This is a genomic window from Microbacterium sp. SA156 (genome assembly GCF_049065455.1).
GTDB classification, from domain to species: domain Bacteria; phylum Actinomycetota; class Actinomycetes; order Actinomycetales; family Microbacteriaceae; genus Microbacterium; species Microbacterium barkeri.
Genome location: NZ_JBAKGU010000003.1, coordinates 225193 through 270454, shown reverse-complemented (window position 1 = coordinate 270454; position 45262 = coordinate 225193). Strand labels below are relative to the sequence as shown.

Here is a 45262-nt window from a genome sequence, read left to right as displayed (position 1 = left end):
ACCGAAACCGACAACGGCGTCCTGCTCTGCTGGTGGCACCACCACCACCTCGACACCTCCGGCTGGAACATCCACATGCACCACGGCGTGCCCTACATCGTCCCGCCCCGCTGGATCGACCGCGACTGCACACCCCGCCCCGCACAAGGATCCACCACCCGCATACGCACCCGCATCCGCCGCACCCTCACCCGCATCCGCACCTGACCCACCACGGCACACCCTTGCTGACTGCCTCGACTGCCGACGGCCCCGACCGGGGTGGATGGCCGGTACGCTCGCGTTCGTGAGCGCAACCGACACTCGGACATCCGCTTTCGTCGACCTCGGAGACGGCCTGCGCGTCTCACCGCAGGGATACGGCGGCATGTCCCTCACCGACGTGTACGGCCCCATCTCCGATGACGACGCCCTCCGCACGCTCACGCACGCGGTCGACGCCGGCGTGACGTTCATCGACACCGCGAACGTGTACGGCGAGGGCCGCAGCGAGCGCATCATCTCGCGGCTCCTCGCCACGCGTCGCGACGAGGTGCAGCTCGCGACGAAGTGCGGCATCGTGCCCGGCGGCCGCATCGGCGAGAGGTCGGTGCGCGGCGACCGCGCCCACATCCGCGAGCAGATCGACCTCAGCCTCAGCCGCCTCGGCACCGACCACGTCGACCTCTACTACCAGCACCGCGTCGACCCGAACGTGCCCATCGAGGAGACCGTCGGCGCGTTCGCGGAGCTCGTGCAGGAGGGCAAGGTCCTCCACATCGGCCTCTCGGAGCCCACCGGAGACGAGCTGCGCCGGGCCGCTGCCGTCCATCCGATCGCCGCCGTGCAGAGCGAGTGGAGCATCGTCAGCCGCGACGTCGAAGCGCACGTCGTCTCGGCAGCGCGCGAGCTCGGCGTGGGCTTCGTGCCCTACTCCCCGCTCAGCAGGCAGTGGCTCACCGGCGCGTTCGACGCCGCGGCGATGGTCGAGGGCGACGGGCGGCCGAAGTTCCCGCGCTTCGCGCCCGAGGCGCTCGCAGCCAATGCGCCGATCCTCGCCGAGGTCCGCGACCTCGCGACCGAATCCGGCGTGACGCCCGCACAGCTCGCGCTCGCCTGGCTCTCCGCGAAGGGCGAGCAGCTGGGGCTCCCGGTCGTGCCCATCCCCGGCACCCGCTTCGCCGACCGCGTCGACGAGAACCTCGGCGCCGTCGGGGTGCGCCTCGACCCGGAGGTCGTCGCGCGACTCGACGGCATCGCAGACCGGGTCACGGCGCACCGCTCGTTCGACCCGCTGTGGGTCTCGGATGGCCGCGAGCAGCCGGGCGCTCCGCAGAACCCGCAGCCGACCACCTGACCGTCAGGCCGGTTCGTCGACGAGCGGCTCCAGCGCGAGCGCCGCGACGACCGCGATGAGCGGAAGGGCGACGAGCGCCTGCAGGATCGCTTCCATGATGCCTCCTCCCCGGATGCACCCTGCATCCAGGCATCCAGAGAACAGGCCGCGCCCCGGCGGTGCCCCTGTGCGGGCTCAGAACGGCCTGCGCGGAGCCTGATGAGGTCGCAGGGAACGCTCGGAATCCCCTGACGATGCGGCCTATGCTGACGGGCATGACCGCCGATGCGCTCCTCGACCCGCTCTTCCTCGATGTCGCGGATCCGGCCATCCGAGACCTCCGCACCCTGCGCGAGGATCTCGCGGTCGCGCCGACGCCGCTGCAGCCGCTCGACCGCCTGCGCGACAAGCTGGGCGGCGGTCCACGGCTCTGGGTCAAGCGCGACGACCTGACGGGTCTCGCGCTGGGCGGCAACAAGACGCGCAAGCTCGAGTACCTCCTCGCCGACGCACGGCAGCACCGTGCCGACGTGATCGTCACCGTCGGCGCCGGCCAGTCGAACCACGCCCGCCAGACGGCGGCCGCCGCGGCCAAGGCCGGGCTCGAGTGCGTCCTCGTGCTGCGGGTGCCCGCCGACGCGACGCCCGAGTACCGCGGCTCGGGCAACGTGCTCCTCGACCGAGCGCTCGGGGCGCAGGTCGTGCTCGTCGAGGAGACGGCGGATGACGCGCACCCCGAGATCGCGGCAGCCGACGCGGTCGTCGCGCAGCTGCGGCAGGACGGCCTCCGGCCGTACCTCATCCCGACGGGAGGCTCGACGCCGGTCGGCGCCCTCGGGTACCTCGAGTCGTACGCGGAGCTCGCCGACAGCGGCCGCACCTTCGACGAGATCGTCTTCGCGAACGGCAGCGGCGGCACGCATGCGGGCCTCCTCGCGGCCCGCGAGCTGCTTCCCGGCGCCGGTCGCCCGCGGATCCACGGCGTCGCCGTCTCGCCCGAGGTCGACGCCCTGACCGAAACCGTCGAGTGGATCTCGCGCGAGGTGCTCGGGTTCTTCGGGCGCGAGCCCGCGGAGTCGCCCTGGCTCGACGCGGCGCACATCGGCCCGGGCTACGGCGTCCTGACCGAGGGCGGAACCGAGGCCATCCAGCTCTTCGCGCGCGCCGAGGGCATCCTCCTCGACCCGGTCTACACGGGGAAGGCGGCGGCCGCGCTCATCGCCGGGGTCCGCTCCGGCGCGTACTCCGACGACGAGGACGTGCTGTTCCTGCACACGGGCGGCGCTCCTGCGCTGTTCGCGCACGCTCCCGCGCTCACGGAGGCGTTCTCGAGCTGAGCCGCGCGGTGCTCCCGCCCTGCCCCGCCCGGCGGATAGTCTCGGCGGCATGACCGCAGATTCGCGCGCCTGGACCACGGCATGGCAGATCGCGCGCGTCGCGACCGCGATCGCCCTGGTCTCGGCGACCGCTGCGCAGTTCTCGCGGACGGTCGGCAACGCGCTGACGAAGACGGAGGCGCACGCGTCTCACCTGCCGACCGTGATCTCGAACTTCTTCAGCTACTTCACGATCGAGTCGAACCTCTCGAGCGCCATCCTGCTCGTGGTCGCCGCGATCTGGACGTGGACCCGCGGTCGCGACGGCCGCCGCGAGCCAGCGGGGCTGTCGCTTCTGCTCGCCTGCGTCTCGACGTACATGATCGTGACGGGCGTCGTCTACAACATCCTCCTTCGCGGCATCGAGGACCCGACGACCTCGGTCGCGTGGGCGAACGAGGTGCTCCACGTCGTCGGCCCGCTCTTCCTGCTCGCCGATGTGCTCGTCGCCCCGCGACGCGGCGCCCTACCCTGGCGCGCGCTGGCCGTCGTGATCGCCTTCCCCGTCGTCTGGGCCGTGTACACGCTGCTCCGCGCGAACGCGATCACGGGGCCGGCGACCGGCAACCCCTGGTGGTACCCGTATCCGTTCCTCGATCCGCATCTCCAGGGCGGATACGGAGGGGTCGCGCTGTACATCGTCGGCATCGCCGCGGCCATGGGCGTCATCGGCGCGGCCGTCATCGGCGTGGGGCGCTGGCGCGCAGCGCGCACGGCGACCGAGCGGATGGCCGCCGGCCGGCTCCCCGAGGAGCGCACGCCGATCGCGTAGCGCCGGATGGCCGCCGAATCGGGCGGAGAGCCGCGCGGCTCTAGGATGGAGAGCATGTCGAAGGTCCTGGAATCCCTCCCCGTCGGCGAGCGCGTCGGCATCGCCTTCTCCGGGGGTCTCGACACCTCCGTCGCGGTCGCGTGGATGCGCGACAAGGGCGCCATCCCGTTCACCTACACCGGCGACCTCGGGCAGCCCGATGAGGACGACATCGAGTCGATCCCCGGCCGCGCCCTGACCTACGGCGCGGAGGCCTCGCGCCTCATCGACTGCAAGCCGCTGCTCGTCGAGGAGGGCCTGTCAGCCCTCGCGTGCGGCGCGTTCCACATCCGCTCGGCGGGTCGCACCTACTTCAACACGACGCCCATCGGGCGCGCGGTCACGGGCACGCTGCTCGTGCGCGCGATGAAGGAGGACGGCGTCGACATCTGGGGCGACGGCTCGACCTACAAGGGCAACGACATCGAGCGCTTCTACCGCTACGGCCTGCTCGCCAACCCGCGCCTGCGCATCTACAAGCCGTGGCTCGACGCGCAGTTCGTCTCCGAGCTCGGCGGGCGCAAGGAGATGAGCGAATGGCTCGTCGCGCACGACTACCCCTACCGCGACTCCGCGGAGAAGGCGTACTCGACCGACGCGAACATCTGGGGCGCCACCCACGAGGCGAAGACCCTCGAGGAGCTCGACGTCTCGCTCGAGACCGTCGAGCCCATCATGGGCGTCCGCTTCTGGGACCCGGCCGTCGAGATCGAGACCGAGGACGTCACGGTCACGTTCGACGCCGGCCGCCCGGTCGCGCTCAACGGCGTCGAGTTCTCCGACCCGGTCGCGCTCGTCTTCGAGGCCAACCGCATCGGCGGCCGCCACGGCCTCGGCATGAGCGACCAGATCGAGAACCGCATCATCGAGGCGAAGTCGCGCGGCATCTACGAGGCGCCGGGCATGGCGCTCCTCTTCATCGCCTACGAGCGCCTCGTGAACGGCATCCTCAACGAGGACACCCTCGCGACGTACCACGAGCAGGGTCGCCGCCTCGGCCGTCTCATGTACGAGGGCCGCTGGCTCGAGCCGCAGTCGCTCATGCTGCGCGAGTCCATCCAGAAGTGGGTCGGCTCGACGATCACCGGCACCGTCACCCTGCGCCTGCGCCGCGGCGAGGACTACACGATCCTCGCGACCGAGGGCCCCGGTCTGTCGTACGCACCCGAGAAGCTCTCCATGGAGCGCGTCGGCGACGCGGCGTTCGGCCCGACCGACCGGATCGGCCAGCTCACCATGCGCAACCTCGACATCGCCGACTCGCGCTCGCGCCTCGAGGGCTACGTCTCGCGCGGCCTCATCGGAGGCACGACCGGCGAGCTCATCGGCGCCCTCGAGAAGGGCGAGGCCGAGGAGATCACGGCCGGCACGGAGGCCGACGAGGCGCTCGACGCCGCGGGCGAGTCCGCCGCGTTCGACACCGGCACGGACTGAGCCCGGCGAGCGCAGCGAGCTGCCCGGTCATTGAGCGAGCGCAGCGAGTCGAAATGCAGTCCTGACGAAGCGGCCCCTCCGATCGGAGGGGCCGCTTCGTCGTACCGGATCAGCGCCCGATGCTCGCGTTGATCCGGTCGTGCGCGATGACCCAGATGATGAGCCCCACGAGCGGGAACGCCAGGATCACGATGATCCACAGCAGCTTGAGCACACCGCCGATGGCGGGGTCGGCGATGGTCTTCACGATGGCGTAGATGATCGCGCCCAGCCAGATGAGGCCGGCCACACCGATCCCGATCACGCCGATGATGCCGAGGATGTCCATGGCCTCACCCTAGGTCGGGTCGAGCCGCGCCTTCATGCCCTCCGGCGTGCGAGCGGGGAAACGGCCATCGTAAGGAGGGTCGCCGCGAGAATGCCGATCACGGGCGGGATGCCGATCTCGAGGACCCCCGAGCCCCACGCCAGGACGCTCGCGACCGCGTACACGACGAGGTTCAGCACGTTCAGACGCGGCAGCGTCTGTCCCTCGGGCATCTGCGTGCGGCGCCAGCGTGCGAGGTAGTCGCCGATGATCACGCCGCCGAGCGGCGGGATGAAGACGCCCAGCAGCGACAGGTACTGCGGGAGGTGCGCGTTGACGCCGAGGAGCGCGAGGACCGTGCCGATGACCGAGCCCACCACGACGAACGGCAGCTTGCTCGGCCTTTCGAACAGCGCGGCGCCCGCGACGCCGAACGAATACGCGGCGTCGGCGTTCGACTTCCACAGGTTGCCGAACAGGAGGAAGAGCCCCCAGCCGACGAGCCCGAGCTGGTACAGCACGAGCACGAAGTCGCCCTCGCCGAAGGTGATGGCGCCGATCGCCCCGAAGAGGATCATGAGGCCGTTGCCGACGAGGAATCCGATCACGCACGCCCACACCGCCTGTCGGCCGGTGCGGCCGAAGCGCGTCCAGTTGGGCGCCTGGGTCCCCGCCGACACGAACGTGCCGACGACCGTCGTGATCGCGACCGCGAGGGTCATCGACCCCTCCGGCTGGATCGCCGCGAGCCCCGACCAGCCGCCGACCTCGTCGAGCGACCGGAACACGACCCACACCGCGAGGATGAGGATGAGCGGGGTCGAGACGAGCGACACCCAGTACATGCCCCGGTATCCGTAGCATGCGGTGAGGCACATCAGCGCGCTGACGGCGATCATGATCGCGGCGCGCGGGCCGTATCCATCCCAGCTGAACGCCTGGGCCGTCAAGTCGCCGATGGTGCCGACGACCACGCCGTACCATCCGATCTGCGTGCCGCCCAGCAGGACCGAGGCGAGCTTCGAGCCCGTCGTCCCGAGCGAGTACCTCGCCATGACGACCGTCGTCAGGCCGGTGCGCGCGCCGATCCAGCCGAGCGTCGCGACATATGCGCCGAGCACGGCCGATCCGACGAGGATGACGAGGAGCAGATCGCGCAGGCCGAAGGCCGTCCCGAGCTCGGCGCCCGCGAGCATCGTCGGGGTGAAGATCGTGAACCCGAGAAGCACGACGACGAGCGAGAAGAAGCTCTTGCGCGCGGACGCCGGCACGGGGCTGACGGGGTAGTCGACATCGACCGCGGCCTGCGTGTCGCGTGCGGCCGTGGTCATGCGTCGACCCCGATGTCCTCGGCCCAGAGCTCGGGCCGCTCGCTCATCATGCGGCTCATGAGCGCGATGCAGGTCTCGTCATCGGCGATCACGAGCTCCTTGCCGTTCGACGCGAGCCACGCCTCCGACTCCTGAAAGCTCCGGTTCTCGCCGATGACGATGCGCGGGATCTCGTACAGGGTCGCGGTGCCTGCGCACATGTAGCACGGCGAGAGGGTCGTGTAGAGCACGCTCTCGCGGTACACGCGTGCCGGGAGACGACCCGCGTTCTCGAGGCAGTCGGTCTCGCCGTGCCGGATCACGCTGCCCATCTGCACGCGGCGGTTGCGGCCGACCGCGAGCACCTCCCCCTTGTGGACGAGCACGGCCCCGATCGGGATGCCTCCCTCGTCCCAGCCGATCTGCGCCTGCTCGATCGCCAGGTCGAGGTATCTGCGGTCGTCATCGCTGAGCGCCATGGGCGTCTCTCCTCACTCGTCCATTCAGATGCAAACATCCCATCGTCTCAGATCACAACCGAGCGGATGGCCGAGATGCGTTCACGAGACGGCCTTCCGGATGTCGGCGCCCCGTGCCATCCTCATCTCGGATCCGGGCAGCGGGCCCGGCGGAGAGAGGACATCCCATGGCCTTCAAGATCTCGCCCTACATCAGCTTCGTCGACAACGCCGCGGAGGCGCTCGAGTTCTACCAGAGCGTGCTGGGCGGCACGCTCAACATCTCGAAGATGAGCGAGTACCCCAGCCCCGAGCTCGATGAGGCCGATGCCGACAAGGTGATGCACGGCCAGCTCGAGCTCGAGAACGGCTTCACGCTCATGGCCTCGGACACCCCGACCGGCATGCCGCGCGACGAGGGCGCGAACCTGTCGGTCACGATCTTCGACGGCGACGCCGAGGAGCTCCGCGGCATCTTCGAGAAGCTCGCCGACGGCGGCAGCGTGGTCGTTCCGTTCGAGCAGGCGCCGTGGGGCGACTGGTTCGGCATGCTGTCCGACCGCTTCGGCGTGCAGTGGATGGTCAACAGCGGAGCCTGACGACCTCCGAGGCGGGCCTCCGGCGCTTCGGAGGCCCGCCTCAGCGCCGCAGGATGCGCCGAGCGAGACCGTTGCCGATCGCCTGCACAAGCTGCGTCACGATGATGATGATCACGAGCGCGCCGACGGTCACGACCGGATCGAACTGACGATAGCCGTAGGCGATGGCGTAGTTGCCCAGGCCCGTGCCGCCGATCATGCCCGCGACGGCCGACATGTCGATGATCGCGATCGTGGCGAAGGTGTAGCCCAGCACGAGCGGGCCGAGTCCTTCGGGCAGGATCACGGTGAGGATGATGCGCCACGGACCGGCGCCGGTCGAGCGGGCCGCCTCGATCACCCCGGTGTCGACCGTGACGAGGTTCTGCTCCACGATCCGCGCGATGCCGAACGTCGCGGCGATCGAGATCGCGAAGATCACCGCCTCGTTGCCGATGCCTTTTCCGACCACCGCGCGCGCAAGCGGCTGCAGCGCCGCGATGAAGATGATGAACGGGATGGGCCGGAAGGTGTTGACGAGGATGTTCAGCACCCAGTAGACGACGGGCTGCTGGAGCACGCCGCCGCGGCGGGTCACGAAGATGGCCGTGCCGATGACGAGGCCGGCCAGGCCGCCGATGAGGAGCGCAGCCGCGACGAGCCACAGCATGATGCCGGTCTGCTCGACGAGCTCCGGGAAGATATCGCCGATCTGCTCCAGGATGTCGTTCACGCGGCCACCTCCGTCACCGTGACGCCGTCGCCGATCTCGGCGAGAGCGCCGCGCACGGCCTGCTCGTCGCCGCGCACGGCGATCGTCAGGAGGCCGTACACGCGTCCCTGGATGTCGTCCACGCCGCCGTGCACGAGGTTGAAGTCGACCCCCGCTCGCGCGAGGGCGCCGAACACGCGGGCCTCCGACGCGCCCTCGTCCGTGAACGAGATCGTGAAGAAGCGGCCCTCGTGCTGCGTCCGGAGCGCCGCGAGGGCGTCCCCATCGGGAAGCGCGCGGACGACCGTGCGCACGAAGCGCTTGGCCGTCTCCGTCTGCGGACGCGTGAAGACGTCGTACGTCAGGCCCGATTCGACCACCCGACCGCGCTCCATGACCGCGACCTTGTTCGCGATCCGCGCGATGACATCCATCTCGTGCGTGATGACGACGATCGTGATGCCGAGCTCGCGGTTCACTCGCGCGAGCAGGTCGAGCACCTCGTCGGTCGTCTCCGGGTCGAGGGCGCTCGTCGCCTCATCGGCGAGCAGGATGCCCGGGTTCGCGGCGAGCGCGCGGGCGATCCCGACGCGCTGCTGCTGGCCCCCTGAGAGCTGCTCGGGGTACGCATTCGCCTTGTCCGCGAGCCCGACGAACTCGAGAAGCTCCGCGACCCGCTTCGCGCGCTCGGCCCGGGGCATCCGCGCCACCTCAAGCGGATACGCGACGTTGCCGCTGATCGTGCGCGAGCGCAGCAGATTGAAGCGCTGGAAGATCATGCCGATGCCCTGCCGCACCTCGCGCAGCCGGCGCTCGGGGATGGCCGTGATGTCGGTGCCGTCGACGTCGATCGAGCCGGCCGTCACCGGCTCGAGGCCGTTGATGAGCCGGACGAGGGTCGACTTGCCGGCCCCCGAGTAGCCGATGATGCCGAACACGTCGCCCCGCTCGATCTCGAGCGAGACGCCGTCGACGGCGACCACCGGTCCGTCGCCGCGCCGCTGCGGCGGATAGCTCTTCGTGACATCGGAGATCGTGATGTGCGGCATGGCTCCTCGGCTCTCGGAAAGCGCGATACGCGGGCGGCCTCGGGCCACCCGCGTATCGTAACGCGGCGGGGTCGGTCAGCCGGCGCTCTGCGCCTGCTCCTGGACCTCCTCGAGCGACGCCTGGAGCTCCTCCTTGGGCGTCTGCACGAACTCGGCCGTGCCGCTCGCGCTCTCCTGAGCGCCGTCGAGCACGTCCTGGTTGGTCTGGTAGATCTCGACGAGCTTGTTCAGCACCTCGTCGTCGACGTCCTCAGCGCGCGTCGCGAAGATGTTGACGTACGGGAGCGCCGAGGGGTCCGACGGGTCGTCCGACGCGATCGCGTCCTCGCCGGTGAGACCGGCGTTCTCCAGGAAGTCGTTGTTGATGATCGCGGCCGCGACGTCGGGCAGCGACGTGCCGATGAGCGATGCGTCCAGGCCCTCGACCTTCACGCGCGACTCGTCCTCGACGACGTCCTCGAGCGTCGAGAAGGGGCTGCCGCCATCCTTCAGCTCGATGAGGCCCGCCGACTGGAGGACGAGCAGGCCGCGGGCCTGGTTCGTCGTGTCGTTCGGCACGATGACCGTCTCGCCCTCGGGGATGTCCTCGACGCTGTCGTACTTGTCGGAGTAGAGGCCGAGCGGGTAGATGGCCGTCGAGCCGATGGGCTGCAGGTCGTCTCCGGCCGAGACGTTGTAGTCGGCGAGGTAGAGGATGTGCTGGAACTGGTTGATGTCCAGCTCGCCCTCGCTGAGCGCGGGGTTGGGCTGCGTGTACTCGGTGAAGTCGACGATGTCGACGTAGATGCCCTCCTCCTCGGCCGCGGCCTCGAAGACGGCCCAGTAGGGCTCGCTCGCGCCGACGACGCCGAGCTGAACGGGGTCGGCCTCGGTTCCGCGGGTCTCCGCGGCGGGCTCTTCGGCGGCGTCGCCGCCACCGGAGGCGCAGCCGGCAACGGCCAGGAGGCCGACGACGGCGAGGGGTGCCAGAGTGCGAATGCGGAATGCCATGTGAAGCTCCTCGGGTGCAGGGATTCCACGGTAGGCAGACCCGCCGCCGACCCGCCAACCAGGCGACACAGAGCGCAACAGGATGGCCGCCCGCGCGAGTCAGCGGAACGGCGCTGCCACGGCGTTGCGGTGGTACTCGAAGATGATGCTCGTGCGCGTGGTCGCGACCGACGGCTGCGCGGAGAGATGGTCGACGACGAACTGCCGGACGTCCGATGCGCGCTCGACCGCGATGTGGACGAGGAAGTCGTCGGCGCCGCCGATGAAGAACAGCTGCACGACCTGCGGCAGGCGCCGCACCTCGTCGGCGAACGCGACGATGCTGTCATGTCGTGACCCGGGGCGCAGCGTGACGCCGACCATCGCCTGCAGGCCGCGCCCGAGGCGCTCCTGGTCGACGCTGGCGTGGAAGCCGGTGATGACGCCGCGCTCGACGAGCGAGCGCATGCGCGCGTGGGCGGTCGAGGGCGCGATGTCGAGAGCCGCCGCGAGGTCGGCGTTCGTGATGCGCCCCTCGCGCTCGAGGATGGCGAGGATGCGGGCATCGAGGTCGTCCAGCCGCTCGGTTCGAACATCCTTCGATCGCGGGTCGCGTCCGGGGCCGTCCATGGACGAAAGCGTAGCGACATCCGCCATCTTTCCGAAGGATCTTCGGGACCGGATGACCTCGGGCGATGATCCTGCGAGCATCGAAGGAGAGCGGCTCACGAGGCCGCACGCCGTCGACGGAGACCAGGAGCCCCACCATGCGCATCGGAATCCCCACCGAGATCAAGAACAACGAGAACCGCGTGGCCCTCACGCCGGCGGGCGCCGACGCCCTCGTCCATCGCGGTCACGAGGTGCTCGTGCAGGCGGGCGCGGGGGCCGGATCGCACTTCTCGGATGACGACTACCGCGCCGCAGGCGCCCGCATCGTCCCGGACGCGGAGACGGTGTGGGGCGACGCCGAGCTGCTCGTCAAGGTCAAGGAGCCGATCGCTTCGGAGTACGGCCACCTGCGCGACGACCTGACGCTGTTCGCCTACCTCCACCTCGCCGCCGACCAGCCGCTGACCGACGCGCTCATGGCGGCCGGCACGACGGCCGTCGCGTATGAGACGGTGCAGCTCGCCGACCGGTCGCTCCCGCTCCTCACGCCCATGAGCGAGGTCGCCGGACGCCTCTCGATCGCGGTCGGCGCCTATCACCTCACTCGGCCGCAGGGTGGCCGGGGGATGCTGCTCGGCGGCATCGCCGGCGCCCCGCGCGCCGAGGTCGTCGTCATCGGCGGCGGTGTCGCGGGCGAGCATGCCGCGGCGAGTGCGCTCGGCCTCGGCGCGCAGGTCACCGTCATCGACGTGAGCCTGCCGCGTCTGCGCGAGCTCGAGCACCGCTACGGCGGAGCCCTGCAGACGCGGCATTCGACGCGGTACGCGATCGGGGAGGCGCTCGAGCGCGCCGACCTCGTGATCGGATCGGTGCTCATCCCCGGGGCAGCCGCCCCCAAGCTCGTCACCGACGAGATGGTCGCCGCGATGAAGCCCGGATCGCTGCTCGTCGACATCGCGATCGACCAGGGTGGGTGCTTCGAGGGCTCGCACGCGACGACGCACGACGACCCGACGTTCCCCGTGCACGACAGCCTCTTCTACTGCGTCGCGAACATGCCCGGCGCCGTGCCCGAGACGTCGACGCGGGCTCTGACGAACGCGACCCTGCCCTACATCGCCGCCATCGCCGACCGCGGCTGGCATGCGGCCGCGCAGGCCGACCCCGCCCTCGCGAAGGGACTCAACGTGTTCGGCGGCTCCGTGACGAACGCGGGCGTCGCCTCGGCCTTCGGCTACGCACTCGCCAGCTGAGCCCCGGCCGTCGAGACTAGCCCCGGTCGTCGAGACCCGCGCACGGAGCACTAGCCTCGACGACGAGCGCTAGTCTCGCGGATGGGGCGGGCTCGCGAGCTCGTCGCTCGAACGGGCGTCGGCGGCGAGCTCGTCGACGAAGAGGCTCTCCTCGTCGATCGTCCTGTTCCGGTACGCCTGGCGGCCGACCATGTGCGCCGAGAGCGGCGCGGTCGCCATCTGGATGACGACGATCGGCACGAGCATCGCCACGGCCGCCCACGACCGCAGCGACAGCGCGGCCGCGATCGCGATGAGGAGGAGGCCCAGCACCTGGGGCTTCGTCGCGGCGTGAAGGCGCGACGGCACGTCGCGGAAGCGCAGGAGGCCGATCGCGGCCGTGAGGCACAGCAGCGCCCCCACCAGGACGAGAACGAGGGCCGTGGTGTCGAGGATCTCGTCGCCGCTCACCGGTCCTGCTCCTTCCGCGCGACGAACCGGGCCACCGCGATCGAGCCGAAGACGCCGATCGCGGCGATGATGAGCATGATCGGCAGCGTGCGCGTGTGCTGGTTGATGACCGCCTCCGCGCCGAGAACGCACAGCACCATGCTCAGCAGCACATCGCTCGCGACCGCGCGATCCAGGATCGACGGGCCCACGACCATCCGCACGATCGTGAGCGCGGCAGCGATCGCGAAGACCGCGAGGATGGCGATGACGAGCGGGTTCATCGGGCGCCTCCCTGCGCGATGCGGTCCTCGACGGCAGGTGCGCCGTCCCGGATGAGCGCGACATCCTCGCGCGAGCCGACCGCGCGCACGGCGCGCGCCTCCCAGCGGAGGGCGGACGCACGCTGGCTCTCGACATCCGCCGCCGAGCGGACGCCGATCACGTGCAGATACAGCACGCGGTTCTCGCGATCGGCCTCGACGACGAGCGATCCCGGGATGAGCGACGTCGCGACCGCGGTGTGGGTCATCACGAGGTCGTCGTCGATGCGCAGCGGGACGCGGATGATCGCGGCGCCGGGCTGCCCGGGCGTCAGGGTCTGCCACGCCACGGTGAGCGCACCGCGGACGAGCGATGCGAGGAAGACGACGACGAAGACCACGCCGAACCAGATGTTGACGCGTCCCGAGAGCTCGGCCGTCGGCAGGCGGAACACGGTCGTCACGAACAGCGCGATGACGAGTCCCGTGACCGCGGCGAGCACCGTGAACTGGCCCCAGAGCAGCATCCAGAGGACGACGAGCCAGACGAAGAACGGAAGCTGCCGCCAGACCCGGCTGAGCAGGGTACGGGGAGCTGCCGGGCTCATGCTCCGCCCTCCACGTCCTCGAGCTGGACGAGCGAGATCGGCTCGAGCAGCGACTGGCCGATCCGCTCGCAGACATCGTAGAGCGGGCCCGCGAAGACGGTCAGGCCCACCGTGACCGCGACCATCCCGACCGTCGCGGTCGTCATGATCCGCGGGATGACCCGGCGCTCGGTCTGCACACCCGCCGCGGGGGCGTCGGAGAGGTGCGAGATGCGGGCCTCGGTCTCGGTCGAGTCCTCCTCCTCGCGCCAGAACGCGAGATTCCACGCGCGCATGAGGGCGTACAGCGTGAGCAGCGACGTGATGATGCCGCCCGCGATGACGACGTACATGAGCGGAGTGCCCACGCGGGCGGCCGCCTCGAAGAGGGCGAACTTGCCGATGAAGCCCGAGAACGGCGGCAGGCCGCCGAGGTTGAGCGCGGGGATGAAGTACAGCGCCGCGAGCAGCGGCGCCGCCGCGAAGAGGCCCTTGACCTTGAGGATCGACGTCGACCCCGCGCGGCGCTCGATGAGGCCGACCGCGAGGAAGAGGGTCGTCTGCACCACGATGTGGTGGACCATGTAGTAGATCGTCGCCCCGACGGCCTCCTCGGTCGCGATCGCGAGCCCGAAGATCATGTAGCCGACGTGGCTCACGAGCGTGAACGAGAGGATGCGCTTGAGCTCGGCCTGCGCCACGGCGCCGAGGATGCCGACGAGCATCGTCGCGAGGGCGACGACGAGCAGCAGCGCGTTGATGTCGGAGTCGTGGAAGAGCTGCGTCTCGGTGCGGATGAGCGCGTACACGCCCACCTTGGTGAGGAGGCCCGCGAAGACGGCCGTGACCGGTGCCGGCGCGGTCGGGTACGAGTCGGGCAGCCAGAACGACAGCGGGAAGACGGCCGCCTTGATCGCGAAGGCGAGCACGAGCAGCACGTGGATGACGAGCTGCACGTCGGAGGGGAGCTCGACCATCCGCTCGGCGATCTGCGCCATGTTCACGGTGCCGAGCGCGCCGTAGATCACGGCGATCGACGACAGGAAGAGGATCGACGACACGAGCGAGACGACGATGTAGACGACGCCCGAGCGGATCCGCGCCTTCGTGCCGCCGAGCGTGATGAGCACGTACGACGCGACGAGCAGGATCTCGAACCCCACGTAGAGGTTGAAGAGGTCGCCCGCGATGAAGGCGTTGAAGATGCCCGCCGCGAGGATGAGGTACGACGGGTGGAAGATCGAGACGGGGGTCTCGTCGTCGCCGTCCGCCGCGCCCTGGCCGACAGAGAAGAGGAGGACGGCGAGGAGCACGACGCTCGAGACGGCGACGAGAAGGGCCGCGAGCCGGTCGACGTACAGGACGATGCCGAACGGCAGCGGCCATCCGGCGACCGACACGGCGAGCGGCGTGCCGAGATCGACCGCGATGAGGAGCACGACCGCGAGCACGAACGTCACGCTCAGCGTGAGGATCGACAGCGTCACCTGGAGCCGGCGCCGGCGGCCGAAGATGAGGGTCAGGGCCGCCCCGAGGAGCGGGATGGCGACGAGGAGCGGCACGAGGTTGCTCACGGGCTCTCCTCCCCTCGGTCGTCCTGATCGGCGCGGCGTCTGTATTCCGAATCCGGTATGTCGACGGGGGCGTCATCCTGCAGGCCCGGGGCATCCGCCGCGTGCAGGAGCGTGATGGGCGACGCGGCGACGCCCACGAAGTCGGTGACTGACTCGTCGCCGGTCTCCGCGTCCTCCTCCTCGACCTCGAGCACGTCCTCCGTCTGGATCGCGCGCTCGCGCAGCGAGAGGTCCTCCTCGTCGTCCTCGACCGTGTCGGCCCGGCCGAGCTGCCACGACCGGTAGATGAGCGCGAGGAGGAATGCGCTCACGGCGAAGGTGATGACGATCGCCGTGAGCATGAGGGCCTGCGGGAGCGGATCGCTCTGCGGCCCGTCGTCGCCGTAGAACGGCGAGACCCCGGGGTACCCCATGACGGTCAGCAGCAGGAGGTTCGTCGCGTTGCCGAGGAGCAGGAAGCCGATGAGCACGCGCGTGAGGCTCCGCTCGAGCATCGCGTAGACGCCCGCTGCGTACAGGCCGGCCATGATCGCGATGAGCGTGAACGAGGTGGTCATCGGGTCACCGCCGTCTGCTCCTGGGCATCCTTCTCGGTGCGCAGCTGGCGGTCCACCTCGGCGCCGAGGCTCCTCAGGACGTCGAGCACGAGCCCGATGACGACGAGGTAGACGCCGATGTCGAAGATCGTCGACGTGACGAACTCGACGTGGCCGACGAGCGGCAGATCGGCCTCCCAGACCCCGCGCGTGAGCGGGTCGAGTCCGAACAGCAGCGGCACGACCGCGGTCCCCACTGCGAGCACCATCCCGATGCCCAGCAGCTGGCCGGCGTCGCCCGGCGCCGCGACACCGAGCTCGTATCGCCCGCCGGCGATGTACCGCATGACGAGCGCCATGCCGGCGACGAGCCCGCCCGCGAATCCGCCGCCGGGCAGGTTGTGGCCTGCGAAGAGCAGATAGAGCGACACGACGATGATCGTGTGGAAGAGGATGCGCACGATCACCTCGAGCAGGATCGAGCGCGCCTCGCGGCTCATCCGCTGTCCGCCGACGAGCCACGCGCGCGGCCGGTCGCGGTTGGCGCTCGTCTCGGTGCGGATCCCATCCGTCGTCTCCACGAGCGGGCGTGTGCGGCCCGCCTTGCGCGCGGCCCGCGGGAGCTTCCGGGTCGTCGAGCGCAGCGTGTCGGAGCGGTGCGTGACGAACACGAGCGACGCGACGCCGGTCGCCGCGAGGACGAGCACCGAGAGCTCGCCCATCGTGTCCCATCCGCGCAGGTCGACGAGGGCGACGTTCACGATGTTCCGGCCGTGGCCGATCTCGTAGGCCATCTCGCCCCACGCCGTCGAGATCGGCTCGTGGATGCGCGCACTCGAGGCGAGGACGGCCACGACCGCCATCGTGATGCCGACCGCGATCGCGAGGACGGCGCGCGCCACGGGGGCCACCGAGTCGTTGTGGCTTCCGAGCCGAGACGGCAGTCGGCGCAGCACGAGCGCGAAGGCGATGAGGGTGATCGCCTCGACGAGCACCTGCGTGAGCGCGAGGTCGGGGGCTCCCTCGACCGCGAAGAGCACGACCATCCCGAGCCCCGTGACCGAGACGAGCACGACGCCCGTGTAGCGCTTCCGCGCGCGCACCGCGAGGATGCCCGCGGCGATCATGAGCGGTGCGGCGGCGAGCTGCACGGGGTGCTGCCACGCGTCGAGCGCGACGCGCCACTCGTGGCCGGCGAGGAGCACGGTCCCCTCCGCGGCGACGAACACGACGAAGATCGTCCCGACGTACAGGGGCAGCGACCCACGCTGGGTGATCGAGGTCACCGCGACCGACAGGCGGTCGACCGTGCGGGTCGTCGCGTAGTAGACGTCGGCCGCCTGGATGCGCAGGACGCGGCCCGATGCATCCCAGCCGGTGCGGCGCGCGACCCAGAAGACTCCGGCGCCCGCGACGATCGTGAGCAGCGACAGCAGGAGCGCGGGCTCGAGACCGTGCCAGAGCGCGAGGTGGTAGTGCCCGTCGCCCAGGGCGGTGTCGGCATAGCCCGACAGGACGTCGTCGAGGAGCGGTGCGACGAGCCCGCCCGCGAGCGCGAGGGACGCGAGGATGAGCGGCGACGTGAGGAACCCGAGCGGCGGATCGGGCCAGTGCGTCTGCTCCCGCTGCGCGCCGCTCGCGTCGCGCTTCGTCCAGAACGCACCCCAGACGAAGCGGATGCCGTACGCGAGCGTGAGCGCCGATCCGAGGACGACGCCGACGAGGGCGATGAGACCCCAGACGTCGCCCGCGAGCGCCCCGTCGAGGAGCGCCGTGAAGGCGGCCTCCTTCGCCACGAACCCGAGGGTCGGCGGCAGGCCGGCCATCGTCGCGACGGCGACCATCGAGAGGGCCGCCATCGTCGGCGCCTGACGGCCGACACCGCTCAGCTCGTCGATGTCGCGCGTCGAGAGCTGACGGTCGATCACGCCGACGACGAGGAAGAGGGCCGACTTGAACAGCGCGTGCGAGAGGAGGAGCGCGATGCCCGCGAGCGCGGTGTCTCGCGCGCCGAAGCCGATCACCGTCGAGATGAACCCGAGCTGGCTCACCGTGCCGAACGCGAGGATGCGCTTGAGGTCGGTCTCGCGCAGCGCCTGGACGCCGGCGAGGATCATCGTCACGACGCCGAGCGTGACGACCACGGGGCGCCAGGGGTCGCTCTCGGCGAAGGCGGGGGCGAACCGGGCGAGCAGGTAGATGCCCGCCTTCACCATGGCGGCGGCGTGGAGGTAGGCGCTGACCGGAGTCGGCGCGGCCATCGCACCGGGAAGCCAGAAATGCAGGGGGAACAGCGCCGACTTGCTGACGGCGCCCACGAGCAGGAGCACGAGCGCCACATCGACGAGCGGGCCGGTCGGCGCGAGCTCGAGGATGCCCGACAGGCTCGTGGTGCCCGCGACCACGACGAGGATCACGACGCCGACGAACATGACCAGGCCGCCGAGCGTCGTCACGAGGAGCGCCTGCAGGGCAGCACGGCGGCTCGCGGCACGTGTGTGATAGTGCCCGATGAGGAGGTACGAGAGGATGCTCGTCATCTCCCAGAACATGACGAGCATGACGGCGTCGTCGGTCAGCACGAGCCCGTACATCGCCCCCGCGAAGGCGAGGAGCACCGCCGAGAAGCGGCCCAGACCCGACGTCTTGCCGCGGAAGTACACGCGGCAGTAGAGCATGACGAGCGCGCCCACGCCGGTCACGACCAGGGTCATGACCCAGCTCAGCGTGTCCATCCGCATCGAGAGCGCGACGTCGAGCGGCCCGATCCAGGTGTATGACTCGAACGGAATGGGGCCCTCGATCACACGGGGCGAGACGACCACCGCATGCACGAGCGCCGCGAGGGGGAAGAGGGCCGCGACCCAGAAGACCCGCGCTCCGAGCCACTTCGCCAGAACCGGAAGCAGAAGCGCTCCGCCCGCGAACATCGCCAGGAGCACGAGCATAGGCATCTCCTCTGGCTCGTCGCGCGCGGCGGGTCAGGTGCGGGGTTTCGCTCCATTCTAGGTGCCGATCCGCGTGATCCTGCCGAAAACCTGGGAAATGCCCTCTGCGGCATGCATCTTGAGGCGCTCCAGAGCCCCTCTCGACGGTTAGGCTCGTGCGGTGCGTCTCGTCATCGCCCGCTGCTCCGTCGACTACACCGGTCGACTCAATGCGCATCTGCCGCTCGCCACGCGCGTGCTCATGCACAAGGGCGATGGGAGCCTGCTCGTGCACTCGGACGGCGGCTCGTACAAGCCGCTGAACTGGATGAGCCCGCCCTGCCGTCTCGACGTCGTCGAGCCGGATGAGGAGCTCGCCTCGGCCGGGGTCGTGCAGGTGTGGAAGGTCACGCACAAGAAGACCGGCGACGCCCTGACGGTGCGCATCCACGAGGTGCTGAGCGACACGCAGCACGACCTCGGCGTCGACCCCGGCCTCATCAAGGACGGCGTCGAGGCCGACCTGCAGCGCCTGCTCGCCGAGCAGGTCGATCTCATCGCGACCGGCGCGACCCTCGTGCGCCGGGAGTACCCCACCGCGATCGGGCCCGTGGACCTCCTCGTGCGCGACTCGGCCGGCGTCGCGATCGCGGTCGAGGTGAAGCGCCGCGGCGACATCGACGGCGTCGAGCAGCTCACGCGGTACCTCGAGCTGCTCGGCCGCGACCCCCATCTCGCACCCGTGCAGGGCGTGTTCGCTGCCCAGGAGATCAAGCCGCAGGCCCGCGTGCTCGCAGAGGACCGCGGCATCCGCTGCCTGACCCTCGACTATGAGGAGATGAAGGGCATCGAGTCGGGCGTCCCCCGACTGTTCTGAGGCCGTCCTCCGCCCAGGTCGCACTTACCGGCCCCAAACCGGCCAACACGGACGCCAACTGCGACCTGAACAACCCCTCCCCCGCCCAGGTCGCACTTCGCGGCCCCAAACCGGCCGATACCGACGCCAACTGCGACCTGAACAACCCCTCCCCCACCCAAGTCGCACTTTCCGGCCCCAAACCGGCCGATTTGGACGCCGACTGCGACCTGAACAACCGCGGCCGGCGAGACGGATCAGCCCCTAGGCCCGGCGCAGGCGCAGCGTCACGAGCTCGAACGGCCGCAGCTCCAGAGCCAGCGCATCGCCTGATCCGGCGTCCAGCGCGCGTTCGAGGAGGTCCGTCCGCCGCGCATCGGCGACCGCGAACCCCGGCACGAGCCGGCCCGAGGCGCGCGCCCCGCGGGCCTCGTACAGGCGCACGACGACGTCCCCTGACCCGTCCTCCGCGAGCTTGACCGCCTCGACGAGGATCGAGGGCGCTCCGTCGATCCTCACGATCGGCTCGACGGGGCGACCGCGCCGGATGCGCGGTGGCAGGTTGAGCCGGTAGCCCTCTGCCGCCGCGTCGAGGATCCCGCCGGTCGACACCGCATGGCGGAAGACGTGCACGCCCTGGTCGGCCTCGGGGTCGGGGAACACCGGCGCCCGCAGCAGCGACTCCCGCACGCGCGTCGCGCCGCCCCCACCGGCACGCGCACGGCGCGTCACGTCGTGGCCGTAGACGCGGTCGTTCGCGACGGTGACGCCGAAGCCGGGCTCGTCCACGTGCAGCCATCGATGCGCCACGGTCTCGAACCGCGCGGCGTCCCACGACGTGTTGGCGTGGATCGGGCGGCGGATGTGTCCGAACTGGATCTCCGACGCCGCCGTGTCGGCGAGCACGTCGACGTCGAACGCGAGCTTGAGGAGCTTCTGCCGCTCGTGCCAGTCGACCGTCGTCTCGATGTCCAGCGCGGCGCCGTGCGGCGCGATCCGCAGGCGCTGCACGACGGAGGACCTCCCCACCTCGCGCTCCACGACGACCGCGTTCCCCTCGATCCGGATGGCCGCGGTGCGGGCGGGCGCGAGCGGGGTGCGGTTGAAGTGGTGGTCGATGTCCCACGCGTCCCACTGGTTCGGGGTGTCGCGGAACAGCTGCAGCACGTTGCCGCGCCCCTCGGGCGGCACGACTTCGCGACCGGCTCGGCGGTCGACGAACGACACGATCTCGCCGTCGGCGTCGATCACGACCCGGAGGGCGTCCGACTCGAGCACGCACCCGCCGTCGGCTTCGCGCACGGATGAGCCCGCGCCATCCGCTCGTGTCGGCACTGCGGCGAGCGCCGGCGCCCCGTGGAGCGCGATGGGCGCCGCGTTGAACACGACCTCCTCGTCGCCGTCGCCCGCGAGCACGTCGAGCGCGTCGGCGATGAGCGCCTCGAGGTCGTCGGCCACGCGCGCGTAGTTCTCCTCGGCCTGCTGGTGCACCCAGGCGATCGACGAGCCGGGCAGGATGTCGTGGAACTGCTGCAGGAGCACCGTCTCCCATGCGCGGCGCAGCGCGTCTGCCGGGTACGGCGCCCCGTGCCGCACGGTCGCGACGGTCGCCCACAGCTCGGCCTCGCGCAAGAGGTGCTCGCTGCGCCGGTTGCCCGCCTTCGTGCGCGCCTGCGACGTGTACGTGCCGCGGTGGAACTCGAGGTAGAGCTCGCCCGACCACGTCGCCGGCGACGGATGGCCCGCGCGGGCCTGCGCGAAGAAGGCGTCGGGGCGCAGGAAGTCGACGCGAGGCGACCCCTCGAGGTCGCGCTTGCGGAGGCCGGTCTCGATCATCTCGCGCGTGGGCCCTCCCCCGCCGTCGCCGTAGCCGAACGGCACGAGCGACAGATCGCTGATCCCGCGCTCGGCGTTCTGGCGCTCGGCGCGCGCGAGGTCGACCGCGCCGAGATCGGAGTTGTACGTGTCGACGGGAGGGAAGTGCGTGAAGACGCGGGTGCCGTCGACGCCCTCCCACAGGAAGGTGTGATGCGGCATGACGTTCGTCTCGTTCCACGAGATCTTCTGGGTGAGGAAGTTCTCCGATCCCGATGCCGCGACGATCTGCGGCAGCGCACCGGAGTATCCGAAGGAGTCCGGCAGCCACACCTCAGTCGTCTCGACCCCCAGCTCGCGCAGGAAGAACCCCTTGCCCGCGACGAACTGGCGAGCGAGCGCCTCGCCGCCCGGCATGTTCGTGTCGGATTCGACCCACATGCCGCCCACCGGCGCCCACCTCCCCTCGGCGACGCGCTCGCGGATGCGCGCGAAGAGCTCGGGATAGTGCTCCTTCATCCACGCGTACTGCTGCGCCGACGACGCCGCGAACACGAAGTCGGGGTAGCGGTCCATGAGGTCGAGCACGTTCGAGAACGTCCGCGCGCACTTGCGGATGGTCTCGCGCACGGGCCAGAGCCACGCCGAGTCGATGTGCGCATGGCCGACGGCCGCGACCCGGTGCGTCGAGGCGGGGGATGCCGCGGCGAGCGCGGGTGAGAGCGCCTCCCTCGCGAGCGCCGCGGTCCCCGGGACGTCGTCCGGGTCGAGGGCGTCGGAGGCCCGCTCGAGGGCGCGGAGCAGGCCCGCGCGCCGCGTCGACCGCTCGGGAAGCACCGCGAGGAGACCCTCGAGCGTCGACCAGTCGCGCTCGAGCGCCGCGACCTCGCGATCGCGCAGCACGAGGCGCACGCCCCCGAAGCGGTACAGGGGGTCGCTCCCCGCGGTCGCCTTGTCGCCGAGCGCCGTCGGGCGGAACTCCCAGTCCGACCCCACGTCGGGGTTCGAGGCCGCCTCGATGAGCACGTCGACGTGCGCGGCTGCCGCATCGACGGCGACCCAGTCGTTGCGCGGCTCGAGTCCCTTGAGCACGCTCCCGTCCGGCGTGTAGACGAGGCCCTCGCACTGGAAGCCGGGCTGCCCCGCGATGAACCCGAGATCCACGACGAGCTCGATGTCGTGCGTCCCCGCCTCCGCACGCTCGCGCCATCCGCTCGGCACCTCCGCGCGCACGCGGAACCAGGTCGTGCCCCACGGGCGCCCCCACGCGTCGCCCGATGCGATCGGCCTGAAGCCGTCGCGCGGCACGGCGCCGAGGGGCACCGGCTCGTCCGGCGCCTCCCACGCCTCGACCTCGATCGGCGCCTGCTCGGCGCGGATGGCCGGGGCGATGCGATCGCGGTAGGTGCGGGCGATGCGGCTCGCGATCAGGGCGGAGTCATCGTGCATGGGGGTTCCTTTCCGAAGTGTGGGTCAGCCCTTGACCGCGCCGGCGAGAGCGAATGATCCGCCCGAGAGCCGTGTGACGAGGACGTACAGCGCGAGGACGGGGAGTGAGTAGATGAGGGAGAACGCCGCGAGCTGCCCGTAGGCGACCGCGCCGTACTGCCCGAAGAAGGCGAAGATGCTCACGGCGGCCGGCTGCCGGTCGGGGCTCAGCAGCAGCACGAACGGGACGAAGAAGTTCCCCCAGGCCTGCATGAACACGAAGATGAAGACGACTCCGATGCCCGAGCGCATGAGCGGCATGACGACGCGCGTGAGGGTGGTCAGCATCGATGCGCCATCGACCCACGCGGCCTCCTCGAGTGAGATCGGCACGGAGTCCATGAAGTTCTTCGTCATCCAGATCGCCATCGGGAGGGACGTCGCCGCGAGGAACAGGACCGTTCCGAGGACGGAGTCGATGAGGTTGAACCACACGAACAGCATGTAGACGGGCACCATCATCGCGGTGATCGGCAGACAGGTGCCGAAGAGCACGCCGTAGAGGAACGGCTGGTTGATGCGCAGCCGGTACCTCGAGAGCGGATAAGCCGCGAGGACGGCGACGATCACGGTGATGATCGCGCATCCTCCCGACAGGATGACGCTGTTCAGCAGCGGTCGGAAGGCGAGCTCGGGCGTGAGGACCGCCGTGAAGTTCTCGAGCGTCCATTCCGCAGGGATCGCGACCGACAGCGTGGCGGACCGGTCGAACGAGGCGAGCAGGAGCCACCCCATCGGGAGGAGGAAGGCGACGCCGATCACGACCAGGATGAGGTTGGCCGTGAGGCGCAGCCCGCGTCCTCGCGGCGACGTCAGTGCGAGCGTCATCGGTCTGCCTCCGGTCGCAGAGCACGGATGTACACGATCGAGAAGATGCCTCCGACGACGAGCAGGATGGTCGCGATCGCGGTCCCGAAGCCGAGCTCGGAGAACTTGAACGCCTCCTGATAGGCGAGGACGGGGAGCGTCGACGAGGAGGTGCCGGGGCCGCCCCCGGTCATCACGTAGATGAGCGTGAAGACGGACAGCGTCTGCAGGGTGGTGAGCATGAGGTTGGTCGAGATGCTCCGTCGGATCATCGGCACCGTGATGTAGGCGAAGCGCTGCCATCCGCGCGCGCCGTCCACCTCGGCCGACTCGGTGATCTCCGGCGGCACCTCGGCGAGCGCCGCCGAGTACACGAGCATCGAAAACGCGGTGCCGCGCCAGATGTTCGCGAGGATGACCGAGAGCATCGGCGCGTCGTACAGCCAGGACGGACCCTCCACGCCGACCAGCCCGAGCAGAGCGTTGAGCGTCCCGTCCTGCGCGAAGAACGCGTACGCCGCGAACGACGCGACGATCTCGGGGAGCACCCAGGCGCCGACCACGATCGTCGCCACCACGCCCCGCACGATAGCGGCCGACGAGCGCATCGCGAGCGCGAGGATCATCCCGAGAACGTTCTGGCCGATGATCGCCGAGCCGATGAGGAAGACGAGCGTGAGGACGACCGACTGCGGGAAGTCCGGATCGGAGAAGAGATCGATGTAGTTCTGGAATCCGACGAACTCGACGTCTCGCGCGGCGGCGCCCCTCAGAGCCGCGTTCGTGAAGGCCCCGTAGAACGAGCTGATCACGGGCCCGAGCAGGAACACCGCGAGGAGCACGACGGCGGGCAGAAGCGGGAGCGCGCGCACCGCGTCGCGACGGAGCCGCCCGCGCGGCGGGCGGGGACCGCCCCGTCGTCGGCGCGGGTCCGCGCCGACGACGAGAGCGGTCTCGGACAGGACGTCACCCATCCTGCGTGTTCTCCTCGCCCACGATGTCGACGACCGCCGCGTCGTACGCGGCCGCGGCTTCCTCGGGCGTCTGCTGCCCCGTCATGACCGCCTCCATGGCCACGGTGATCTCGTTCGAGATCTGCGCGTAGTCGCTCGTCGCCGGGCGGTAGTGCGTGACGTCCACGAGCGAGGAGAAGAACTCGAACGACTCGTTCGCTGCGGTGTACTCCGGGTCGTCGGCGACGTCGGAGCGCACCGCGATCTGGCTCGCCGCGATGTCGTATGTCTGCGAGTTCTCCTTGTTCAGCGCGAGTGCGATGAAGTCCCACGCCGCATCGGGATTGTCCGTTCCCGCGCCCATCGCGAGCGTCCATCCGCCCGACATGCTCGTCGCGCCCGGCTCCTGGCCGTTCTGCGTGGGCATCGGCGCCTGGCCCATCACCTCGCTCCACTCCGGCCACGGAGCGGTTCCGGTCTCGAGCCACGTGCCGCTCAGCCACGAGCCGTCGAGCGCGATCGCCAGCTTGCCCTGCGGCAGCCATTCGGCGGCGACCTTCGTCCCCACGTTCGTGTCGAGCGCCTCCTGCGGCGTCGGCCCGAGCTCACCCTGGTAGACGTCGGCGATGAACTGCAGCGCGTCGACGAACCCCTGGGAGCCGGTCACCCACTTCGAGGTCTCCGTGTCGTAGAGCGTGTCGTCCGTACCGTACAGGAGCATCTCGAAGCCCTGCATGGCCGCGGCCTCCCCCTGCGGCTTGCCGGCGTACACGTTGAGAGGGATGACGTCAGGGATCGACTCCTTGATCGTCTGCGCTGCATCGAGGACGTCCTGCCAGGTCTTGGGCTCCCATGGGACCGGCAGCCCGGCCTGCGCGAACAGCTCGGTGCTGTACCAGAGCGCGCGCGTGTCCGTTCCCATGGGGATCCCGTAGATCTTCCCGTCGTCGCCGAGCCCCGCCTGCTTCGCGTTGTCGAAGAACTGGTCCCAGTCGTCCCACTCCGCGACGTAGTCGTCGAGAGGAGCCAGGTAGCCGGCGTCCACGTCGGACTTGATCATGAAGGTGTCCTCGTACATGACGTCCGGCGCCGTGGCGGGCGACTGGTTCATGAGAGCGAGTTTCGTGAAGTAGTCGTTCTGCTGTGCCTCGATCGGCACGAGCTCGACCGTGACGCCCTCGTGCGCCTCCTCGTAGTCCGCCTTCACGTCCTGGAGGAGGTCGTCGAGCTGGGTGAACGTCCCGAACTTCTGGTACGCGACGCGGATCGTGTCCGCATCGCCGCCTGCCTCGCCGCCTCCGCAGCCGGAGAGCAGCAGCGCACCGGCCCCCAGCAGTGCCAGCGACGTCATCGTCCTGCGCATCATGAGACTCCCTTGTCCGCATCGGCCGACGCGTCGGTGCGCGGCCGCTTCGAGAATTAATAAATCGTCTTGGTTTACTAAAGTCAAGATGCTCGCGGGGATGCGCTCCTGCGAGGTCGATACTGGAGACGGAGGTGCGGCCCATGATGCGACGCGGCGCGAACCTGCCGTCGATCGGCGAGTTCAATCAATCCGTCGTGCTCGACGTCATCCGCGTGGCGCCGACGGGGGTGAGCCGCGTCGAGATCGCGGCCCAGACCGGTCTGTCGTCGCAGACGGTGACGAACGTCGCCCGGCGCCTCCTCGCCGATGGGCTCATCCGCGAGGGCGAGCGGCTCGCGACCGGCCCGGGGAAGCCGCGCACCTCGCTTCATCTCGTCCCCGGGGCGCGCACCGCGGTCGGCATCCACCTCGATCCGTCGTTCATCACGTACACCGTCGTGGATCTCGCCGGTTCGGTGATCGCGCGAGCGGCGACCCCGACGCCGCCCGTGCTCTCGCCCGCCGACGTCATCGAGAGCATGCGGCTCTCGGTCGAGCGGCTCCTGGGCGAGGCGGGTATCGACCGCGCCCGGCTGCTCGGCATCGGGATCGCCGCGCCCGGCCCGCTCGACCTCGAACGGGGAACCGTCGACAACCCGCCGCTGCTCCCCGGGTGGAACGGCGTCCCCCTGAGGGACGCCCTCGGTGACGCGCTCGGCCTTCCCGTCGCGCTCGAGAAGGATGTGACCGCCGCGACCATCGGCGAGCTCTGGTCCGGCCACGACAGCGTGCGAGACGACTTCGCCGTCTTCTACGTCGGCACAGGCGTGGGTCTCGGCGTCGCACTGGACCACAGCGTCCGGCGCGGTGCCACGTCGAATCTGGGAGACATCGGCCACCTCCGGGTGTCTCACGAAGGCGTCGTCTGCGCATGCGGGAACCGCGGCTGCCTCGGAGAGAACATCGCACCGGCCCGCCTCGTGCGCGACGCCGTGCGGGAAGGGATCATCCCGCACGTGGATCCCGCCGATCACGGCGCGATCGCCGCCGCCTACGCCGACGTCTGCGCCGCCGGCGCCTCCGACGAGCGGGCGGCGCGCCTCCTCGAGCAGATCGCCGGCGACATCGCCACGGCGGTCGTCGCGGTCGCGAACCTCCTCGACCTCAGCGACATCGTCTTCAGCGGAGCGTTCTGGAACCACCTCGCGCCGGTCGTCCTCCCGGAGGTCGGGCGCCTCATCGCCCGCTCCCGCGCATACGTCCTGCCGCATGCGCTCCGCGTGTCGACCTCGTCCCTCGGCTCCGATGCGACCGCCATCGGAGCGGGGTGCCAGGTGCTCAGCTCGGCCTTCGCGCCGTCTGCGGCGCCCCTCGTGCGACCCGCGCCGGTCTGACGCGTGCGTCGGTGCGGCGACGCGCCGCGGATAGGGTGGGGAGCATGGCGTCCGAGATCTCCCCCTGGTCCTGCATCCTCTGGGACGTCGACGGGACCGTCGCCGACGCATCCGCCGGGATCCTCCCCCGCATCACGCAGGTCCTCACCGACCTCGGTCGGACCCCGCCCGGCCCCGACGAGCTGTCGGCGTGGATCGGCCCGCCCATGCTCGAGTCGTTCCAGGTGCGCGGCATGCTGAGCCCCGAGGAGGCCGTCGACGCCGTCGCGCGCTACCGCGAGCTCGCCGCGCGCGAGGGCTACGCCGAGTCGGTCGCGCTGTACCCCGGCGTCGCCGACCTCATCCACGCCGTGAACGCGGCGGGCGTTCCGCAGGCGACCGCGAGCACGAAGCCCGAGAACCAGGTGATCGCGATCCTCGAGCACTACGGACTCGCCGGCTGCTTCACCTCGATCACGGGCGCGTCCTCCGATGCCGACTCACTCGACACGAAGGCCACCGTGCTCGCGAAGGCGCTCGAGCGGCTGAAGGAGGCGGGGGTCGACACGTCGCACCCCGTGCTCATCGGCGACCGCCACCACGACGTCGACGGCGCCACGGAGCACGGCGTTCCCGTCATCTTCGTCCGATGGGGCTTCGGCACCCCGGGCGAGGAGGAGGGCGCGATCGCGGTCGTCGACGACATCGACCAGCTGCGGCCGCTTCTGCTGTCCGAGCAGTCCGAGCAGTCCGACGCCGCCTAGCCCGCCGCCGTGTTCGACGACTTCGACATCGAGCTCGAGACCGTCCTGGCGTGGGTCCTGCCCGCACTCGCGGTCTTCGCGGGAGCCGCGCTCGTCGTCGTGCTGACGGTGTGGATCGTCAAGCGCGCCCGTCGGGGTCGCCGGGCGCGTGCGCGGGCCACGACCGCCCTGGACGGCGTCGGCACGAAGCTCGTCGCGCTCGACGACGCGGTGGATGAGCTCGAGCTCGAGCTGCAGCTCTCGGGAGCCCTGTACGGCGGCGACCCGCCGCCCACGCTGCGCCGGTCGCGCATGACCGCGCAGCACACGCGCGACGACGCGTTCGGCGAGTACCGCGCGCTGCGCGAGTCGACCGAGCTTCCCGCACGCGTCCGCCGAGCCGCGCGCGCCCTCACGGCGCGCCTCGACAGGGCGCTGCAGGCCGTCGAGGCCGCACGCGGCGAGCACAGCGCCTGGATCGCCTCGCACGTCACAGCGGCCGAGCAGGTGGCGTCCGCACGCGAGCGCCTCGCGGGCGTCACCGAGCGGATGGGCGACCCCACGGCGCTCCTCGACGACCTCGCGGCACGCGCGGATCGGTCGGAGTGGGACGACGCCGCGGGCGCGGCGGACGACGCCCGAGCGGCGCTCGAGGATGCTCGTCGCCTCCTCGACGAGGCGGAGCGAGCCGCGCAGGACCCGTCCCGATCGGCCCTGGACGACCTCGCGGCGGCTGAGCGCCGACTCCGCACGGCCGAGCAGCGGTCGCGCGCGCTCGAAGAGCGCCACCGCATCGTGCTGCAGGCGGCGCAGGCGGTGCGCGGCGAGCTCGACGCCGCAGCCGCGGCCATCCGCTCGGCCACGGGCATCCGCGCGGCGCTCGAGCCATCCGATGCCGAGCGCCTCGGGCGCGAGATCGAGCGGGCGGCCGACGAGCTCGATCGGCTGCGCGCGGAGGCGGAGCGCCGGCCCGTCGCGACGAACGAGGGCGTCGCCCGTCTGCGCGACCGTCTCGACATGGCCCTCGCGGATGCCCGCACGGCGCAGCAGCGGCTGCTCGGCGCGCGCAGCGCCCTCCCCGGCACCCTGGCCGCCGCACGCTCGGCGCTCGCCCGGGCGGAGACCGCAGTCGGCCACGGGGCGTCGCTCGAGGCGCGGGTGCGACTCGACGCCGCCCGCGCGGAACTCGCCCAGGCGCGGCAGACCGTCGACCCGGTGGAGGCTCTCGACGACGCGCGCCGCGCCATCTGCCATGCCGAGGACGCGAAGGCGCTCGCGGACCACGACCGCGCGAGCGCGTGACCGCCGGCCCGTCCGGGCAGACGGAAGGGCCCGTGCGAGCTGGTCGCACGGGCCCTTCGAACGCTGTGGGTTACAGCGGGCGGATGTTCTCCGCCTGGAGGCCCTTGGGGCCCTGGGCGATTTCGAACTCCACGCGCTGGTTCTCTTCGAGCGAGCGGTAGCCGCTCGCGCTGATCGCGGTGTAGTGCGCGAAGACGTCAGAGCCGCCCTCGTCAGGAGCGATGAAGCCGAAGCCCTTCTCCGAGTTGAACCACTTGACGGTGCCTTGCGTGCTCATGTACTGCCGTTCTTCTTGATGGGTGCCGATGCAGATTTCGCGCCGACCGAGGCCCACGCTACGGGAGTCGAGCCGAAATGGATAGGGCCATCTGCCGAATGACGAAGATGGTCGGCAGATGGCCAGGAAAGGAATCAGCCCTCATCGACTAGGGGGGATAGCGATGAGGGCTGGACGACCGAGAGGGACGTCTGCGAACACGATACTGCATTTGTCCCCCAAATGGGGGACAAAATCGAGATTCATCAGATCGTGATGTTGCATCCGTCGGGGGCGTGTGGCGGCCCTTGTTTCTCGAGGGCAGGCCCCCTGTTCTCGAGGCCAGGACACCGTGTCTCACGCGGCGCCGGAACCGTGCCCGGATAACGACACCCCGCGAGACACGCACACCCCACCAAGGCGCCCATGTCTCACACGGCGCCGGAATCGCGCCCCGATAACCACACCTCGCGAGACACGGGCACCCCACCGCCAACACCCCACCGCCATCACCCCCCCCGCACCAGCGCCCCACCGCGTCCACGCGCAGGACCCCGCGCCCTCACAGCAGGGCGCGGGGTCCGGATGGTCGCGGTGCGGTGCGGGTCAGAGCCCCTGGGCCACGCGGTAGTAGACGGCGTTCCAGCGCAGCTCGCGCTCGAAGCCGGCGAGCGTCGTGTCTTCGTCGATCGTGACGAGCTCGACGCCCGACATCTTCGCGAAGTCGCGGAAGACCTCCACGCCGACCTGCGTCGACATCACCGTGTGGTGCGCGGCGCCGGCGGCGAGCCACGCGGCCGCCGAGGTGTGGAAGTCGGGCGCGGGCTTCCACAGCGCGTGCCCGACCGGCAGCTTCGGCATGGGCGCGGGGAGCTCGACGTTCTCGACGACGTTCGCGACGAGGCGGAAGCGGTCGCGCAGGTCGCTCATCGCGACGACGACGGCCGGGCCGGGGTCGGCGGTGAAGACGAGGCGCACGGGGTCCTCGCGGTCGCCGATGCCGAGCGGGTGCACCTCGAGGCGCGGCTTCGCCGTCGTGAGCGACGGGCTGACCTCGAGCATGTGCGCACCGAGGATGAGCTCGTTGCCGGGCTCGAGGTGGTACGTGTAGTCCTCCATGAGGCTCGCGCCACCGGGGAGGCCCGCGCCCATGACGGCCGCGAGGCGCACGAGGACCGCGGTCTTCCAGTCGCCCTCGGCCCCGAACCCGTAGCCGTCGGCCATGAGGCGCTGCACGGCGAGACCCGGGAGCTGACGGAGACCGCCGAGGTCCTCGAACGACGTCGTGAACGCGCTGAAGCCGCCCGCCTCGAGGAACGACCGCAGGCCGAGCTCGATCTTCGCGCCGTAGCGCAGCGACTCGGCGCGCTCCCCGCCGGGGCGGAGCTCCTCGACCACGTCGTAGAGCTCGAGGTACTCGTCGACGAGCGCGTCGACGTCGGCCTCGCTCGCCGCGTCGACGGCCTCGACGAGATCGTTCACGCCCCACGTGTTGACCTGCACACCGAGGCGGATCTCCGCCTCGGTCTTGTCGCCCTCGGTGACGGCGACGAAGCGCATGTTGTCGCCGAAGCGCGCGAGCTTGAGGCCCTGCGCGGCCGCGCGGCCGGCAGCCGCACGCGCCCACACGCCGACGCGCGCGGTGACCTTGGGGTCGCTCACGTGGCCGACCACGGTCGTCCGCGGAATGCCGAGTCGCGTCTCGATGTACCCGAACTCGCGGTCGCCGTGCGCGGCCTGGTTGAGGTTCATGAAGTCGAAGTCGATGTCGGCGTACGGCAGGTCGACGTTCACCTGCGTGTGCAGGTGGAGGAGCGGCTTCTGGAGCGCGTTCAGGCCCGAGATCCACATCTTCGCGGGGCTGAACGTATGCATCCACGCGATGAGGCCGATGACGTTGTCGTCGGCGTTGGCCTCGAGCACGATGCGGCGGATCTCGTCCGATCCCGTGAGGACGGGCTTCCAGACCACTCGGACCGGGACATCCGGCGAATCCACGAGGCCCTGAGCGACCTGCTGCGACTGCTCGGCCACCTGGCGGAGCGTCTCCTCGCCGTAGAGGTGCTGGCTCCCCGTGAGGAACCAGACCTCGTGCTGTGCGAGATCCGGGATGATGCTGCGGCTCATCGGTTCATGCCTCCCTGCGGCGTCTGGCCGTACACGTTCTGATAGCGGTTGTAGAGGTGGTCGATCTTCTCCTGCGGGATCGGCACCGGCTCGCCCAGCTGGCGGGCGATGTGGATGCTGCGCGCGGCATCCTCGACCATGACCGCCGCCTTGACGGCGTCCTTCGCGTCCTTGCCGATCGTGAAGGGGCCGTGGTTCTGCATGAGGACGGCGCGCGAGCGGTGCCCCCGCAGCGTCTCGACGATGCCGCGGCCGATCGAGTCGTCGCCGATGACCGCGAACGGCCCGATCGGGATCTCTCCGCCGAACTCGTCGGCCATGCCCGTGATCACGCAGGGGATGGGCTCGGCGCGGGCGGCCCACGCGACGGCGTAGGTCGAGTGCGTGTGCACAACGCCGCCGACCTCGGGCATATTCCGATACACGTATGCGTGCGCGGCGGTGTCGCTCGAGGGGCTGCGCTCCGAGCCGGGGGTGCCCTCGATGACGTCGCCGTCGAGGTCGCACAGGATCATGTTCTCGGGCGCGAGCTCGTCGTAGCTCACACCCGACGGCTTGATGACGAACAGGTCGGCGCCGGGCACGCGGCCCGAGACGTTGCCGCCGGTCCACACGACGAGACCGTAGCGCGTGAGCTCGCCGTGGAGCTTCGCGACGTCGGCGCGGACGCGGTCGATCGAGGCCTGGACCTCGGGGCTGAAGTCGGTCATGTCGTTCCTCGCTCTCAGGAGTCGGCAGGCGACGCGGACACGGCGGAGACGGCGGCCGCCTCGGCCGCGAGCCCCGCGCGCCAGCGCTGCAGGTAGGTGTCGAAGGCGGCGACGTCGGCCGCCTCCGGGACGATGGTGTCGGCCGACGCGCTCGCGAAGAGCTCCTCGTCGAGCCAGGTCGAGAGGTCGCGGCCCGAAGCCGAGCCGTCGATGACCGCGCGGCGGTACTGGCCGAGGACCGCGATCCCCCAGGCCCCGCCCTCGCTCGCGGTCTCGGCGACCGAGACGGGGGCGCCGATGGCGGCCGCGAGGATGCGCTGCGCGACGCCGCGCGTGCGGAACATGCCGCCGTGCGCGCGCATCTCCTCGATCGCGACGCCCTCGTCGGTGAGCGTCCGCATGCCGAGGCTCAGGGTGGCGAACGCGCCCTGCAGCTGCGCGCGCGCGAAGCCCGCGAGGGTCAGTCGCGCGTCGGGCGTGCGCACGAACATCGGCCGTCCCTCGGTCAGACCCGCGATGGGCTCGCCCGAGAGGAAGTTGTAGACGAGCATCCCGCTGTCGGCCTCGGCCTCGAGCGCCGTGCCGAGGAACGCCTCGAAGACCGCATCGGGCGCCGACGGATGGCCGAGCGCCGTCGCGAACTCGCCGAGGACATCCGCCCAGGCGTTGAGCTCGCTCGCGCCGTTGTTGCAGTGGACCATCGCGACCGCGTCGCCCGCGGGGGTCGTGACGATGTCGATCTCCTCGTGCGGCGTGCGCGGGCCCTCCTCGAGCACGACCATCGCGAAGATGCTCGTGCCGGCGCTGACGTTGCCCGTGCGCGGCGCGACGGCGCCGGTGGCGACCATGCCCGTACCCGCGTCGCCCTCGGGCGGGCAGAGCGGGATGCCCGGCTGCAGCGCCCCCGACTCGTCGAGGAGAGCGGCGCCGTCGGCCGTGAGGGTGCCGGCGTCCTCGCCCGCGCTCAGCACCTCGGGCAGCGCGTGGGCGATCCGCAGCCCCTCCGCGCCGTGCTCGGCGGCGAGGCGGTCGAAGGTGCTCAGCATCGTCGCGTCGTACGTGCCGGTCGCGGTGTCTATCGGGAACATCCCCGACGCGTCGCCCACGCCGAGCACGCGGCGCCCCGTGAGCAGCTCGTGCACGTAGCCCGCGAGGGTCGTGATCGCGTGCACGCGGGGCACGTGCTCCTCGCGGTCGAGGACGGCCTGGTGGAGGTGCGCGACCGACCAGCGCAGCGGGATCGCGAAGGCGAAGGCCTCGCTGAGCTCGGCCGCCGCGGGCCCCGTGTTCGTGTTGCGCCACGTGCGGAACGGCACGAGCAGCTCCCCCTCCGCGTCGAACGCGAGGTAGCCGTGCATCATCGCGGAGACGCCGATCGCGGCGAAGGTCGTGGGCTTCGCACCGTGGTCGCGCTCGACGTTCTCCGCGAGCTCGCGGTACGCGGCGCGCACGCCCGCGCGGACGTCGTCGAGCGAGTACGTCCACAGCCCGTCGACGAGCTGGTTCTCCCACGTGAAGCCGCCCGTCGCGAGCGTCGTTCCGTCCGGTGCGACGAGGCACGCCTTGATGCGGGTCGACCCCAGTTCGATCCCGAGCGACGCCTGCGCGATTGCATCCGACATCTGTCCTCCTCGACGCGTCCATGACCGCGGATGTGAGCGCTCACATTGATGTGTGCGGTTCAGATTACCGCGCACGAGGGCCATCCGCAATCGCCGGATGACCGGGGCCGGCTCCGCGGGCCGTCAGCCCCGGCGCGGAGAGGCGGTCGACCCGCGCACGATGAGGCGCGGCGCGACCGCGGCCGGGGCGGTCGCCTCTCCCCCGTCGAGACGCCCGTCGAGACGCGCGACGAGGCGCGCGACGGCGAGCCTCCCGATCTCGGCGAAGTCCTGGTGCGCCGTGGTGAGCGGCGGCAGGCAGTGCGCGGCCTCGGGGATGTCGTCGAACCCCGTCACGCTCACGTCGTCGGGCACACGCAGCCCGCGGTCGGACAGGCCGTGGATGATCCCGAGCGCCATCTGGTCGTTGCCCGCGACGATCGCGGTCGTCTCCGGCGCGATCGACGCGGCGAGCGCGTAGCCCGCATCGGCCGTCCAGTCGCCCTCGAGCGTCGGGAGCGGCGCGAGTCCGCGCTCGCGCGCCGTGCGCTCGAACGCGGCGCGACGCAGATCGGCCTCGATGTATCCCGCCGGACCGGCGACATGCTGGATGGCCGTGTGCCCCAGGCCGCGGAGGTGGTCGACGAGCGCGCCGACGCCGGCCAGCTGGTCGACGGCCACGGCGTCGGGGCCCTCGCCGCCCGCCTGCAGGGTGAGGACGGGCAGGTCGACGCCCTCGAGCTCGGCCAGCATCACCCGGTAGGGCGTGATCGCCACGAGCGCCTCGACCGAGTGATCGAGGAGGAACTCGACGCCCGCCCGCACGGCGTCGGGCTCGGGCACGACGCTCGTCACGAGCGGCCGGTACCCGGCGTCGCGCACCGCGTGTTCGACCGCGAGCAGGGTGCTGACCGGCCCGAATCCAGCCGTCGCCGGCGTGAGCACGCCGATCGACCCCGTGCGGCTCGTCGCGAGGGTGCGTGCGGCGACGCTGCGCCGGTAGCCGAGCTCGCGGATGGCGTCGAGCACCTTCTCGCGCGTGGCCGGCCGGATGCCCTCGAAGTCGTTCAGCACGCGCGAGACGGTCTGGTGCGAGACGCCCGCGCGCTGCGCGACGTCGTAGATGCTCGGCACTCGCCGCTGATCCGCCATCCGGTCCTCCTGCGCCTCCCACGCTAGCGGCACATCCCGCAACCCCTTCGCGGATGTCGGAGGGTGCCCGTAGCGTCGGCGGCATGCACGGGATCGTTCCTCCTTATCTGCTCGAGCGCCTCACCCGCCACGAAGACGAGGCGGTGTCGACGTGCGCGGCACGCACCCTCACCGTCGACGGCGCGCTGCGCACGAAGCGGTCTCTGGCGGCGCCCACGACATGGCCGCGCGCGGCGATGACCGCGCCCGGGCCGCAGCGGACGATCTCCGACGCGCAGAACACGACCGCGCTGCCCGGCAGCACCGTCCGCCGCGAGGGCGATCCCGCCACGGGCGATGCGGCGGTCGACGAGGCGTACGACGCGCTCGGCGCGACCTGGACGATGCTCTTCGATGCCTTCGGGCGCGACTCGCTCGATGGTGCGGGCCGCCCGCTTCTGGCCACCGTGCACTACGGCGACCGATACGACAACGCCTTCTGGGACGGCGAGCGGATGGTCTTCGGCGACGGGGACGGCGAGGTCTTCCGCTCGTTCACGTCGGCGATCGACATCGTGGGGCACGAGCTCGGGCACGGGCTCATCCAGTCGACGGTCGACCTCGTCTACCAGGGGCAGCCCGGGGCGCTCAACGAGTCGATGGCCGATGTCATCGGCAGCCTCGTGAAGCAGCACCAGCTCGGCCAGACCGCCGAGCAGGCCGACTGGCTCATCGGAGCGGGCGTCTTCACGGACCAGGTGCAGGGCGTCGCGCTGCGCTCGATGAAGGCACCGGGCACCGCGTACGACGACGACGTCCTCGGCCGCGACCCCCAGCCCGCGCACATGGACGACTATGTCGAGACGACGAGCGACAACGGCGGCGTGCACATCAACTCGGGCATCCCGAACCGCGCCTTCCACCTCGCGGCGACCGCGATCGGCGGTCACGCGTGGGATGGCGCGGGCCGGGTCTGGCTGGATGTGCTCGAGCGGCGCCTGGTCGCGGCCGACGCTGACTTCGCGACGTTCGCGGCGGCGACGATCGCCGCGGCGGAGGAGCGATTCGGCAGCGGCTCGGCCGAGCACCGCGCGGTCAGGGACGCCTGGCAGCAGGTCGGCGTGACGGCGAGCGCGGCATCCGCCGAGGCGCCCGCGGCCGCTGAGGACGAGACCGTGCGCGTCGAGCGGTCAGGCGGGATCCTCGGGCGGGTGCACGTGGCCGAGGTCCCCGAGTCGGAGCTCCCCGAGCCGGAGCGGGAGCGCCTCGAGTCGCTCGTCGAGACCGTCGCCGCGAGCGACGAGCCCGAACGCGCCGTCCCCGACGCCTACACGTGGCGGATCGAGATCTCGCAGCGCATCGACATCACCGTCGGCGAGCGCGAGCTGCCCGACGAGGTGCTCGCCCTGCTGCGCGACATCCTCCAGCGCGGCGAGCGCACGTCGCGCGTGAGCCTCGAGCAGGGAGGCGAGCCCGCCGACGGCCGCGCGCCGTAGTCATCCGCCGCGGCGGCCATCCGCCGCCGCCATCCGCCTCAGCGCGTCTCGTCGTCGCTGTGCTCGAGCCGGATATCGCGCGCCTTCGCGAGGTCCTTGCGGTGGCGCTCGGCCTCCTTGTCGATGCGCGTGCCGTCGCGCAGCGGAAGCTGGATGCGCTCCTCCGCCGGGAGGCCGGCCTGCAGCTGGCGACCGCGCTCGAGCTCGGCGTCGAACTCGGCGCCGACGAGCAGCGCCATGTTGGCGATCCACAGCCACAGGAGGAAGACGATCACGCCCGCGAGCGATCCGTACGTCCGCTCGTAGTTCGAGAAGTTCGCGACGTAGAACGCGAACCCGAGCGACGCGATCACGAGGATGACGATCGCGAGGACGGCGCCCATGCTGATCCAGCGGAACCGCGGCTGCTGGACGTTGGGCCCCGTGTAGTAGAGCAGCGCGATGAGGAACACGACGATGAAGGCGAGCACTGGCCATTTGCCGATGCTCCAGGCCAGCAGGGCCGCGTCGCCCAGGCCGATCACGTCGCCGATCGCCTTCGCCACCGGTCCCGACACGACGAGCAGCACCGCGGCGACCGCGAGCGAGGCGACCGCGATCACCGTGATGAGCAGCTGGAGCGGCTTGAGCTTCCAGAACGGGCGCCCCTCCTCGACGTCGTAGATGCGGTTCATCGCGCGGCTGAACCCGCCGACGTAGCCGGACGCCGACCAGACGGCGAGCACGAGACCCGTGACGAACGCGAAGCCCGCCGCCGGGGAGTTCGCGATCTCCTCGATCGGCCCACGGACGGTGTCGACCGTGTCCTGCGGGGCGAACGAGCCGATGATCGAGAGGACGGCGCCGGCCGCCTCGTCGCCCTGGCCGACGAGGCCGAGCAGCGAGAACACGGCCATGAGGCCCGGGAACAGCGCGAGCACGCTGTAGTAGGTGAGGCTCGCGGCGATGTCGGGGCACTGATCCGTCGAGAACTCGCGGATCGACTTCCGCAGCACGAACGCCCAGGACGGACGGCGGATGTCCGTGGGCGAGTCGGGCTCGCGCGGATGCTCGGGGGCCGAGGTGCGCGCGTCGTCGTCGCGGTTCGGGGCGGTGTGCGTTCGCGTCATGTCCCTGCCTTTCTGCTCCACCATCGATGGAACACGGCAGGGCCGCTTTCCGCGCGCGGGTTGACCCCGCGCGGACTCTGTGCAATCAGGGACCGGCGCGCCCGCTCAGTGCCCGGCGCCGAGTCCTCCCGAGAGGCGACCGTGGAAGTCGGTCGTCGCGTCGTTCATCCCCTCGATGACGACGCTCTTCCCGTGCTGCGCGTACTTCGTGACGATGGCGTCGAGCGCCGCGACCGTCGAGGCGTCCCAGATGTGCGAGCGCGACATGTCGATGACGACCCGCTCGGGGTCCTGCGTGTACGCGAACTGGGTGGTGAGGTCGTTCGACGACGCGAAGAACAGCTCGCCGTCGACCGCGTACCGCGCGACCGGGCCATCGCCATCCGCCCCGAGCTCGCGCGTGACGCTCGTGAAGTGCGCGACGCGCCGCGCGAAGAGGATCATCGCCGCGATCACCCCGACGCCGACGCCCACCGCGAGGTTGTGCGTCCACACGGTCGCGACGACGGTGAGGACCATGACCGCGGTCTCGCTCTTCGGCATCCGCCTGAGCGTCGACGGGCGCACGCTGTGCCAGTCGAACGTCGAGATCGACACGACGATCATGACCGCGACCAGGGCGGCCATCGGGATGATCGCGACGACGTCGCCGAACACGAGGACGAGGATGAGCAGGAAGACGCCCGCGAGGAACGTCGAGATGCGCGTGCGGGCGCCCGACGCCTTCACGTTGATCATCGTCTGGCCGATCATGGCGCAGCCGCCCATCCCGCCGAAGAGCCCCGAGAGCACGTTCGCGGCACCCTGGCCGAGCGTCTCGCGGGTCTTGCGCGAGTGGGTGTCGGTGATGTCGTCGACGAGCTTCGCCGTCATGAGCGACTCGAGGATGCCGACCACCGCCATCGCCGCCGAGAAGGGCGCGATGATCGCGAAGGTCTCGCCCGTGAGCGGCACGTTCGGGATGAACAGCTCGGGCAGGCTCTCGGGCAGCTCGCCCTGGTCGCCGACGGTGGGCACGCTCAGCCCGAAGACGACCGCCGCCGCGGTGAGCAGGACGATCGCGATGAGCGGCGCGGGCACCGCCTTCGTGAGGCGGGGCATGAGGTACATGATGAGGAGCCCCGCTGCGACGAGCGGGTACACGAGCCACGGGACGCCGATCAGCTGCGGGAACTGCGCCGCGAAGATGAGGATCGCGAGCGCGTTGACGAAGCCGACCATGACCGAGCGGGGGATGAACCGCATGAGCTTCGCGACGCCGAGCAGGGCGAAGACGACCTGGAACACGCCCGCGAGGATCACCGTCGCGATGAAGTAGTCCATCCCGTAGTCGCGCGCGACCGGGGCGATGACGAGCGCGACGGCTCCCGTCGCGGCGCTGATCATCGCCGGCCGTCCGCCGAGGAACGCGATGGTCACCGCCATGACGAACGAGGAGAAGAGGCCGAGACGCGGATCGACGCCAGCGATGATCGAGAACGCGATCGCCTCGGGGATGAGCGCGATCGCGACGACGAGACCGGCGAGCACCTCGCGCGTGAGGAGGCGGGGGCTCCGCAGCGCCTGGAGGACGGTCGGCTCGATCCGGTAGCGGGAGGCGGGATCGGCTGCGGGCGTGACGGCGGTCATGGGGCTCCTTGCGCGGGGGCTCGGGATGGTCGGGACGGTTCGAGCGCGCGCCCTTGCGCGGATCGCCGACACAGGTCGACGGGAGAGAATGGCGGATGGTCCGGGACGCCGGACCACAGGAACTCTACCCTAACGTGAGGGTAGAGTCGCGGCGAGGGGAGTCGGATGGCCGAGTCGGGCATGATGCACATCGGCGAGCTCGCCGAGCGGACCGGCCTGTCCCTCCGCACGATCCGGCACTACGACGAGGTCGGCCTCGTCAAGCCGTCCGGTCGCAGCGAGGGCGGCTTCCGGCAGTACGACGCCGACGACCTGAGCCGGCTCATGCTCATCCGCCGGATGAAGCCCCTCGGCTACACGCTCGAGGAGATGGCCGAGCTGCTCGCAGTCATCGACGCACGGCAGGGCGGGGACTCGACCCCGGAGAGCGACGCGGCGCTCGAGCGATTCCGCGAGGATGCGGCCGCCCGGCGGCGCAAGCTCGCCGAGCAGCTCGCGATGGCCGACGAGTTCATCGCGCAGCTCGAGGCGCGCTGAGCCGCACCGCCATCCGCTCGGTCGAGCAGTGCCCATCCGCTCGGTCGAGCAGTGCCCATCGGCTCGGTCGCGGAGCCCATCCTCCCGCTCGGTCGACGCAAAATGCGGCGACCAACCCCCGATTGGACGCGAAACGCGGCAGGGGTCAGCGGGCCCTGCCACGGAACGCGTCGATCAGACCCGGCTTCGACGCGAAACGCGGCAACCGAGACAAAGGACTCCGCGAAGGCCCCTCCACCATGTCTGCCTTGCCGCGGTTTTCCGCCGTCCAGAACCTCGGCAAGTGGGACATGCAGAACCCAACGGTTGCGTAACGCTCGAGCTCTCGACCGCGCCTGCTCGATAGCGTGAGGCCATCGGCGAAGAGCGGATCACGATTCGCGACGAGGAGGTCGAGACGGTCACGGAGGCGGTGCGCGCCGCCCTCCGCGCCGGAGAGCCCTTCGTCCTCGATCTGGAAGACGCCCACGACGGCCGACGATGTCACGTGTTCGGAACGCCCAGCACGCCGGTCGTGATCAGCGCCTGGCGGTGATGTCCACCCGCGTACGGCGAAGGGCCCCGATCCGAAGACCGGGGCCCTGTCTGTGCGCGAGGTGGGACTTGAACCCACACGCCCGTGAAGGCACTGGCACCTGAAGCCAGCGCGTCTGCCAATTCCGCCACTCGCGCGCAGAATCCGGATCGCTCCGAACTCAACTTCCCGAGGATATCACGCACGAGAGGCCCTCGCGAAAGCGCGATGGCGGGCGCGTCGCACCCGCATCGCGTACATCGCGCGGATGATCCGCATCCTCCCGGAGGCGCCTTCCCAGGTCGCCCGGACCCGGCTTTCCAGACGACGTGGCTACGATGACCCTGACCAGTCGGCCTGCATGAGGAGCCCAGTGGGACTACTTGACAGCTTCGAGAAGGGGCTCGAGCGCGCCGTGAACAGCGCGTTCGCGAAGACCTTCCGCAGCGGGCTGCAGCCCGTCGAGATCGCGTCCGCCCTGCGCAGCGAGCTCGACAAGAAGGCCGCCATCGTCACCCGCGACCGCGTCCTCGCACCGAACAGCTTCACCGTCCGCGTGAGCCCCGCGGACGCCGAGCGGATGGATGCCCTCGGCTCCGCGCTGCGCACCGAGCTCGACGAGATCGTCCGCGCGCATGCGGCCAAGCAGGGGTACAGCTTCCCCGGGCCCGTCTCGATCGCCCTGCGCACCGACCCCGACGTCGCGACGGGCACGCTCGGCGTCGACTCCGTCATGGCCGAGGGGCGCGTCGACTGGCGCGCGGTCGTCGAGATCGCCGGACGGCGTCATCCGCTCGAGCGCGCGCGCACCGTCATCGGGCGCGGAAGCGATGCCGACATCACCATCCCCGACCCCGGCACGAGCCGCCGCCACGTCGAGGTGCTGTGGGACGGCGAGCGCGCCATGGTCCGCGACCTCGGCTCGACCAACGGCTCGAAGCTCGACGGGCGCCCCGTGAAGCAGGCGGCCCTCGCGAACGGCCAGGTCATCACGATCGGCCGGACCGACATCGTCTTCCGGCTCGTCCCGTCGGCCGCTCCCCCGCAGCGCGTTCCGCGTCACGAGGCCGCCACCGAGCTGTACGACTTCCGCGGAGGCGACCGATGAACGAGCTCACCCAGCTGCTGCTGCAGTACGCGTTCCTGCTCGTGATGTGGCTCTTCGTCTTCGTCGTGGTCTTCTCCCTGCGCGCCGACATCTTCGGCGTGCGGGTGCGCAAGCTGCCGAGCAGCGCCACTGCGAGCGCACCGCCGAGCGCGCCGAGCACGCCGCCGTCCGGGGCACCGGCGGCCGCGAAGCCCGCGCCCGCAGCCGGCGGGGGCACGCGCATCGTCATCACCTCCGGCCCGAAGGCCGGCCTCGAGCTTCCGCTCGGACGCGACGCCCTGACGATCGGCCGCTCGAGCGAGTCGGGCCTCGTCATCCGCGACGACTACACCTCGAGCCACCATGCGCGGCTCGTTCCGTGGGGCGAGCAGTGGATGCTGCACGACCTGCAGTCGACGAACGGCACGTTCCTGGACGGGAGGAAGGTCTCGCCTGACGCCCCGGTCCCGGTGCCCTTCGGCGTCCCGGTGAAGGTCGGCGCGACGACGTTCGAGCTGCGGAAGTAGCCCCCGGCCGATGGTCTTCACAGGGTCCAGCGCCGCCATCTCCCACACGGGGAAGGTGCGCTCGAACAACCAGGACTCCGGCTACGCCGGGTCCAACCTCTTCGTCGTGGCCGACGGGATGGGCGGCCACGCGGGCGGCGACGTCGCGTCGGCCGTCGCGATCCAGAAGATCGAGCCCCTCGACCAGGTCTACGGCTCCCCCGCCGAGGCCGAGGCCGCGCTCAAGATGACGATCACGTCGACCGCGGGCGATCTCATCCAGATCGCCGCGAAGCGCCCCGAGCTCGCGGGCCTCGGCACGACGGTCAGCTCGATCGTCATGGTCGACGACTACGCCGTCATCGCGCACATCGGCGACTCCCGCATCTACCTCTACCGCGACGACGAGCTCACGCAGATCACGACCGACCACACGTTCGTGCAGCGGCTCGTCGACTCGGGTCGGATCACGCCCGAGGAGGCCCGCTTCCACCCGCGGCGCTCGGTGCTCATGCGCGTGCTCGGCGACATGGACGCGCACCCCGAGGTCGACACGTTCATCATGCCGACGCACGAGGGCGACCGCTGGGTGCTCTGCTCGGATGGGCTGTCGGGCGTCGTCGACGAGGCGCACATCACGAAGGCCCTCCGCCAGGGCTTCGCGCCCGGCCGCACGGCCGACATCCTCCTGAAGTACGCGCTCGACGGCGGCGCGCCCGACAACGTCACGATCGTCATCGTCGACGTCGGCGGCCAGCACCCGCTCTACACGGGCACGCCGACGATCGTCGGGTCGGCGTCGAACCCCGACGGCGTCGTGGTCGACGTCGCGCCGAGCCGCAGCGTGCTGCCGACGAGCTGGTTCCACCCGAACCGCGCGGCGGCCAACGAGCCCACCCACTTCGAGCCGGAGCCCGAGTACCTGCAGGAGCTCATCGCCGAGGACCGGCGACGCCGCAGGCGGCGCCGCCTGGGCGCGATCGGCGCCCTGCTGCTGCTCATCGCGGCCGTCGCGGGCGGCCTGGCCGCCTTCTTCAGCTGGACGCAGACGCGCTACTACGTCGGCGCCGACGACGACACGGTCGTGATCTACCAGGGCATCCAGCAGTCGCTCGGCCCGATCTCGCTGTCCGAGGTGCGCGAGGACACGGATGTCGTGCTCGCCGACCTGCCGCAGGCCTACCGCGCGCAGGTCGAGCGGACGATCACGGCCCGCTCGCTCGCCGACGCCGAGGCGATCGTCGAGCGGCTGCGCTCGTACCAGCTCGAGCCCGGCGAACCCGATGAGACGCTCGACGATGATGCCCCGTCCGAGGACCTCTCGACGCCGACGCCGACCCCCACGCAGACGCCGGAGGGCGAGGGATGACCGCCGCCGACACCCAGATCCAGAAGGCGCTCCGCCGCGTGCGCCGGCCGCAGCCGCTGCGCAACCGCGAGCTGCTCCTGCTCCTGTTCGCGCTCGCGCTCTCGGCGGGTGCCGTCGTCCTCGTGCAGTTCGGGGCGGTCGGCGAGCTGCAGCCCGGGATCTTCGTCGGGCTCGGCATCGTCGGCTTCCTGACGCTCGCGCTCCACGTCGTGCTGCGCATCCGCGCCTCGCAGGCCGATCCGTTCCTCGTCCCCATCGCGACCCTGCTCACGGGCCTCGGCATCGCGATGATCCACCGGATCGACGTCTACAACGCCACGGTGGACGCGCACATCGCCGCCCCGAGCCAGATCGCCTACGCGGGGATCTCGATCGCGCTGGCGATCGCCCTCGTGTGGGCGCTCGTCAACTACCGCGTGCTCTTCCGCTACACGTACATCTTCGGCCTCACGGGCATCGTGCTGCTCGTGCTGCCGTTCATCCCGTTCCTCAACGGCGGCGGCAACGCGGTCGTGTGGATCAACGTGTTCGGCTTCAACTTCCAGCCCGGCGAGCTCGCGAAGATCTGCCTCGCGATCTTCTTCGCCGGCTACCTCGTCCGCACGCGCGAGAGCCTCGCGTCGACCGGCAGGCGCATCCTCGGATTCACCTTCCCCCGCGCCCGCGAGTTCGGCCCGCTCATCGTCGTGTGGCTCATCTCGATGGCGATCATCGTGCTTCAGCGCGACCTCGGCACGGGTCTGCTCATCTTCGGGATGTTCGTCACGACGCTGTACGTCGCGACCGGCAAGACCGGATGGATGCTCACGGGTGTCGTGCTCGCGGTCGCGGGCGCGATCGGCGCGTCGTTCGTGCTCACGTACGTCCACAACCGCTTCGACACGTGGATCAACGCCCTCGACCCGGCGCTCTACGACGCGTCGGACGGCGGCAGCTTCCAGCTCGTGAACGGCATCTTCGGCCTCGCGCACGGCGGCCTCTTCGGCACCGGCCTCGGACAGGGCCGGCCGTACCTGACGCCCGTCTCGCAGAGCGACTACATCTTCCCGAGTCTCGGCGAGGAGCTCGGGCTCGTCGGCCTGTTCGCGATCCTCTGCCTCTACCTCGTGTTCACGGCACGCGGGCTCCGCATCGGCGTGCTCGGCCAGGACGACTTCGGCAAGCTGCTCGCGACCGCGCTGTCGTTCACGCTCGCCCTCCAGGTGTTCATCATGGTCGGCGGCGTCACGCGGGTCATCCCGCTGACCGGCCTGACCACCCCGTTCCTCGCCGCGGGCGGTTCGTCGCTGGTGTCGAACTGGCTCATCGTGGCGCTCATCCTGCGCATCAGCGACGCGGTGCGCCAGCAGCCGAGGGCGGTGATCGGATGACCGGGCGTTTCGACTCGCTCCGCTCGCTCGACGACCGGGAGGAGGCGGTGATCGGATGACCAAGGAGCTCCGCAGGCTCAGCATCGTCGTGCTGTTCATGTTCCTCTCGCTCTTCGTCGCGACGAGCTGGATCCAGGTGGTCTCGGCCGCCTCGCTGAACGAGAACCCGCTCAACCGCCGCACGCTGTACGACAGCTTCGAGGTGCAGCGCGGCTCGATCATCGCCGGCGGCCAGGAGATCGCGACGTCGACGGCGTCGAACGACATCTACGCGTGGCAGCGCCAGTACGCCAGCCCCGAGCTGTGGTCGACCGTGACGGGATACATGAACCCCGTGCTCCAGTCGGTGACCGGTCTCGAGCAGGCGATGAACCAGGAGCTGTCGGGTCAGGCGGCCTCGGCCTTCTTCCAGCGCATCGACCAGATCATCTCCGGTCAGGATCCGCGCGGCTCGAGCATCGAGCTGAGCCTCGACCCCGCCGCGCAGCAGGCCGCGTACGACGCCATGACGAGTCGCGGCTACACGGGCGCGGTCGTCGCGATCGAGCCGTCGACCGGCCGCATCCTCGCGATGCTCTCGACGCCCGGCTACGACACGAACCAGCTCGCGGTGCACGACTCCGACGCGGTCAACGCGA

42 protein-coding genes, 1 tRNA gene and 1 pseudogene (1 of these 44 cut by a window edge) are annotated in these 45262 nt (G+C 70.7%); 18 read left to right on the top strand and 26 right to left on the bottom strand.

What is annotated here, in order from left to right:
* From ACOWU6_RS04815 to argG, 5 genes and pseudogenes are all read left to right on the top strand, one after another.
* A pseudogene (locus tag ACOWU6_RS04815) lies at window positions 1-207 on the top strand (HNH endonuclease); the annotation flags it as partial.
* Window positions 208-286: 79 nt separating this feature from the next.
* Window positions 287-1336, top strand: coding sequence for an aldo/keto reductase (locus tag ACOWU6_RS04810; RefSeq protein WP_421074893.1), 1050 nt, complete (start codon window positions 287-289; stop codon window positions 1334-1336).
* A gap of 254 nt (window positions 1337-1590) precedes the next feature.
* Entirely contained in the window at window positions 1591-2652 is a 1062-nt protein-coding gene (locus tag ACOWU6_RS04805; protein WP_421074892.1) for a D-cysteine desulfhydrase family protein, read from the top strand.
* 49 nt (window positions 2653-2701) lie between these two features.
* Window positions 2702-3463 (top strand): Pr6Pr family membrane protein, encoded by a 762-nt coding sequence (locus ACOWU6_RS04800; RefSeq protein WP_282978276.1) that lies wholly within the window; start codon window positions 2702-2704, stop codon window positions 3461-3463.
* A gap of 54 nt (window positions 3464-3517) precedes the next feature.
* Window positions 3518-4936 carry an argininosuccinate synthase gene (gene argG / locus ACOWU6_RS04795; protein WP_271172447.1) on the top strand — a complete coding sequence of 473 codons (1419 nt, stop codon included), beginning with the start codon at window positions 3518-3520 and terminating at the stop codon, window positions 4934-4936.
* A 109-nt stretch (window positions 4937-5045) separates the two neighbouring features.
* Here the strand turns inward: argG and ACOWU6_RS04790 are convergent, their stop codons facing one another.
* The 3 genes from ACOWU6_RS04790 to ACOWU6_RS04780 are packed head-to-tail and all read right to left on the bottom strand — an operon-like array spanning window position 5046 to window position 7032.
* Complete coding sequence (locus ACOWU6_RS04790) at window positions 5046-5264, bottom strand: PLDc N-terminal domain-containing protein (protein ID WP_271172448.1); 219 nt, start codon at window positions 5262-5264, stop codon at window positions 5046-5048.
* A gap of 32 nt (window positions 5265-5296) precedes the next feature.
* Window positions 5297-6574 carry a cytosine permease gene (gene codB, locus ACOWU6_RS04785; protein ID WP_421074891.1) on the bottom strand — a complete coding sequence of 426 codons (1278 nt, stop codon included), beginning with the start codon at window positions 6572-6574 and terminating at the stop codon, window positions 5297-5299.
* Entirely contained in the window at window positions 6571-7032 is a 462-nt protein-coding gene (locus ACOWU6_RS04780) for a nucleoside deaminase (RefSeq protein ID WP_421074890.1), read from the bottom strand. Before ACOWU6_RS04780 ends, codB begins: the two co-directional genes overlap by 4 nt.
* Before the next feature lie 167 nt (window positions 7033-7199).
* Between ACOWU6_RS04780 and ACOWU6_RS04775 the strand changes: the two genes are divergently transcribed.
* Window positions 7200-7610, top strand: coding sequence for a VOC family protein (locus ACOWU6_RS04775; protein WP_271172449.1), 411 nt, complete (start codon window positions 7200-7202; stop codon window positions 7608-7610).
* Window positions 7611-7650: 40 nt separating this feature from the next.
* Here ACOWU6_RS04775 and ACOWU6_RS04770 read toward each other — a convergent pair whose 3' ends face one another.
* From ACOWU6_RS04770 to ACOWU6_RS04755, 4 genes are all read right to left on the bottom strand, one after another.
* The gene (locus ACOWU6_RS04770; RefSeq protein WP_421074896.1) at window positions 7651-8259 is read right to left on the bottom strand and encodes a methionine ABC transporter permease; all 609 of its coding nucleotides are present in this window, start codon (window positions 8257-8259) and stop codon (window positions 7651-7653) included.
* A gap of 59 nt (window positions 8260-8318) precedes the next feature.
* Window positions 8319-9350, bottom strand: coding sequence for a methionine ABC transporter ATP-binding protein (locus ACOWU6_RS04765; RefSeq protein WP_421074889.1), 1032 nt, complete (start codon window positions 9348-9350; stop codon window positions 8319-8321).
* Between the two features lie 75 nt (window positions 9351-9425).
* The gene (locus ACOWU6_RS04760) at window positions 9426-10340 is read right to left on the bottom strand and encodes a MetQ/NlpA family ABC transporter substrate-binding protein (protein ID WP_271172451.1); all 915 of its coding nucleotides are present in this window, start codon (window positions 10338-10340) and stop codon (window positions 9426-9428) included.
* A gap of 99 nt (window positions 10341-10439) precedes the next feature.
* Window positions 10440-10949: an Lrp/AsnC family transcriptional regulator gene (locus ACOWU6_RS04755; RefSeq protein WP_271172452.1), complete on the bottom strand. Its 510-nt coding sequence runs from the start codon at window positions 10947-10949 to the stop codon at window positions 10440-10442.
* Between the two features lie 137 nt (window positions 10950-11086).
* On the opposite strand from ACOWU6_RS04755, the gene ald reads away from it, so the two are divergent.
* Window positions 11087-12184 (top strand): alanine dehydrogenase, encoded by a 1098-nt coding sequence (gene ald / locus ACOWU6_RS04750; RefSeq protein WP_421074888.1) that lies wholly within the window; start codon window positions 11087-11089, stop codon window positions 12182-12184.
* Window positions 12185-12253: 69 nt separating this feature from the next.
* Here ald and mnhG read toward each other — a convergent pair whose 3' ends face one another.
* The 6 genes from mnhG to ACOWU6_RS04720 are packed head-to-tail and all read right to left on the bottom strand — an operon-like array spanning window position 12254 to window position 18521.
* Entirely contained in the window at window positions 12254-12634 is a 381-nt protein-coding gene (gene mnhG, locus ACOWU6_RS04745; RefSeq protein ID WP_421074887.1) for a monovalent cation/H(+) antiporter subunit G, read from the bottom strand.
* Window positions 12631-12897 carry a monovalent cation/H+ antiporter complex subunit F gene (locus ACOWU6_RS04740; RefSeq protein WP_271172459.1) on the bottom strand — a complete coding sequence of 89 codons (267 nt, stop codon included), beginning with the start codon at window positions 12895-12897 and terminating at the stop codon, window positions 12631-12633. The genes mnhG and ACOWU6_RS04740 overlap by 4 nt, the downstream gene beginning before the upstream one ends.
* Window positions 12894-13484, bottom strand: coding sequence for a Na+/H+ antiporter subunit E (locus tag ACOWU6_RS04735; protein ID WP_282978282.1), 591 nt, complete (start codon window positions 13482-13484; stop codon window positions 12894-12896). The genes ACOWU6_RS04740 and ACOWU6_RS04735 overlap by 4 nt, the downstream gene beginning before the upstream one ends.
* Window positions 13481-15037 carry a Na+/H+ antiporter subunit D gene (locus tag ACOWU6_RS04730; RefSeq protein WP_324013406.1) on the bottom strand — a complete coding sequence of 519 codons (1557 nt, stop codon included), beginning with the start codon at window positions 15035-15037 and terminating at the stop codon, window positions 13481-13483. Before ACOWU6_RS04730 ends, ACOWU6_RS04735 begins: the two co-directional genes overlap by 4 nt.
* The gene (locus ACOWU6_RS04725) at window positions 15034-15594 is read right to left on the bottom strand and encodes a Na(+)/H(+) antiporter subunit C (protein WP_271172462.1); all 561 of its coding nucleotides are present in this window, start codon (window positions 15592-15594) and stop codon (window positions 15034-15036) included. The genes ACOWU6_RS04730 and ACOWU6_RS04725 overlap by 4 nt, the downstream gene beginning before the upstream one ends.
* The gene (locus ACOWU6_RS04720) at window positions 15591-18521 is read right to left on the bottom strand and encodes a Na+/H+ antiporter subunit A (protein WP_421074886.1); all 2931 of its coding nucleotides are present in this window, start codon (window positions 18519-18521) and stop codon (window positions 15591-15593) included. The genes ACOWU6_RS04725 and ACOWU6_RS04720 overlap by 4 nt, the downstream gene beginning before the upstream one ends.
* A gap of 160 nt (window positions 18522-18681) precedes the next feature.
* Here ACOWU6_RS04720 and nucS point away from each other — a divergent pair, with 160 nt between their 5' ends.
* Window positions 18682-19377, top strand: a complete 696-nt coding sequence (gene nucS, locus ACOWU6_RS04715; protein ID WP_282978287.1) for an endonuclease NucS — start codon at window positions 18682-18684, stop codon at window positions 19375-19377.
* 243 nt (window positions 19378-19620) lie between these two features.
* Here nucS and ACOWU6_RS04710 read toward each other — a convergent pair whose 3' ends face one another.
* Genes ACOWU6_RS04710 through ACOWU6_RS04695 form a run of 4 tightly spaced genes read right to left on the bottom strand, consistent with a single transcriptional unit; the run spans window position 19621 to window position 25782 of the window.
* On the bottom strand, window positions 19621-22620 hold the full coding sequence (locus ACOWU6_RS04710) for an alpha-mannosidase (RefSeq protein ID WP_421074885.1): 3000 nt from the start codon (window positions 22618-22620) through the stop codon (window positions 19621-19623).
* A 24-nt stretch (window positions 22621-22644) separates the two neighbouring features.
* Window positions 22645-23487: a carbohydrate ABC transporter permease gene (locus ACOWU6_RS04705; RefSeq protein ID WP_324013397.1), complete on the bottom strand. Its 843-nt coding sequence runs from the start codon at window positions 23485-23487 to the stop codon at window positions 22645-22647.
* Window positions 23484-24440 carry a carbohydrate ABC transporter permease gene (locus tag ACOWU6_RS04700; protein ID WP_421074884.1) on the bottom strand — a complete coding sequence of 319 codons (957 nt, stop codon included), beginning with the start codon at window positions 24438-24440 and terminating at the stop codon, window positions 23484-23486. The genes ACOWU6_RS04705 and ACOWU6_RS04700 overlap by 4 nt, the downstream gene beginning before the upstream one ends.
* Complete coding sequence (locus tag ACOWU6_RS04695) at window positions 24433-25782, bottom strand: extracellular solute-binding protein (RefSeq protein WP_421074895.1); 1350 nt, start codon at window positions 25780-25782, stop codon at window positions 24433-24435. Before ACOWU6_RS04695 ends, ACOWU6_RS04700 begins: the two co-directional genes overlap by 8 nt.
* Before the next feature lie 143 nt (window positions 25783-25925).
* On the opposite strand from ACOWU6_RS04695, the gene ACOWU6_RS04690 reads away from it, so the two are divergent.
* Genes ACOWU6_RS04690 through ACOWU6_RS04680 form a run of 3 tightly spaced genes read left to right on the top strand, consistent with a single transcriptional unit; the run spans window position 25926 to window position 29182 of the window.
* Window positions 25926-27158: an ROK family protein gene (locus tag ACOWU6_RS04690; RefSeq protein ID WP_421074883.1), complete on the top strand. Its 1233-nt coding sequence runs from the start codon at window positions 25926-25928 to the stop codon at window positions 27156-27158.
* Between the two features lie 44 nt (window positions 27159-27202).
* Window positions 27203-27901 (top strand): HAD hydrolase-like protein, encoded by a 699-nt coding sequence (locus ACOWU6_RS04685; protein WP_282978292.1) that lies wholly within the window; start codon window positions 27203-27205, stop codon window positions 27899-27901.
* 9 nt (window positions 27902-27910) lie between these two features.
* Window positions 27911-29182 carry a hypothetical protein gene (locus ACOWU6_RS04680; RefSeq protein WP_421074882.1) on the top strand — a complete coding sequence of 424 codons (1272 nt, stop codon included), beginning with the start codon at window positions 27911-27913 and terminating at the stop codon, window positions 29180-29182.
* 70 nt (window positions 29183-29252) lie between these two features.
* Here ACOWU6_RS04680 and ACOWU6_RS04675 read toward each other — a convergent pair whose 3' ends face one another.
* The 5 genes from ACOWU6_RS04675 to ACOWU6_RS04655 form a co-directional block, all read right to left on the bottom strand.
* The gene (locus ACOWU6_RS04675) at window positions 29253-29459 is read right to left on the bottom strand and encodes a cold-shock protein (RefSeq protein WP_271172470.1); all 207 of its coding nucleotides are present in this window, start codon (window positions 29457-29459) and stop codon (window positions 29253-29255) included.
* Between the two features lie 585 nt (window positions 29460-30044).
* On the bottom strand, window positions 30045-31565 hold the full coding sequence (gene araA / locus ACOWU6_RS04670) for an L-arabinose isomerase (RefSeq protein ID WP_421074881.1): 1521 nt from the start codon (window positions 31563-31565) through the stop codon (window positions 30045-30047).
* Window positions 31562-32275 (bottom strand): L-ribulose-5-phosphate 4-epimerase, encoded by a 714-nt coding sequence (locus tag ACOWU6_RS04665; protein WP_282978295.1) that lies wholly within the window; start codon window positions 32273-32275, stop codon window positions 31562-31564. The genes araA and ACOWU6_RS04665 overlap by 4 nt, the downstream gene beginning before the upstream one ends.
* Before the next feature lie 14 nt (window positions 32276-32289).
* Entirely contained in the window at window positions 32290-33897 is a 1608-nt protein-coding gene (locus ACOWU6_RS04660) for a xylulokinase (RefSeq protein WP_421074880.1), read from the bottom strand.
* Window positions 33898-34020: 123 nt separating this feature from the next.
* A complete protein-coding gene (locus ACOWU6_RS04655; RefSeq protein ID WP_421074879.1) occupies window positions 34021-35028 on the bottom strand; it encodes a LacI family DNA-binding transcriptional regulator in 1008 nt (335 codons plus the stop codon).
* Between the two features lie 83 nt (window positions 35029-35111).
* Between ACOWU6_RS04655 and ACOWU6_RS04650 the strand changes: the two genes are divergently transcribed.
* The gene (locus tag ACOWU6_RS04650) at window positions 35112-36503 is read left to right on the top strand and encodes a protealysin inhibitor emfourin (RefSeq protein ID WP_421074878.1); all 1392 of its coding nucleotides are present in this window, start codon (window positions 35112-35114) and stop codon (window positions 36501-36503) included.
* 38 nt (window positions 36504-36541) lie between these two features.
* Here the strand turns inward: ACOWU6_RS04650 and ACOWU6_RS04645 are convergent, their stop codons facing one another.
* Both ACOWU6_RS04645 and ACOWU6_RS04640 read right to left on the bottom strand, forming a co-directional pair.
* The gene (locus ACOWU6_RS04645; RefSeq protein WP_421074877.1) at window positions 36542-37612 is read right to left on the bottom strand and encodes a YihY/virulence factor BrkB family protein; all 1071 of its coding nucleotides are present in this window, start codon (window positions 37610-37612) and stop codon (window positions 36542-36544) included.
* 105 nt (window positions 37613-37717) lie between these two features.
* A complete protein-coding gene (locus tag ACOWU6_RS04640) occupies window positions 37718-39241 on the bottom strand; it encodes a SulP family inorganic anion transporter (RefSeq protein WP_421074876.1) in 1524 nt (507 codons plus the stop codon).
* Window positions 39242-39406: 165 nt separating this feature from the next.
* Here ACOWU6_RS04640 and ACOWU6_RS04635 point away from each other — a divergent pair, with 165 nt between their 5' ends.
* Window positions 39407-39778: a MerR family transcriptional regulator gene (locus ACOWU6_RS04635; RefSeq protein ID WP_271172478.1), complete on the top strand. Its 372-nt coding sequence runs from the start codon at window positions 39407-39409 to the stop codon at window positions 39776-39778.
* Window positions 39779-39923: 145 nt separating this feature from the next.
* On the opposite strand, the gene ACOWU6_RS04630 is transcribed toward ACOWU6_RS04635, so the two are convergent.
* Both ACOWU6_RS04630 and ACOWU6_RS04625 read right to left on the bottom strand, forming a co-directional pair.
* Window positions 39924-40247, bottom strand: a complete 324-nt coding sequence (locus ACOWU6_RS04630) for a hypothetical protein (protein WP_421074875.1) — start codon at window positions 40245-40247, stop codon at window positions 39924-39926.
* A 119-nt stretch (window positions 40248-40366) separates the two neighbouring features.
* Window positions 40367-40450: transfer RNA gene (locus ACOWU6_RS04625), tRNA-Leu, on the bottom strand.
* Between the two features lie 215 nt (window positions 40451-40665).
* Here ACOWU6_RS04625 and ACOWU6_RS04620 point away from each other — a divergent pair.
* The 5 genes in view from ACOWU6_RS04620 to ACOWU6_RS04600 are tightly spaced (at most 55 nt apart) and all read left to right on the top strand, a layout consistent with a single transcriptional unit that may run on beyond the window.
* Window positions 40666-41400, top strand: a complete 735-nt coding sequence (locus ACOWU6_RS04620; protein WP_271172479.1) for an FhaA domain-containing protein — start codon at window positions 40666-40668, stop codon at window positions 41398-41400.
* Window positions 41397-41906 (top strand): FHA domain-containing protein FhaB/FipA, encoded by a 510-nt coding sequence (locus ACOWU6_RS04615; RefSeq protein WP_421074874.1) that lies wholly within the window; start codon window positions 41397-41399, stop codon window positions 41904-41906. The genes ACOWU6_RS04620 and ACOWU6_RS04615 overlap by 4 nt, the downstream gene beginning before the upstream one ends.
* A gap of 10 nt (window positions 41907-41916) precedes the next feature.
* Window positions 41917-43254 carry a PP2C family protein-serine/threonine phosphatase gene (locus tag ACOWU6_RS04610; RefSeq protein ID WP_421074873.1) on the top strand — a complete coding sequence of 446 codons (1338 nt, stop codon included), beginning with the start codon at window positions 41917-41919 and terminating at the stop codon, window positions 43252-43254.
* Window positions 43251-44624, top strand: a complete 1374-nt coding sequence (locus ACOWU6_RS04605; protein ID WP_421074872.1) for an FtsW/RodA/SpoVE family cell cycle protein — start codon at window positions 43251-43253, stop codon at window positions 44622-44624. Before ACOWU6_RS04610 ends, ACOWU6_RS04605 begins: the two co-directional genes overlap by 4 nt.
* Window positions 44625-44679: 55 nt before the next feature.
* Window positions 44680-45262, top strand: the 5' end (the start) of a protein-coding gene (locus ACOWU6_RS04600) for a peptidoglycan D,D-transpeptidase FtsI family protein (protein ID WP_271172483.1). Its footprint extends 881 nt past the window's final position; the window shows 583 of its 1464 coding nt (coding positions 1-583); its start codon is at window positions 44680-44682; its stop codon lies beyond the right edge, outside the window.

Bases quoted from the DNA above. Each gene is read 5' to 3' on its own strand.
- ACOWU6_RS04800 (WP_282978276.1), top strand. From the start codon at position 2,702: ATGACCGCAGATTCGCGCGCCTGGACCACGGCATGGCAGATCGCGCGC.
- ACOWU6_RS04765 (WP_421074889.1), bottom strand. From the start codon at position 9,350: ATGCCGCACATCACGATCTCCGATGTCACGAAGAGCTATCCGCCGCAG.
- ACOWU6_RS04685 (WP_282978292.1), top strand. From the start codon at position 27,203: ATGGCGTCCGAGATCTCCCCCTGGTCCTGCATCCTCTGGGACGTCGAC.
- ACOWU6_RS04645 (WP_421074877.1), bottom strand. From the start codon at position 37,612: ATGACGCGAACGCACACCGCCCCGAACCGCGACGACGACGCGCGCACC.
- ACOWU6_RS04690 (WP_421074883.1), top strand. From the start codon at position 25,926: ATGATGCGACGCGGCGCGAACCTGCCGTCGATCGGCGAGTTCAATCAA.
- ACOWU6_RS04705 (WP_324013397.1), bottom strand. From the start codon at position 23,487: ATGACGCTCGCACTGACGTCGCCGCGAGGACGCGGGCTGCGCCTCACG.
- ACOWU6_RS04780 (WP_421074890.1), bottom strand. From the start codon at position 7,032: ATGGCGCTCAGCGATGACGACCGCAGATACCTCGACCTGGCGATCGAG.
- ACOWU6_RS04775 (WP_271172449.1), top strand. From the start codon at position 7,200: ATGGCCTTCAAGATCTCGCCCTACATCAGCTTCGTCGACAACGCCGCG.
- ACOWU6_RS04640 (WP_421074876.1), bottom strand. From the start codon at position 39,241: ATGACCGCCGTCACGCCCGCAGCCGATCCCGCCTCCCGCTACCGGATC.
- ACOWU6_RS04760 (WP_271172451.1), bottom strand. From the start codon at position 10,340: ATGGCATTCCGCATTCGCACTCTGGCACCCCTCGCCGTCGTCGGCCTC.
- ACOWU6_RS04605 (WP_421074872.1), top strand. From the start codon at position 43,251: ATGACCGCCGCCGACACCCAGATCCAGAAGGCGCTCCGCCGCGTGCGC.
- ald (WP_421074888.1), top strand. From the start codon at position 11,087: ATGCGCATCGGAATCCCCACCGAGATCAAGAACAACGAGAACCGCGTG.
- codB (WP_421074891.1), bottom strand. From the start codon at position 6,574: ATGACCACGGCCGCACGCGACACGCAGGCCGCGGTCGATGTCGACTAC.
- ACOWU6_RS04735 (WP_282978282.1), bottom strand. From the start codon at position 13,484: ATGAGCCCGGCAGCTCCCCGTACCCTGCTCAGCCGGGTCTGGCGGCAG.
- ACOWU6_RS04740 (WP_271172459.1), bottom strand. From the start codon at position 12,897: ATGAACCCGCTCGTCATCGCCATCCTCGCGGTCTTCGCGATCGCTGCC.
- ACOWU6_RS04660 (WP_421074880.1), bottom strand. From the start codon at position 33,897: ATGTCGGATGCAATCGCGCAGGCGTCGCTCGGGATCGAACTGGGGTCG.
- ACOWU6_RS04700 (WP_421074884.1), bottom strand. From the start codon at position 24,440: ATGGGTGACGTCCTGTCCGAGACCGCTCTCGTCGTCGGCGCGGACCCG.
- ACOWU6_RS04650 (WP_421074878.1), top strand. From the start codon at position 35,112: ATGCACGGGATCGTTCCTCCTTATCTGCTCGAGCGCCTCACCCGCCAC.
- ACOWU6_RS04610 (WP_421074873.1), top strand. From the start codon at position 41,917: ATGGTCTTCACAGGGTCCAGCGCCGCCATCTCCCACACGGGGAAGGTG.
- ACOWU6_RS04770 (WP_421074896.1), bottom strand. From the start codon at position 8,259: ATGCTGTGGCTCGTCGCGGCTGCGCTCCTCATCGGCGGCCTGGCCGGC.
- ACOWU6_RS04755 (WP_271172452.1), bottom strand. From the start codon at position 10,949: ATGGACGGCCCCGGACGCGACCCGCGATCGAAGGATGTTCGAACCGAG.
- ACOWU6_RS04695 (WP_421074895.1), bottom strand. From the start codon at position 25,782: ATGCGCAGGACGATGACGTCGCTGGCACTGCTGGGGGCCGGTGCGCTG.
- araA (WP_421074881.1), bottom strand. From the start codon at position 31,565: ATGAGCCGCAGCATCATCCCGGATCTCGCACAGCACGAGGTCTGGTTC.
- ACOWU6_RS04710 (WP_421074885.1), bottom strand. From the start codon at position 22,620: ATGCACGATGACTCCGCCCTGATCGCGAGCCGCATCGCCCGCACCTAC.
- ACOWU6_RS04790 (WP_271172448.1), bottom strand. From the start codon at position 5,264: ATGGACATCCTCGGCATCATCGGCGTGATCGGGATCGGTGTGGCCGGC.
- ACOWU6_RS04805 (WP_421074892.1), top strand. From the start codon at position 1,591: ATGACCGCCGATGCGCTCCTCGACCCGCTCTTCCTCGATGTCGCGGAT.
- ACOWU6_RS04675 (WP_271172470.1), bottom strand. From the start codon at position 29,459: ATGAGCACGCAAGGCACCGTCAAGTGGTTCAACTCGGAGAAGGGCTTC.
- ACOWU6_RS04615 (WP_421074874.1), top strand. From the start codon at position 41,397: ATGAACGAGCTCACCCAGCTGCTGCTGCAGTACGCGTTCCTGCTCGTG.
- ACOWU6_RS04720 (WP_421074886.1), bottom strand. From the start codon at position 18,521: ATGCTCGTGCTCCTGGCGATGTTCGCGGGCGGAGCGCTTCTGCTTCCG.
- ACOWU6_RS04665 (WP_282978295.1), bottom strand. From the start codon at position 32,275: ATGACCGACTTCAGCCCCGAGGTCCAGGCCTCGATCGACCGCGTCCGC.
- ACOWU6_RS04635 (WP_271172478.1), top strand. From the start codon at position 39,407: ATGGCCGAGTCGGGCATGATGCACATCGGCGAGCTCGCCGAGCGGACC.
- argG (WP_271172447.1), top strand. From the start codon at position 3,518: ATGTCGAAGGTCCTGGAATCCCTCCCCGTCGGCGAGCGCGTCGGCATC.
- ACOWU6_RS04725 (WP_271172462.1), bottom strand. From the start codon at position 15,594: ATGACCACCTCGTTCACGCTCATCGCGATCATGGCCGGCCTGTACGCA.
- ACOWU6_RS04655 (WP_421074879.1), bottom strand. From the start codon at position 35,028: ATGGCGGATCAGCGGCGAGTGCCGAGCATCTACGACGTCGCGCAGCGC.